The sequence below is a fragment of the Ancylobacter polymorphus genome, from assembly GCF_022836935.1.
Taxonomy (GTDB): domain Bacteria; phylum Pseudomonadota; class Alphaproteobacteria; order Rhizobiales; family Xanthobacteraceae; genus Ancylobacter; species Ancylobacter polymorphus_A.
Genome location: NZ_CP083239.1, coordinates 1,286,490 through 1,342,444, shown reverse-complemented (window position 1 = coordinate 1,342,444; position 55,955 = coordinate 1,286,490). Strand labels below are relative to the sequence as shown.

Sequence of the window (55,955 nt, the reverse complement as noted above, 5' to 3'; positions counted from 1 at the left end):
AGGGGTGACGCGGTAGTCGCCATCGGGGCCGAGGCCCTCGACATGGGCGAGTTCGGTGAGCCGGCGCGCCGCACCGCGGCCCGCGAGCACGGCCACGAGATTGATGGTCTCGGCGATCAGCGCGCGCGGGACGGTGACGACGGCTTCCTGGATGAGTTGCTCCATCCGGCGCAGCGCGCCGAGTGCACTGCCGGCATGGATGGTGCCGATGCCGCCGGGATGGCCAGTGCCCCACGCCTTGAGCAGGTCGAGCGCCTCTGCGCCGCGCACCTCGCCGATGGGGATGCGGTCGGGACGCAGCCGCAGCGCGGAGCGAACAAGGTCGGAGAGCGAAGCGGCTCCATCCTTGGTGCGCAGGGCAACGAGGTTCGGCGCAGCGCATTGCAACTCGCGCGTATCCTCGATGAGAACAACGCGATCGGAGGTTTTCGCGACCTCGGCGAGGAGCGCATTGGTCAAAGTGGTCTTGCCCGTCGAGGTGCCGCCCGCGACGAGAATGTTGGCGCGAGAGACAACACCATGGCGCAGCGCGTCGGCCTGTCCGGCGGACATGATCCGGGCGCGGACATAATCCTCGAGCGTGAACACCGCGACGGCGGGCTTGCGGATGGCGAAAGTCGGCGCCGCCACGACCGGCGGCAACAATCCCTCGAAACGTTCTCCCGTCTCGGGCAGCTCAGCTGAAACGCGCGGGGCTCCCGCATGAACCTCGGCGCCGACATGATGCGCGACGAGCCGCACGATGCGCTCGCCGTCTGCAGGCAAAAGCCGCTCACCGGTGTCGGACAGTCCCTCCGAGAGACGGTCGATCCACAATCGCCCGTCTGGGTTCAACATCACCTCGACGACAGCCGAGTCTTCCAGATGCCGGGCGATGGCCGGACCCAGCGCCGTGCGCAGCATCCGCGCGCCGCGGGCGAAACCCTGATGATGATGTGCTGCCGCCATGCCAACCCCGACGTGCCGGGGTCCTGACGATCTCATCCCGGGTGGGGATGATTAAAAGAGCCCGATATTAGGCCGGTTCAACAGGATTCGATCCGCGTCGCAGCGTGGCGTGCAACGACAGGTGAACGGCGGGAACGGCTGTCCGGTTATCGGAAGCTTCATAGGAAGCCTCCGCTTCACGGCTTGAAACAATGCTCCCTGTGCCAGCGCAGGAAATGGGGATGGGGTCGCTCGATCAACCTGCGTGGCGCGATGGCGCGGCTCCGCCATGAGCGATAGGATGGCTATCTATCGATCACGTATCCGCTATTATGTGAGCTATAGCGGGAGACTCTGCCGCTCATGGTGTGGAACTGGACGCAGCACGGCTGGCCGCATTTTGCCTATGATCCGGTTGCCCTCGAACCGCTGGAGCGGCGGTTCCTGCTGCTCACCGGCGAGGTGATCGGTGCGGTCCGGCATGTGAGCGATGACGAGCGGGACCTGCTGCGGATCGAACTCCTCAGCGACGAGGCGGTCAAGACCAGCGCGATCGAAGGGGAGGCGCTGGATCGCCTCAGCGTGCAATCCTCCCTGCGCCGTCAGCTCGGCCTCGACACCGACAATCGCAACGTGAGGCCGAAGGAACGGGGCATCGCGGAGATGATGGTCGATCTCTATCGGAGCTGGGCCGATCCCCTCGACGCCGACACGCTATTCCGCTGGCACCGCATGCTGATGGCGGATAGCCGGCATCTGGAGGCCATCGGCGGCTACCGTCGCCATGAAGACGCGATGCAGATCGTGTATGGCCGCCAGGATCGGCCGACCGTGCATTTCGAGGCGCCGCCATCCTCTCGGGTTCCGGACGAGATGGCCGCCTATCTCGCCTGGTTCAAAGGCTCGGCCCCGGACGGTGGAACGCCCTTGCCAGCACTCACCCGGGCCGGGATCGGACATCTCTATTTCGAGAGCATCCACCCCTTCGAGGACGGCAACGGTCGCATCGGCCGGACATTGGCGGAAAAATCCCTCGCCCAGAACATCGGGCAGCCGACCCTGATCGCGCTCGCCCATACCATCGAGCAGCATCGCAAGGCCTATTACGACCAGCTCGAGAACCATCAGCGGACGCTCGATGTCACGGGCTGGCTGGTCTATTTCGCCGAAACAATCATCGCGGCCCAGCAGACAACGCTCGATCGCGTCGCCTTCTACATCGCCAAGGCACATTTTTACGATCGCTTCCGCGACAAGATGAACGAACGGCAGGAGAAGGTGATCGCCCGCCTGTTCCGCGAGGGCCCCGGCGGCTTCACGGGCGGCCTGAGCGCGGAGAACTACCTCGCGATCACCGGCACCTCACGCCCCACCGCCACGCGCGATCTGCACGATATGGTGGAACAAGGAGCTCTGACGCGAACCGGGGAACGCCGATACACCCGCTACCACCTGAATCTGCCGGGAAAGGCTGAAAGGTCGTGAGCTGGCGGCACGTGCCGCAACTGTTTGGGGTCTTTGGGGCGCCCTCGGCGAGGCATCCCCCTTGAACCTGCAGGACGCGCCAGAAGCCGAAGTTCGCTGCGGCTGCGACGAACAGCCGGTTTGGGGCCGGGAGCGCACTGGCAGCTTTTGGGGACTTCAAACGAGAAGCGGACATATAGCCGATGAATGTCCGAGGCCGGAATTGGCCCATAGCTGACGCCGGTAGCGTCCGCTTTCTGGCAGTCGCCAGCGTTTCCGTTCACACAGGCTGAGCCAAACCGCTTGAAGCATTTGCAGCGAGCCGTCCCCGCGATACATCCGATCCCGAGGAGCGAAGTGCGCAAGCGTTCGTTAGAAATCATGGAGAGGGCGGCGGAATGGCAGGCGTGATACGGGCAAACCTGCCCATTACCCCTCCGGCTGGGCTTCTTTAGTACGCCGATCGTCAATGCGGTCGTTCGAACTCGCGATCCTCCGGTTCGGCCAGGCGTCGAACTCGAACACGAGATGCACGACATCAGTCGAGAAGCGACCTTGGATCCCATGGACCGCGATATCGACGTCGCGCAAGTGCGTGGTCGTAATTATCTCGTCCCCCAGCAAAAGCGTCGTTTTCACGCGATCGGAAGGCAATGCAGCGCGGATCCCCTCCGAGATCAACAGCGTCCACTCGGCCGCGTCGCGGTCGGTCACGTATGCGAGCATCCCTCCAAATCGCTCCAGGGTATAAGGAGCGCAGGCATCGTCGAAACGTCCCAAGCCGTCCGCGCCGAGATAGTCGGCGGCGATGTCACCCAGTCTCGTGAGCTTCTTCGCCTCAAGGCGCAGGTCGAGACGGTCGCGATGGATCGCCAGCTGTATGTCGGTGGGCTGGGCGCGCGGTCCGATCGCCGGATCGTATCGTCGCGCGACCTCGACATGGAAGTCCATGCCCGTCAGATTGGGGATCGACGATCCTCGGCTCGGCGCAACTATGAACTGCTCGTCGCGGATCTCCTCCATCGCCTCGATAAGCGCCTGGCTTATCGATGTCTCGTCCGGAAGCTTGGCGCCCTTGAAGGCCTTGTTGCTCTTGCCGAACCACCCGGGCCGTCGCTCGGTCGACGCCGGCTCGCGAACCCGTCGCGCCGCTTCGCGCAGGCCGCCGATCGCCTCGCCGAGGAATCGATGCCAGGCGTCGTCCGCCAGATCATCCGCAGGCCATCTTCTCATGGACATCCCGAAACGACCTGCCTGATAACTTCGCCAGCGTCGTCCACGGCCTGATCGGCCATCCAGGCGAACAACGCCGAAGATTTACTTAGGTGCGCCACCCGGCTCTTTGCGTCGAACGAGACGACGCTCGAAGCCACGAACTTGCCATCACGGTTCGGCGGGGCGGCTCCCTCTTGCTCCGCGTCCTGCCCGAACGCGACGCGGAGCCTGACGACGCCGTCGCCGCGCCCTTCGATCGTCACCGATGGCGTGAACCGCTCCGTAAACGCAGCTGCGAGGTCGCGGGTGAAGCGATCCAGATACACGCGGATTTGAGTTTCATCCGCTTCCACGAACGCGTCGGAAGGAAGTTGCGCGTCGGCATACCCTTCCGAGAAAGAGAGGAACTCTTTTACCGCGCATCGCAGATCCGAGCCAGCACCTAGCGCATCTAGGATCGAGCCATCCTTGTCTGAGGAACCATGCAGGTCTAGGAAGGCCGGCTCGGAAGCGTCTTCGAATGGGCAAGGAAGCGAGAGCAGATCACCCTTCTCAAAACGTGCGCCGTCGAGCAATACCGTCGCGCCGTAGAGGGCCGCAAAATATTGCACGACGCCAGATTCGAGGAACGCCTTCAGGGACCAAAGCGCGTCGATCTGTCGAGACCGCTGAATATATTCGAAGTGCGACGCATCGCGCCCATTATCCGCGAAAAATATCCCGTAGAAAGTGGAATTGAAGGCATGCGGCGCTTCGAGCACGCGTAGCCCCTTGAAGGCCCGCGGCACCAAAAGGATGTTGCCAGAGAAAAGCGCCCGATAGCCGACAACGATCTCCTGTTCGAGAACCTTAGGCAGGGCGACGAGATTGACGGGTAATTCGCGCCCCTGCCTGTCGGTCCGCACCGGGAAGCGGAAACCCGTATCCTCCTCGTTGCCACCGCGCTGGATGCGCAAGCCCGAGCGCATCAGGAATTCCGCGAATGTCAATTTGCGCCGCCTCGTGAAGTTCCGAAGTGCGTCGCGGGTCCGCCGGTCCACCGTTCCGAGAATGAGCGGGCCGAACCAGCCATTGGAGTCGCCCTGTAGGTCCCTAACCTGGACGGTCTGCAGGTCGGTCTGCGACACAAAAAGCGCCCAGACGTCTCCGACCTCGCCTAGCGGTAACGAGGACAGCCGAGGTCTGTATACGGAAACAAAGTCGGACGGTTGGGGCGCTTGATGGCGCGCCACCACGACCGTCGCCGCCGCGCGGGCGCCGCTGAAGAGCCGGTATCGCAGATAGGAGAGATTGGCCACGGAACGGACGGAGACTTTGGAGGCTAGTGCCGTGGCGAAGCGTTCCGATTGGCGACCCACTAAGGAGGTTGTCGGCAGGATAAGCCCGATGACGGCGTCTTCCTCGCACAGGCGCTCTACGGCGAGCCAGACGAACGCGTCCGAGAGGCGCCCGTGCATAACGGGCGTCTCAGCCTTCAGCTCGGCGAGAAATGCGGTCAACGCGTCATCGTTCACCGGAACGCTCTGGTTCGGCGCCTGGGTGTTGCGTCTCGCACCCTGACGCTTCAGCCGAAGCCAAGGGGGATTGCCGAGGACATGGGTGAACGTTGTGCCCTCGAAGGGATGCGAGAAGGCACTGGTGACGACGATGTTGTCGGTGAGGGGAGGCAAGAGCTTCTCGCCCTCATCAATTCCGGAGAAATCCTTGATCGCCACTCCGGCAATATAGTCCAGCATCGTCATATAGAGGCTGAAGCGGCAGACATTGGCGGCCTGGGCGTTCTTCTCGATGCCGAAAATGCAATCCCTTAACAGGTGGCGAGCGGCGTTCGCGTGGGTGGGCCCCCAACCGCCGGGCGGAGCGCATCGCTCCATGATGCGGCGGTAGGCGGAGACGAGGAACACGCCGGACCCAGCCGCGGCGTCAACCACCCGCGAGGTCGCCTCCATCGGGCGTTGGGCATCGGCGCGCGCAACGACGAAATCGGCCAAGTAAGGCGGCGTGTAGAAGGCGCCTTCGGCGCGCTGCGCGTCGCCGTCCTCTAAGCGAAGGAACCGCTCGTAGATTGCCGAGATCGTTTCGGTGCGAAGCACCTGGAACGAGACGTCGAGGAAGCTTAGCTGCCTTCCCGCGACCTCCTCGCCCCACCGCACGACCCGATGGATGAACTGGATCAGCTCAGACGGAATTCGGGGACGCTCGGTCTCGGCGATCGGGAACACGCAGCCATTGATCGCTCCGTCGATGGCGTCCAGCGCTGCCCAGACCTCGTCGGGCGAGAACTCCGGATAATTGGACCGCACACCACGATGGGAAGCCGCGTCGGCGAATCGCACGCCCTTGCATCCAGAGGCCAGGATGACATCGCGCAGCCACTGCTCGTCGATCAATCCCCTGTCGATCAGCACAAATAGGTAGATCAGCTTGCCGACTAATGCGTTCACGAGCGCGCGGCCGTGGCGCGTATCGAGTTGGGGATACGTCGTGCAGGCGTATCGGTTCAGTTGGTCGATCGCGGCTACGAGCCGGCTGTCGATTGTGTCAGAGCGCGAGACTTTGCGGTCCTTCCAAAAAATGGAAGTTGTCAGGGAGCGCGCCGAAACGTCCTCCAACGATGCGTGTAAGGCGTCGTCGACGTCCTCGTGGCGCGTCAGGACAGACCCGTCGGATGGTGGGCCGAACCCGTTCCTCACTTCCACTCCACCAGGGGTGACGACGATGAGCAGCGGCACGACGCCCTGGGTCCACACGCGACGGTGTAGTTCGTCCGCGGCCACGTCGTCGCGCGCCTGGCCCACATATACGACCGGCTTGAAAGATCCGGGAATCGCGCCATCGGAAATGCCGAACACGGAATGGACGCCGATCGCCCCAAACGCTGTCATGACGACGTGTACATTCTCGAGCCGATCAAAGGACTCTGCGCTGGCAAAATACGTCGCGCTGCCTACGTAGCCTAGCGCGCGGCACAGCGACTCGACCTTGCGCGTGAGGGACGCGTCGTCCATCGCTCGCCTCCCCTATCCGCCACGTCCAAGGGTGACGAGACACCCTAAACCATGAAAAGGCATTAAGCCACTGAAAACAAACCGATTACTCGGGCGAGATTGTGCAGGCGCTGCTGGCACTTAGCCGCGCCGGTCGACTTTCCCTATTCGAGAAGAATGGGCGAACGCAATCGAAATCGTGGCCGACCGAAACGCGCTAGAGCGGATGCGGACACCGTATCATCTCATGCGTCGCAACTGGGCAGATCGACGGCATTTGCCGCGGGAGGCAGCGCCTCCTCTACGATGCATGGCCGGCGTGGCCGGCGGAAAAGAATGCGGGCCCGCTGCCGTTGAGCTCGATGCGATGGCGGATCCGCGCGCTTCAACTTTCGAGGTGAGCGCGTCTTATCGTGATGCAAGCTTGGTGTCACTGGTGAAGGTGGGAATATCTGCTCCTCAGTGGAATGCCAGTCGGCAAATGTCGCAAAAGGTGCCGACGTGCCCCAACTCGCTGATGTCCGCTTTTGGGATGCGGCCGTTGTCAGATCAATGACCGAGATGGGCGCGCTTTGCTGACAGAGGGCTTCGAGGTCGGGAGCGGACTGGCCGGTTTTGGGCACTTCCAAACGAGAAGCGGACATATCGCCGATTAATGTCCGAGGCCGAAACTCACCCTTAGCCGGCTCTCGCAACGTCCGGTTCGTGCGGTTTGTGACCTCACTAGGCACATCCCCGACCATTGTCAGGCCTCAGGGGCGAATCCCAGTCCAGTTTTCGCAGCATCACGACGGCAGCATCTGTAGCCCAACGCCCGCTGCCGCACACACTGCCAGTGTCGGAATCATGCCGACCTTGAAGCGGAGCATAGCAACGATGGCGGCGGCGGCCAGCAGCGCCGCGCGCCAGTCGATCGACGAGAGCACGGGCAGATCCGGTCCAATCCCGAAGAGCTCGAACGCCCGCACCTCCCCAAAAACCACATGAAGAGCGAACCAGAGGGCAAGGTTCATGACGACGCCGACGACAGCGGCGGTGATGGCGGACAACGCCGCCGACACCGCCCGGTTGCCGCGTAGAGCTTCGGCATAGGGCGCGCCGGCGAAGATGAACAGAAAGGACGGCGCGAACACCACCCATGTGGTCAGCAGGGCGCCGAGCCCTCCCGCCACCAGCGGATCGAGCGTGCCCGGTGCCCGGTAGGCGGCGAGAAAACCGACGAACTGCAGAACCAGAATCAGTGGACCCGGCGTGGTCTCGGCGAGCCCGAGGCCATCGACCATCTCGCCCGGCGCCAGCCAGCCGAAGCTGTCGACGGCGGCCTGCGCCACATAGGTCAACACCGCATAGGCCCCACCGAAGGTCACGACGCCCATGGTCGCGAAGAAGGTGCCGAGCTGCGTCCACAGGCTGGAACCGCCCGTTGACAGCCACAGGAGCAGCACCGGGGCGAGCCAGATGGCAAGCCACAGGATCACGACGCGGATGGTGCGTCGCGTCGAGGGGACGGCATGGGTCAGCTGGCCGCGCTCGAACATGCGGTCGATCACGCCATGGGTGTCGGCGGGTTGGCTTTTCCCGCCATGTCCGCCGCCGGCAAAGACCGCTGGGGCGTGCCGGCTCCCGAGCCAGCCGACGAGCCCGGCGGCGAGAATGATGATCGGAAACGGTATGCGCAGCAGGTAGATGCCGAGGAAGGCGGCCACCGCGATGCCGATCATCACGCGGTTTTTCAGAGCCCGCCTGCCGATGCGCAGAACCGCCTCCACGACAACGGCCAGGACCGCCGCCTTGACGCCGAAGAACACAGCGTCGATCAGCGGCACATGTCGGTAGACGACATACAGGACGCTCAAGCCAAACATGACCAGCGCGCCGGGCAGGATGAAGAGCACGCCGGCAACGAGGCCGCCCAGGGTCCGGTGCATCAGCCAACCAATATAGGTGGCGAGCTGCTGGGCTTCCGGGCCTGGCAGCACCATGCAGTAATTGAGGGCGTGCAGAAAGCGCTGCTCGCCGATCCAGCGGCGGTCCTCGACCAGCTCCTTGTGCATCAGGGCGATTTGACCCGCCGGGCCGCCGAAGCTGAGCAGGCCGATGCGCGCCCACACTTTGGTGGCTTCGCGGAAGGACGGAACGGCGGGGTCGCTCGCGGAAGCCGCCACATCAGTGGTGGATGTCGACATGGTCGCCTCCCTCACGCCGGGTTCGAGCGCGATGGCCAGTTATGCGTTTCCTCGGTCGCGTCGCGGCACCAGCGGTAGAAGGCGTCATAGAGCGTCATGCCGGCGTCGAGTTGTTCGAGGTCGTCGCGAAACATGCGCGACAGTCCCAGGGAGGCGGCAAGGAAGCCGGCCGCCTGCGGAACGAGGTCGAGCCTGTCCGTGTCGGCGGCGCGCACAATGTCGGCCAGCCGCTCCAGCGGCGCGCAGGAGAGGCCAAACTCTTCGATCATGGTGTCGAAGCTGCAGCGATCGCCATGGTGGCTCCAGAACACACCGTCGATGTCGAAGGGGGTCGCATCGAATTGATCGGCGACGGCGGCAACCTCGGAGGCGCCGACGAAGAGGAATACGGCCGACGGATCGACGAACCGCCGGATCAACCACGGGCAGGCGATACGGTCGACCTTGGGGCGCGCGCGTGTGACCCAGAGGGTTCGTCCAGCCGCGTCGGGCACGGGCAGCCTGTCAGGTTTGACGAGCAGTCCTCCAGCGGCACGCCACGCCTCGAAGCCGCCTTCGAGCGTTTCGGCACTGACGCCCGATTGGCGGAGCCATGCCGCCGTGCCCTGCGCCAGCTTGCCGCCCTTCTGGCAAACCACAACCACCTCACGGCCGGCAAACTGCGAGGCCCAGGCCGGCACAGCCTGCGCCTCGTACCGGCCTGACGCCGGTAGCCGACGCGGGTCCGCGTCGATGTCGTTTTTCATACGCACGTCGATAATCGCAGGCGCGCCCGGAAGACCGATGAGACGGGAGAGTTGGGAAACGGTGATTTCAGTGTTTGACGGCATGAGCGTCCATCCCATTTGTCAGGGAACATGGACGCGATCTTTGGGCTGTCGCCTCACGGGGCAATCGCGAATAACCCCTTGTCCCGCTTCTAGCTGAACTCGTCCGTCACCCGCAAGCCGCCTGATCAGCGCAGCCATAACTCTCTCAAGGCCACGGCCAGCAACACGAGCCCGGCGGCGGCCTCGATGAACCGCGCCGAGCGGTCCAGAAGGCTCGCCCGATGCGCCAGCAGCCGCATCAGCTGATCGCGGAAGAGGATCGTCGCGACGGCGACCGTGGACAGGGTCAGCGCGACGCCAAGCATCATGGTGAAGGCGAAGGCGATGCCCGCCTCCGGCACCCCACGGGAGATGGCAAAGGTCATCACGAAAAGCGTCAATGGACAGGGGATGAGGCCGGCCATGACGCCGACCATCAGGCCCTCGCCGTGCGCGTGGACATGCCTTCGCGGGCGCAAGGCCCGCCACACCATCCACAGGCCGATAATGCCGAGAAGCGCGCGGCTGACATCTTCAAGAACAGGCGCGCGGCCGACACTGCCCAGGGACGCGGAGATCAGCGGGAGCGCCAGAAGGGCGATCAGCACCGACATCAGCACATGGGTAAACGAGAGCGCCAGAGAGACCCCCAACCCGCGCAGGATGCTAAGCCGGGAGCCCGCCAGATAGGTCGCGAGGATCATCTTGCTATGCCCCGGGGTCAGCGCGTGCGCGGCACCGAACAGAATCCCCATCGGCAAATAGACGATGAACGCGCCCCAGCCGCCCGTCCCCGCGACATCCCGGATCTGCGCGGCGAAGGCCTGATAGATTTCCTGCTGGAACCCGACAATGTGCTGCCAGAAGGCCATGATCAGCCCAGCCCCAGCGTGACGGCGGCAAGAACCACGTAGCGCGCGACCTTGGCCAACGTCACGAGGATCAGAAAAATCGGCAGCGGCTCGCGCAGCACGCCGGCGATGACGGTCAGCGGATCGCCGATAACAGGCGCCCAGCTGAGAAGCAGGGACCACTTGCCGTAGCGCCGATACCAGCTCTCCGCACGTGCCAGAGCGGCGGGCTTTACCGGAAACCACTTCCGGTCGCGAAAGCGGTGAATGCCGCGCCCGAGCAGCCAGTTGATGACCGACCCCAGCACATTGCCGAGGCTCGCCACTCCCACCAGCGCCCAGGGCGGATAGTCGGTCGTCAGCAACAACCCGACCAGAACAGCTTCGGATTGCATCGGCAGGATGGTGGCCGCGACCAGTGCACTGAAGAACAGCCCGGCATAGGCCGCAAGCTCGGTCATGGTCGGCCACGGCCGGCAGGGAGCATCATGGGCGCGGCCATTCCGTGTGGTGGCGGTCGATGACAAACACATGGCTGTGCCGATGCCCGCCGGCAACGGGTACAGCGCCGGCCAGATGGGGATCATCCTCCGCCAGCGTGCCGTGGACATGCTCCAGCTCATCGGGATCTCTCGCCGGCCAAAGCCGCAGCGCGGCGAGAGCGGCGAACCCGGCCAGAAGGGCAAGCATGGCGGACGTGCCCGGCAGGCCGATGCTCGCGCCCAGCCAGCCGGCAAGGGGATAGGTGATCAGCCAGCAGGCATGCGACAGCGCGAACTGCGCCGCGAAGAGAGAGGGGCGGTCTTCCGGCCGCGAGGAGCGGCGCAGCAGACGGCCCGAGGGCGTCTGTACCAGCGAATAGCCAAGCCCCAGCAGAAACCAGAGCGGCAGCACGAATGCGTAGCTGTGGAGCGCCGACCCGACCAGAAGCCCCGCGACCAACACCCCGGCGCCGGCGAGCATGGCGGTGCGGTCCGGAACCGTCTCCAACAGCCGGGGCAATAGCAGCGCCGCCACCATCGAGCCGCCACCGAAGGCGGCGAGCGCCAGCGCGGCGGCGCTCTGGTCGAGGCCGAGCACTGCCTGAACCAGAACCACGGTGTTGACGATGACCATGGCGCTGGCCGCCGCGACGGCAAGGTTCAGCGCCAGCAGGCCGCGCAGACGGGGCGTCGCCAGATAGATGCGGATGCCGCGCGTGGTCCGGTCGTAAATGCCCCGCTTCTCTCCCGCCTGCGGGCTCGGCAGGACCACCGAAACCACGAGGGCGGCCGAAGCCAGGAAGCCGACGACGGTGCCGGCGAACAGGCTGTGAAAACTGATCAGCGTCAGCAGGGCGGCCGCCAGCATCGGGCTGACCAGGCTTTCGAGATCATAGGCGAGCCGGGACAGCGAGAGCGCACGGGTATAGTCACGCTCATCCGGCAGGACATCGGGGATCGTCGCCTGGAAGGTCGGCGTGAATCCGGCGGACGCCGACTGGAGCACGAAGATCAGCACATAAACCTGCCAGATCTCGCTCACGAAGGGCAGCAGGAGCGCGACGGCGGCACGAACCAGATCCAGCGAAACCAGCATCGTCCGCCGAGGCAGTCGCTCGGCAAAGGCGGCGGCAACCGGCGCGACCCCGACATAGGCGATCATCTTGATCGCGAGTGCCGTGCCCAGCACCGCCCCCGCATTCGCCCCCGCCAAGTCATAGGCGAGAAGGCCAAGGGCCACGGTCGCCAGCCCGGTCCCGATCAGGGCAATGACCTGGGCGAGAAACAGGTGCCGGTATGTCCGGTTCGCAAGGACCGCGAGCATGTCTCACACCGCCTGCGCACTGGCGAGCACGGCGAGCACGGCGATGCCGCTCCGGCGGCGCCCGCCGACATCGAGGCCCACCGCGATCAGCCGTGCATAGAAGAAGCCGAGCGCGCGCCGTATGTGAGACACAATGGCCGGCGGACCGAGAGGGACCACCTGGGCCGAAACTCCAGGCAGCGCTACGATGAAGGCGGCCGTCACCGTCTTGGAATGGCCCGGTTCCAGCCCGTGCAGCGCGCCGAGCAGTATGGCCCTCGCGATGAACAACCAGGAGCTTCCTGCCCTCTGTTGAAGCAACTCGGCAAAGGGCGTCATGCTGTCCTCATAGATACTTGATGATGTCCTTGAAACCGTCGATCGAACGGCGCTGGTCGCGCGGCAGCGATGCGACGACCTCATCGAGGCAATGGTCGAGATGATCCTGGATCAGGGTCTTCTTCGCCTGTGTGATCGCCTTTTCGACCGCGTGGAGCTGCTGGGCGATGTCCAGGCAATTGCGGCCGGCTTCAAGCATCTCGATCACGCTGCGCAAATGACCGTCGGCGCGCTTCAGCCGCTTGACGATTTCCGGATGTGTCTCATGGATGTGTGGATGATCGTTCATTAATTTATCCTATCCCCCCCGATGGGATACGTCGACCCCCTTGGGAAGATGAATGAGGTTGCGTCTCAGGCCGGATGACCTAGGGTTAATGAACGATTCAGATTTTCGGCGATACCTATCCGTGATGACGTCACGTGCCCGCACCGTTCTGATTTGCAGCTTCCTCGCGCTTGTCATGGCGCTGGGGGCGGTGGTGTCGACCGTGCGAACCGCGCTGTCCCATAACCCGGCGGTTCTTGCCGCGATCGAGGCCGAGCGGCACGCGGCCCTCGCCCAGGATATCGCCGACCACGGCCATTCCCATGACGAGGGCTGGCAGGACGAGCAGGCGCCCGGCCATTCCCATGGCCACGACCCCGCTGACCACTCTCACGACGTTCCCAGCGTTCTTACGGCGCTCGTCCAGACGGCGCCGCCGGCATGGCGGGTCTGGAGCGCCACGGTCCGGGATGCGCCTGCGGTAACGAAGACCTATCCCTTCGATAAGCCGCCGAAACACGTCGTCACCGCGTGATCGCGGCCGCACACGCGGCCACCCGCATCGACGACATTTCGGAGTTTCCATGCATCCCACCTCTCGCGAGGGCCGGTTCGGCGTGCGCGCGTCGCTGACGCGACTCGTCCATAGCCAAGGCCTTGCACTTCTTCTGCTGCCGCTGACCGCGGCAGCAGCCTTTGCCCATGCGGTGGCCGAAGGCGACAAGGGCTACATCCAGGAAATAACGGGCGTACACCTGCTGCCCTTCGTCTATCTCGGCGCCAAGCACATGGTGACCGGCTATGATCACATCCTGTTCCTGCTGGGCGTGATCTTCTTCCTCTACAAGCTCAAGCACATCGGCATCTATGTCAGCCTGTTCGCCCTCGGGCATTCGACGACGATGCTGCTGGGCGTGTATTTCAACATCGGCATCAACAGCTACATCATCGACGCCATCATCGGCTTCTCGGTGGTCTACAAGGCGCTCGACAATCTCGGCGCCTTCCAGCGCTGGTTCGGCGTGCAGCCGGATTCCAAGGCGGCGACGCTGATCTTCGGCTTCCTGCACGGCTTCGGCCTGTCGACCAAGATCATCGAATACGACATCTCGCCGGACGGATTGGTGCCGAACCTCCTCGCCTTCAATGTCGGTGTCGAGATCGGCCAGCTTCTCGCCCTCGCCGCCATCCTCATCATCATGAGCTACTGGCGCCGCACCGACAGCTTCTTCCGCCACGCCTACACAGCCAACGTCGTGATGATGACCGCAGGCTTCGTGCTGATCGGCTATCAGATCACCGGCTGGTTCGTCGCGTGACCCCTCCCAACTCAAGGACGTACTGACATGTACAATTCGGACATTCCTTCGCGCGCCGAACTACCGACCTCCCGCCAGCTTCTGCGCTCCACCCTCATCGCCATCGTCGCCGCATTGGCGATCCTCATCACCATCGTGCTGCCCGCCGAGTACAATATCGACCCGACCGGCGTCGGCCGGGTGCTGGGCTTGGCCCAGATGGGCGAGATCAAAGCGCAACTCGCCGAGGAAGCCGAGCGCGACCGGCAGATGGACCAGAACTCCACGGTGCCTGCCCCCGGTTCCAGCCTGCTCGGCCGGGTCTTTGCGGCTCTCGTCGTTTCCCCGGCTTCGGCCCAAACCGCCTCGCGGCAGGATGTGACAACCCTCACGCTCACGCCCGGCCAGGGCGCCGAGATCAAGCTGGTGATGAAGGCCGGTGCCAAGGCCGACTACAGCTGGACAGTGTCCGGCGGCGTGGTGAACTTCGATACCCACGGCGACGGTGGCGGCAAGTCCATCAGCTACGAGAAGGGCCGCGCCGTGCCCGGCGACGACGGCGTGCTTGAAGCGGCCTTCGACGGCAATCACGGCTGGTTCTGGCGTAACCGCGGCAGCGCCGACGTGACCCTCACCTTGAAGACGAGCGGCGCTTACGCCGAGATCAAGCGGACCGATTGATGATCTAGTCGCGCCCGCGCCACGGAGGTCGTCGCGCCTCCGTGGCGCAAATGCTGTCTTCGCCGAAGCGTCTGCTGTCGATGCGTCCGCAAATGTCGGCTTTTGTGAAGGGTTTCGGATGCCGGCCCGATCACGATGGTGGGGCTGATCGCGCGGGCCGGCGTCGGAAAGCCTCCAGGGGAGGAAACCGCGGTCCGACGTGGGCGACGGTCGAGGTCGTCGCGGTGCTATGGGGATTTTGGGTCTGGGCTGGGGGCTGTGTGGTCTTGCTGGTGACGGTTGCCAGAACACCTGACAGTCCGGGACAGTGCTGCGGGGCGGTCGGAGCCCGTTGAAGAGCGCGCGGCCGGTTTCAACGACGAGGCTGAGCGCGGGATAGTCGGCGCGAGGACGAAGCTATCCTTTGCGCCTACGACGCGGCCTGCCGGATGCAACTGGAGTTCGAGAGAGGTGGCGCCGCTCATGAGGTGTCGATCCTGATGGAGGCACTGGCGGGCCAGGTCTTCGGCGCCGAGCCCCGGGCGAAGGTCTCGATGATGGTCATGATGCCGGCGCAGCACGGGCAGCGCAGCGTGGCCTCTGGTCGTATCGTTTCGGCAGGCGTGGCTCCCTCCGGCGAGGCGCGCACCTGCTGGTCTACGAGCAGCGCGCGGACCCTCTCGATGTTGGCGGAGCGCACCGCGCTCGCAAACAGGCCGTAGTGCCGGATGCGGTGGAAGCCGTCGGGCAGGACATGGAGCAGGAAGCGGCGGATGAACTCGTCCGCCGGTAGGGTCATGGTCTTGATCCAGCCGTTGCCCGAGGTCTTGGCCCGGGCGCGATAATCCTTCCAGCGGAAGGTGAGCCCGCGGTCGTCCATGGAGAGGAGCCGGCTGTTTGAGATCGCCACGCGGTGGGTGTAGCGCGACAGATAGGCCAGCACCGCTGCGGGTCCGGCGAAGGGACGCTTAGCGTAGACCACCCATTCGGCCCGGCGCAGGGGTGCCAGCATCGCCTCGAAGGCAGGCGTATCCACCAGGGGGGCGAGATCACCGAAGAAGGCGAGCCGGCCGGCGGCATGCAGGGCGCGCAGCCCGTCGAGGAAGAGCCGCCGGAACAGGCGCGACAGCACCCGCACCGGCAGGAAGAACCGGACGCGGCCGGCGATCCAGCGGGAGCCGTCGGCAGACAGTCCCCCGCCGGGCACCACGGCATGGATATGGGGATGGTGGGTGAGCGCCGAGCCCCAGGTGTGAAGCACGGCGGTGATGCCGATGCGGGCGCCGAGATGCCGGGGGTCGGCGGCGATGGTGGTGAGCGTCTCGGCCGAAGCCCTGAACAGCAGGTCGTAGACCGCCGCCTTGTTCTGGTAGGCGATGGTGCCGATCGCGGCCGGCAGGGTGAAGACCAGATGATAATAGGGCACCGGCAAAAGCTCGGCCTGGCGGGCGGCGAGCCAGTCCCGCGCCATTGCTCCCTGGCACTTGGGGCAGTGCCGGTTGCGACAGGAGTTGTAGGCGACCTCCACATGAGCGCAGTCGGCGCAGCGCGACACGTGCCCGCCGAGCACCACCGTGCGGCAGGACCTGATCGCCGACATGACCTTCATCTGGCCGCGACTGAGACGTCCGGCGTGCGCCCTCTCATAGGCATCGCCATGGGCGTTCAGGATATCCGCGACCTCCAGCGCAGGCCGCGCCATGGACCGGCAGGGACTACAGGGGTGGTGGCGTCAGTAAAGAGAGCGGGCTCTCAACTTCGCGCAGGGTCTTCAGCGCGACGCGGGTATAGACGGCCGTGGTGTCGAGCTTCCTGTGGCCGAGCAATACCTGGATGACGCGGATATCGGTCTTGCGCTCCAGCAGGTGGGTGGCGAAGCTGTGCCTTAGGGTGTGCATGGACACGCGCTTGTCGAGCCGGGCGGCGGAAGCCGCGGTCCGGCAGGCCCGGTCGAGCTGGCGGGTGGTGATGGGCTGGCCGGGATCACGGCCGGGGAACAGCCAACCCTGTGGCCGGCGCTCCTTCCACCAGCGGCGCAGCAGATCGAGCAGATCAGGCGCGAGCATCACATAGCGGTCCTTGCGCCCCTTGCCTTGCTCCACGCGGATCAGCATCCGCGCACTGTCGATATCGGCGACCTTGAGGTGGGCCACCTCCGACACCCGCAGGCCGCAGCCATAGGCGATGCTCAGCGCGGCGCGGTACTTGAGGTTCGGCGCATGGGCGAGCAGCAGCGCCACCTCCTCGGTGCTCAGCACCACCGGCAGGCGTTCGGGCGTCGGGATGCGGGCCATGCGATCACCGAAGCCGGCCCGCCCCAGCGTGATGTGGAAGAAGAAGCGCAAGGCCGTGCAGGCAAGGTTCATGCGGGCATAGCTGGCACTGAAGCTCGCCAGATGAAGCTGGTAGCGCCGCAGATCCTCGGGCTCCGCCTGGTCCGGCGCCCGGCCGAGGAAGGCGGTGAACTCGGCGACCTGGCGGACATAATCGCGCTGGGTGTGCTCGCCGAACCGGCGGATGGTCATATCCTCGATCATCCGCTGCCGAAGCGGGCTGATGGCTGGCCGTGTGGTGGTGGGATGCTCGGAAGTGTCCATGGGGCTCTCCTCTGGTGAGAAACCCCGTGATGCTCCGCCCGCCTATGCCAGGCGCCCCATCGAAAACATACGCACACCCGTTATGCAGGGCAGTTACCGCGGCAGCGGTTTAGTCCGTTGGCGTAAAAGTTCCGACGTGTCCCACTTCGCTAATGTCCGCTTTGGGACCGCGACCGTTCCCGAATCAGTGACCGCAATGGCGGCGCAAAGCGGACGTCTCTGAAAGGGCCGTTGAGGGGTTGCTTTGGGTCAATCTGCGACATTGTCCTGCCGGCTATAAGCAGCCGCCCGCACTCCATCTCCAGCAGCCTCTGTAACGTCTTCGCCTCATCCCGTTGCGCCCCGCATCTGCGCGTCCTGCTCCTCGTCCGTGACCCCGCACACTCGCTAGTTCGGAGTTTGGCTTGGTGGCAAGGCCGCCGTAGAGGCGCGCCCCGCGCCCCGCGTTCCTTAGTCTTGCGCACGCCTTTCCACGGAGGCCGGCAAAAAGAGGAGCGGCCGGTTCTCGCCTGCGGCGAGCCAGGCGTTTGGTGCTCTTGCCATCCGCATCACGCGTGGCTTCGCGAAGGCCATCGACGGCACCAGGCAGCGGTGCACCGGCCCGAGCCAGGGCGGAATTGACCGTCGTGACCAGAGCACGGCCCGAGGCTGTTTGACTGTCCGCCCCACAAAGTCTTTGGCCGCGCCGTAGGCATGATCAGGCCTATCCGTGCACGGTCAGACTGCCAGTGTACTCCGCCTCAGCGCCGGAGATATTTCATGAGCGCCGCCATGCCGAGCACGACCAGCACCAGGATGAGGAGGCCGAAGAGCCACATCCCCCACATGCCGCCGCCCATCATTTGATCGTAGTACATGACGGTCTCTCCTCTGCGGGATCAAGCTATCTTCACCACCGCCATCATGCCCGTGGCCATGTGGTAGAGGTGGTGGCAGTGCAGGAACCATTCGCCCTTCGGCCCGGCGTCAAAGGCGATGGTGACGGGCATGTGCGGCGGCACCATCACCGTGTCGCGCACCGCGCCGGAGAAGCGGCGCCCGCCGATGCCCACCACCTGGAAATGGTGGCCGTGCAGATGCATGGGATGGCTCATGGTGGTGGGGTTCATGAAGGTCATCTCGACCCGCTCGCCTGGACTGACGGCGAAGGGCCTTCCCTCACCGTAGGTGCGGCCGTTGATGGTCCAGCGATAGCCCGCCTCCTCGCCGAGCATGATGGGGAAGACCTTGTCTGCCCTGCGCGGCGCGAGCGGCTTTCCGGCGGAAAGGCGCTCTTCGAACGCGAGGTCGAGCAGGCCCTGTGGACGGTCGGCGCTATCGGCGATGCGCGCGACGGTCGCTCCGGCGGTGGCCAGGATGACGCCGGTACGCCGGGGTGAGGCCTCCACCTGCGCCAGCACCGGGAAGGCCCCGCCGCTCGCCGGAATATCCACGAGAAGATCGATGCGCTGTCCCTGGGCCAACGGAAAAGCATCCACCTCCAGCGGAACGCAGGGTGAGCCGTCCACCGCGACACAGCGCGGATTCAGGCCCGGCACGGTGATGAAGAAGGCGGTGGCGGTGCCGCCGTTGATAATGCGTAGCCGCACCTGTCCGCCCTTCTCCACCTTCACCACCTCAGGATCGACAAGGGTGCGGCGGTTAGCGAGGAAGGCGTCGTAGTCGACGTCATTGGCGTGGGCCATCATCCCGCCGCCCATTCCCGCACCCATCCCATGCCCCGCGTGGCCGGCGTCGGCGCCAGCAGGAGCAGGCCCCATCATCCCGCCGCCCATACCGCCCATCGCGCCCATGCCGTGGCCGGCATGGCCCATTCCCGGCATCGCCATCCCCGCCGCGGCCGGGGTGGGCCGGCTCGCTCCGTGCGCGCCATGGCCGCCATGGGCGCCGCTCCCACCGAGGCCGGCGAGGATCTCCTCCGGGCTGCTGAAGGAGAAATCGTGCAGCATCACCACCACGTCCTGCGCATCGCCCGAATCCGCCTCTCGGGTGACAAGGGGAGCGGCGAGCAATTGCTGCTCGCTCAGCGTATGGGAATGCATCCAATGGGTGCCGGGCGTGAGCAGGAAGTCCACCTGGTCCGTCCCGCCGGGCGCGAGTTCGCCGCCGTCGGGGCGGGCGCGGTCCTGGTCCGCCGGTGCGAAGATCTGGCCGTGCCAGTGCATCACCGCCGGCGCCTGCGAGGCATTGAGCACCGCGCCGGCGAGGCGATCGCCCTCCTTCGCGAAGATGCCTTCGCCGGTTGGGCCCTTGACGGCGAAGACCTTGGCCGCCTTGCCGTTCACGTCGATTGTGAGACTCTCCACGGTGATGAGCGGGGCAGCGAGGACGCGGCTCCATCCGCCGGAGAGGGCGAGCGCGCCGGCAGCGGCGCCACCCGCGAGGACGGTGCGGCGGGACACGGAAGACAGGTGCTTAGGTTGGGTCATGGTCGGCCTCCTGGGTGCGTCGCCGGGCAGACGAGGCGAGGCAGGGATTGAGTTCAGTATTTCGCCTGGGTCGTTGAGCCGTCCGGCGCGGTGAGCTGGACGGCGCCCTTAACGCCCTTGGGCACGGCGACCGGGGCGGTCCCGGCGAGCCGGCTTCCGCCGACGGGCGTCAGGGAGAAGCGTTGAGCCTTGCCGTCCACCACCAGGATGGCATTGGCCTTGAAGCCGTCGGCCGGAACCGGCTTGTCGGAACCGTCGCTGAGATAGAGCGAGACGGCAGGCGTCCCGTCGGCCACCAGTTCGGCGTGATAATGCCCGGCATCCACGCGCACGCCGCCGTTGGGGCCGGTGCTGGGCTCGTGCGCGAGGAGCGGCGTCGCGAGAAGGGGAAGAGCGATGAGGGCCGACGCAAGGGGGCGGAAGATCATGGCGCACTCCGATCAAAAGGCATCCGCACGGGCGGCGGCTGGTGTGGGGCCGGTCTCGCCCGCCGCCGCCACCAGCCGCTCCAGCGGGCGGCGGCCGTAGGCGAGGACGAGGACGGGGGTGAGCACGGCATCGAGCAGCGTGGCGCTGACGAGGCCGCCGAAGATGGTGACGGCCACCGGGTGCAGGATCTCCTTGCCCGGCACCTCGGCCCCGCTCATGAGCGGCAGCAGGGCGATGCCGGCGGAGGCGGCCGTCATCAGTACCGGGGTCAGCCGCTCAAGGCTCCCGCGCGCCACGAGGGCCGGACCGAACGGCAGGCCTTCGGTGATGGCGAGATTGATGATGTGGCTGATCTTCAGGATGCCGTTGCGCGCGGCGATGCCGGTCAGCGTCACGAAGCCGATCATGCTCGCCACCGAGAGCGGCTGCCCGGCCAGCCACAAGGCCACCACCGCGCCGATGAGGGCCAGCGGCACGCTGCCCATGATGACCAGCGCGAACAGCGCCGAGCGGTAGCGGCTGTAGAGGATGGCGAAGACCAGGAGCAGCGATACGGCCGCGAGGCCGCCGATGGTGCGCATGGATTCCTCCTGCGCCGCGAAGGTGCCTTCGAGGCTCGTGGACATGCCGGACGGCAAGTCCGTCGCGGCGAGCACGCGGCGCATGTCGGCGATGATGGCCGCCGTGTCGCGCCCGCCAGAGGTGTTGGCGAGCACGACGATTCGCCGCCGCCCGCCCTCGCGCAGGATCTGGTTCGGCCCGTCCGTCTCCTTCACGTCCGCCACCTGGGAGAGGGGCACCCAGCCGGATGGGGTCTCGATGAGGAGGCGGGCCAGCCCCTCGGCGCTGCGCCTTGCCTCGGGCAGGCGCACCACCAGGTCGAAGCGCCGGTTGCCGTCCACGAGGGTCGAGACCACGCGCCCGTTGGAGAGCCGCGCCAGCGCGTCCGTCACCTGTGCGGGCTGGAGGCCATGGAGGGCGGCGCGGCCGTAATCCACGCTCACCGTCACCTCCGGCACCCGCACCTGCCGCTCCACCTGCAGGTCGACGAGGCCGGGAATGGCGCCGAGGCGCTGGCGCAGGCTTTCCGCCGTGGCGCGCAAGGTGTCGAGGTCGTCGCCGAACAGTTTCAGGGCGATCTCGGCCCGCACGCCGGAGAGCATGTGGTCCAGCCGGTGGGAGATGGGCTGGCCCAGATTGAAGGACGCCGGCAGGACGGCGAGGCGGTCGCGGATATCCGCCGTGATCTCGGCCCGGCTGCGGTCGGAGGGCCGCAGGTCCACCTCGATCTCGGAGGCGTGCACGCCCTCCGCATGTTCGTCCAGCTCCGCCCGGCCGGTGCGCCGACCCACCGCCTTCACCTCCGGCACGTCCAGGATCAGCGTCTCGGCGACAAGCCCCATGCGGTCGCTCTCTGCCAGCGAGAGGCCGGGGCGGAACGACATGGAAATGGTGAGCGAGCCCTCGTTGAACGGCGGCAGGAAGGCGCGCGGCAGACTTGCGGCACCGGCCAGCGCACCGACGAAGAGCAGCGCGGTCGTGCCCATCACCAGGCGCGGGTGGCGGAAGGCGGTGGAGAGCAACGCCGCGTAGCCACCCTTCAGCATCCGCACCAGCGCGCCGTCCCTTTCCGCATGGCGGCTGAGGGCCGGCAGCAGATAGAAGGCGAGCACCGGCGTGAGTGTGATGGAGGTCAGAAGGCTCGCGAGGATCGAGACGATATAGGCCTGCCCCAGCGGGGCGAACAGCCGCCCCTCGATGCCCGGCAGGGCGAACAGTGGCACGAACACCAACACGATGATGAGGGTCGCGTAGACGATGCCGGAGCGCACCTCCCGGCTCGCCGCCACCACCACGTCGAACACGGGACGGGGCACGGCTGCGGCGGCATTCTCGCGCAGCCGGCGGAAGATGTTCTCCACATCCACCACAGCATCGTCCACGAGCTCGCCGATGGCGATGGCGAGGCCACCCAGCGTCATGGTGTTGATGGAGAGGCCGAAGGCGTGGAACACGATGGCGGTGGCCAGGATCGACACCGGGATGGCGGTGAGCGAAATGAGGGTTGTGCGCCAGTTGAGAAGGAACAGGAACAGCACCACGGCCACCACCGCCATGGCTTCCAGCAGCACCTTCTCCACATTGCCGATGGAGGCGGCGATGAAGTCCGCCTGCCGGAACACGGGCGGGGAGATGCGGATGCCATCGGGCAGCGTGCGGTTGAGGTCGGCCACCGCCTCTTCCACCGCATTGGTGAGGGCAAGGGTGTCGGCCTCCGGCTGCTTTTCCACGGAGAGGATCACGGCAGGCCGGCCCATATAACCGGCATCGCCGCGCTTCAGGCGAGCGGCGTAGTCCACCTGCGCGATCTGGTGGAGGAAGACGCTGCCGCCGGCGGGGCGCGGCAGGACGAGGGTCTTCAAATCGTCGAGGCTCAGGGTGCGGGCGATGTTGCGGATGAGGAACTCCCGCCCGCCCTGATCGGCAAAGCCGCCGCCGGAATTGGTGCCGAATTGGGAGAGCGCCTTTTCCAGCGCATCGAGCGTGATGCCGTAGGCGCGCATGGCGGAAACGTCCGGCGAGACGCGGAACTGCCGCACCTCCCCGCCCATGGGGATGACCTGCGCAATGCCGGGGATGGCGAGGAGGCGCGGGCGGATGACGAAGTCCGCCGTCTCCCGCACCGCCATGGGCGATACGGTGTCGCTGGTGACGGCGAACATCAGGATCTGGCCCATGATGGAGCTGATGGGACCCATCTGCGGCGCGACGTTTGCGGGCAGCCGGTCGCGCACCAAAGCGAGGCGCTCCGCGATCTGCTGGCGGTTGCGGAAGATGTCGGTGCCGAAGTCGAATTCCACATAGACCACGGAGAGGCCGACACCGGAAACCGAGCGTAGGCGCACGAGGCCCGGCAGGCCGTTCATGGCCGTTTCCAGCGGGAAGGTGACGAGTTGCTCCACCTCCGCCGGGGCGAGGCCTTCCGCCTCGGTCATGATGGTGACGGTGGGCCGGTTGAGGTCCGGCAGCACGTCCACCGGCAGCCGCGTGACCGCATAGGCGCCGTAGACCACCAGCACGAGAGCCAGCGCCAGCACCAGCAGGCGGTTGCGCAGCGATTGGGTGACGAGGACCGTGAACATCGCCGGCCTCAGCGGATCTGGTCGATGAGTTCGGCGCCATCGGTCACGATGCGGCGCCCGGGCGCGAGGCCCGCCAGCACCAGCACGCGGGACGCGTCGAGGGGCTCCGTCTTCACCTCGCGCGGCATGAAGCGCTCGGCGCTGACGTGCTCATAGACGATGGGCTGGCCGTTCGCCCCACGCACTACCGCCGAGCGGGGGATGGCGATGCCCATGCGCGGGGCGCCGGCCTCCGCGAAGACCGTCAGGAACTGGCCGGGGCGCAGCTCCCCGGTGTCCGCGGCGACGGAAAACAGGACGGGAAACGCCTGGGCCCGGTCGGATATCCCCGCGCCCACGAAGGCGAGGGCCACGGTGCGCCCGTCGGGCAGGCGTCCTGTGGCACCGGACCGGCCGGCATCCGGCGAGAAGCCGAGCGCCTCCACCCACAGTCGGCCGGGATCGACGATGCGGAACACCACCGTATTCGGGTCCGCCATCTGCCCCGCGACCGCATCGGCGGCGGCGATGACGCCGGACACCGGCGCGCGCAGGGCCTCCGGCTCGCGCTGCACCCGCTCCAGCCGGGCGCGGCGGGTCTGGAGCCCCTTCAGCTCGATTTCCGCTTCCTCCACCTCGCGCCGGGTGACGGCGTTGGGAATGGCCGAGAGCCGCTCGTAGCGGCGCTTCACGATGGCGATCTGCTGGTCCAGCTCGTAGCCCTGCTGCTCCAGGTCCTTGAGGTCGGAGGCGCCGATGGGCGGATGCACATAAGCGAGGATCTCGCCAGCCGCGACCTTCGTGCCAAGCGGCTTGAAGCCCCCCTCCGGCGGGGCGAGGCGCCCACCCACCGCGGTCTGGACAAGGCCGCTGGCATTGACATCCGGCACCAAGCGGCCGGGTAGTTCCACAGTGCCGGCAAAGGTGCCGGCAGCTGTCACGAGGGTGCGCACGCCAAGGATGCGCTGGGTCGGCTTGGGCACGATCACCGAGCCGTCAGGAAGGCGCTGGGCGGCATCGCGGGCGGGGAGCTGCCGAGCGGGCGGCTGCGTGTCCGCCGCCCATGCCCCCTGCGGGGCACCGGCCAGAGCGACGCCGAGCGATCCGAGGACGAGGAGCGCGCCCACCCGACGCCGGGGGCATGACCAGCGCTCCGGCCAGGAAGCCGATGAGGAGGCTCGCCAGAATGCCCGCGAGGAGGTCGGTTCGCAGCCCGCCGAGCTGCGCCAGCATCGCCGGCGCTTGCTGCTCGGACGATGTTGGAGCGGCAGGTATGGTCAAGGTGGCGGCAAGAACGTCCACCGTGTCGCCGGCCGTAACGGTGAAGGCAAGGTCGTGCGCGCCCGGCTTCGCGGCGAAGGGAACCGGCAGCAGATAGGTGCCAGGCCCCGAGGGCTTCGCGGCCTGCGAGCCCTCGGGCGTGTCCACCTCGATGGCAGCGCCCTCCACGGGGGCGTTGTCGGCGAAGCGGTCGAGGTGGATGGTGAGGGTGTCGTCGCGCAGCACCGCCACCAGCTCGAAATCGGCCGAGGTCGCCTCGGCGCGGGGGGCGAGCGTCGTCACAGGGGGCGGTGGGGGCGCACCGTGGTCGTGGCCTTCGTGGGCCACAGCGGGGCCGAACAGCGCCGGGCCGGCGAGAAGCCCGCACAGGCCGAAGACGGCTTTCCGCAGAAAATGGCGCCCCATGCCTCAACCCGTCCGCTGGTGATTCCGGTACGGGAGAGCGATAGCGCGCGGCGCGTCACGCCGCGTATCGCTTCTGTATCAGTTTGTTTCAGCCTGGACGCTCAGCCCGGATCCTTGGGCAGGCGCACCGTGGCGACGAGGCCACCGCCGGTGGCGTTGGCGAGGCTCAGCGTGCCACCGTGCGCCTCGGCCACCGCGCTGGCGATGGTGAGGCCGAGCCCGACGCCTCCAGTGGCGCGGCTGCGCGACGCCTCAAGCCGCACGAAGGGCTCAAGCACGGCGGCGAGTTGGTCCTCTGGAATCCCCGGTCCCTCATCCCGCACCGTCAGGACGGCATCCGCCTCCTCGTCCATGATGGACACATGCGCGGAGCCGCCGTAGGCGAGCGCGTTTTCCACCAGATTGCCCACCATCCGCTTCAGGCTGACGAGTCGTCCCGCGACGACGAGGCGCGGCGGCGCCGAAAGATCGGCCCGCAGGCCCCGGTCCCGCGCGTCGTCCACGATGGTTTCCACCAGGGCCACGAGATCGAGCGGCCGCACCGGCTCCTCGCTCGCCTCGCCGCGCAGGTAGGAGAGCGTCGCCTCGACCATCTGCTCCATCTCCGCGACGTCCCCGGCGATGGCCTCGCGCAGCGCCGGGTCGCTCACATCCTCGAGGCGGAAGCGCAGGCGCGTCATGGGCGTGCGCAGGTCGTGGGAGACCGCGGCGAGGGCCTGGGTGCGCCGCTCGACCAACCCGGCGATCCGCGCCTGCATGCCGTTGAAGGCATGGGCCAGTTCGCGGACCTCCTTCGGCCCCGTCTCGGGCAAGTGAATGCGCGCCGCATCCGGCGGCAGGGCCGCGACGGTGCGCGCCATGGCCCGCAAAGGTCGCGTGAGCCACGCGGCGATGGCGAGGGACAGGAGCAGAACCCCCACCGCCATCAGCGTGGTGGAGAGCAGGGACCCATGCCCCCCGGCGGTCTGTGGCACGGAGGCAAACAGGCGCACATTCAGCCAGCTCCCGTCGGGCAGGCGCACGGCCACGAGGCTAAGGTGTGGATCGGGCCCGGCGCCAACCAGAATGTCCGCTGCCGCAAGGTCCGGTGCGAGCGCGCGCACCTCGGCGGCGAGGCGTTTGGCGGACTCGTCGGCGTGGGGCCCCGTCGCGGCCATGGCATCGCGGCCCCAATGGGCATCGATGGCGCCCCCCGACAGGGCATGGGCCACCTCCTCCCGACGCTCCGCAGGTGCGGCGGCGAGTGACCGGCGAAGCGCCACGACCTGGTCGGCGAGGCGGACGGCATGTGCCGCATGGCGCTCCCGCTCCATGGCATGTTCGTAGGTCCACAGGCTCAGCACATGGACCACGACGATTCCGAGCACGGCCACGACTGCGGTCCGCAGAGCGAGGCTGTCGATGGCGCGGATCATGAGCGCGCCACCTCCGGGACAAAGAAATAGCCGGTCCCACGCACTGTCTTCACCATCTCCGGCCCGCCGCTCGAATCGAGCTTCCTGCGCAGCCGGCTCACCTGGATATCGATCGCCCGGTCGAAGCCGGTGGCGATGCGATTCTTCGCGGCATCCATCAGCTGGTCGCGCGTGAGCACGCGCTGGGGATGCTCCAGGAAGGTCAGCAGCAGATCATATTCGCCGGTGGAAAGATCGACGATGGCGCCTTCCGGGTTGGTCAGTTCCCGTCGCCGCGTATCGAGCATCCAGCCAGAAAATGCCAGGCAAGTGCCGCCATTAACAGCGGCGGGGTCGGACAGCCGGGTCCGCCGCAGCACCGCATGGATGCGGGCGAGCAGTTCGCGCGGGTTGAAGGGCTTGGCCAGATAGTCGTCCGCGCCGAGTTCCAGGCCGACGATCCGGTCCACATCGCTGCCGCGGGCGGTCAGCATGATGATGGGCACATTGGAGGTGCGGCGGATGTCCCGGCACAGATCGAGCCCGCTCGTCCCCGGCAGCATGATGTCGAGAATGACGAGGTCCACCGTGCCGGCGGCCATTGTCTCCCGCATCTCGCGGGCGTCTTGCGCGGCCGTGACCTTGTGCCCGTGCTCACGCAGGAACTTGCCGGCGAGACGCCGGATCTCGGCATCGTCGTCAACGATGAGGATGTGGCCTTCGGGGGACACCGTGTCACGCACTCCTCTGCACCACTCCACACCGCGGCGCTCGGCACGGTTCTTTCTAGCCTAAAGCCGGATGCCATCACATTGAATCCCAGAGCGATCCGATGTGCGCGATGAACCCCTCCATGTTCAAATAGCTTCGGGGCGCTCTAACTCTGAGATTTTGGACCCATTCGGCGACTTAGCTCGGTCGGTTCGTCACAAGCGGACGTACTCAAAGCCCGAGAATGCGTCACGACCGGCGGCCTCCGTCACTCTCCAGTTGAGAAACATCCTCCACGATCTCCTGCCGCAGCTGTGGCCCCTTGGCGAGGCGCCGGCCGAGTGCGCGGGTGTAGGCTGCGTAGCGCTCGGAGAGCTTGGCCCGCGTGGCCTGGGCGGCGGGTTCGGGCAGCGCGGGGGTGGTGGCGAGCCAGAAGCGGATGAAGGTGGCGAAGGCCTCGGTCGAGATGCCGAGGTCGCGCTCCAGTCGCGCGAGGCGGCGATCGATCTGGCCGAGGCGCCTGGCAAGAGCGGCCTCTTGGCGCTCGGCACTGTCGGGGGACAGGAAGGAGGCGATCGCAGCCTGGGCGATCAGGGACATGGACTGGTCGCGCTGGGCGGCGTAGTGGGCCAGCATGTCCATGATGTCGGGCTCGAGATAGACCGAGATCTGCGCTTTCTTCGTGCGACCTGCCATGGCGATCACAGCTCCATGCCGTCATTGGGATTGAGGCTGACCTGCCGCGCCACACCTTGCATCAGTCCGGTCATGCGGCGGTTCCGGGTGGCGACGTCCTCCATCTCGTCGTCGCGATCCGTGTCGAACTCGAACTCATTCTCGATGGGCTGGCTTTTCTCGACCGGCTTGACGCGGCTGAGCTCGGGCTGATGCCGGTGTTCGGAGCCGGTCGGGTCATCGTCTCGACCTTCGTCCGCTGTGCTCCCGGCCGTACCCTCCTGGGGCCTGGGCAATGGCAGCGCGGTCCAGTCATCGTGTTGGACGGTCGGGCCACGAGAGGGCGTTGGCGGCGGCAGGAGCCGGTCCCGGAAGCGCGCATCCTCGTAGTAGCGGGCCTTCTTCGCCCGGATCGGCGGGGTGCCGGCGACCATGACGATCTCGTCCGTGGGCGGCAACTGCATGACCTCGCCGGGCGTGAGCAACGGGCGGGCGGTTTCCGAGCGCGATACCATGAGATGACCGAGCCAGGGCGATAGCCGATGGCCGGCGTAGTTCTTCATCGCCTTCATCTCGGTGGCGGTGCCGAGCGCATCGGACACGCGCTTGGCGGTGCGCTCGTCGTTGGTGGCGAAGCTCACCCGGACATGGCAGTTGTCGAGGATCGAATTGTTCGGCCCGTAAGCCTTCTCAATCTGGTTCAGCGACTGGGCGATGAGGAAGGCTTTCAGGCCATAGCCGGCCATGAAGGCAAGCGCGCTCTCGAAAAAGTCGAGCCGGCCGAGCGCGGGGAACTCGTCGAGCATGAGCAGCAGACGATGGCGTCCGCCCTTGGCCTGCAGGTCCTCGGTGAGCCGCCGACCGATCTGGTTGAGGAGGAGGCGGATCAGCGGCTTGGTGCGGTTGATGTCGGACGGGGGCACCACGAGATAGAGGGTCGAGGGAGCCTTGCCGCCGACGATATCGGCGATGCGCCAGTCGCAGCGCCGCGTCACCTCGGCAATCACCGGATCGCGGTAGAGACCGAGAAAGGACATGGCGGTGGAGAGCACGCCCGAGCGTTCATTGTCGGATTTGTTCAGAAGTTCGCGGGCGGCGCTGGCAATGACGGGATGCGGGCCAGCCTCGCCCAGATGGGCGGTCTTCATCATGGCGTCGAGCGTGGTCTCGATCGGCCGCTTCGGATCGGAGAGGAAGGCGGCTACGCCGGCGAGCGTCTTGTCCGTCTCGGCATAGAGCACGTGGAGGATGGCGCCGACGAGCAGCGCGTGGCTGGTCTTTTCCCAATGGTTTCGCTTTTCCAGCGAGCCTTCGGGGTCCACCAGGATGTCGGCGATGTTCTGGACGTCACGCACTTCCCACTCGCCGCGACGCACCTCCAGCAGCGGATTGTAGGCGGCGGACTTAGTGTTGGTCGGGTCGAACAGCAGCACGCGTCCATGCCGGGCGCGGAAGCCGGCGGTGAGCTGCCAGTTCTCGCCCTTGATGTCATGGACGATTGCCGATCCCGGCCAGGTCAGCAGCGAGGGCACGACCAGGCCGACGCCCTTGCCGGACCGGGTCGGCGCGAAGCACAGCACATGCTCGGGCCCGTCATGACGCAGATAGGCACGGTCGAAGCGGCCGAGCACGACGCCATCGGTGCCGAGGAGCCCGGCGGCGCGGACCTCCTCCTTCTCGGCCCAGCGCGCCGAACCATAGGTCTCGACCCTGGAGGCCTCGCGGGCCCGCCACACCGACAGGGCGATGGCGACCACGATGGAGAGGAAACCGCCGGAGGCTGCGATCAGCGCGCCCCGGAAGAATACGTTCGGCGCATAGGCATCGAAAAAGTACCACCACCAGAAGAAGGCCGGCGGGTAGTAGACCGGCAACCCGAGCCACTCGAACCACGGCGCGCCCAACTGTGCCTGAAAGCGGAGGCTCCAGGCCACATATTGTGTCGCGCCCCAGATGGTCGCGAGCACGATCAGCAGCACGGTGAGAATCTGCCCCCAGAGGATTTTCGTCGCCGACATGGTGATAATCCCTCTCTCAGGTCAGAGGCCGAGGCCGCGCTTGCGACCGAAGCTCCAGTCGACGCCACCATCATCACGGGCGACGCCGGAGACATGCTTGCCGAGCTGGCGTTCCAGCGAGGGCGACCAGGGCACGAGCTGGAAACCGAGCCCGTCATCGAGCATGGCGAAGCGACCGGACGTGAGGTTGAGGCGCTGGCGATACGTGCCGGCGACATACTCGCCGGTGCCAGCCTTGTTGAACGCCAGGCCGGTCTCGGCGGCGAGTTTCTCCCCCACAGCCTCCATTTCCCGGCGGCGGAGCGTGTCGATGAGATTGCGGGCGAAGACGACACGCCGTCCCTGCCGCTCGGCCAGGCCCTCGCGGATGAGATGGTCGGCACGCCGTTCAAGCGCCTGGCTCACCTCGGCGCCGAAGCCGCCGTCCGACAGAGCAACGGGGTCACGCGCGATGGCCTGCCGGTCGAGCCAGGTGGCGCCGGTGGCCGTGACCTGGTGGGCGAGATCCAGATCGGAGCGCACCGCGAGTGCCACACGTCGCTTGCCGTGCGCATCGTCGAAGGTGCGCAGTTCGACGATGGCGCCTGGAGCGCCATCGCCGGCTGCATCGAGATCGGGCAGCCGCATGTGATGGGAGCGCCCGTCCACGCCATCGACGATGGCATAGGCCGAGCCGTGGAGTTCATCATCGAGGCCGCGCGCGACCAGCCGGCCGATGACTGGCACATCGAGGCTCTCGGCGGCGAGGACATAGCTGGCCGTGCCGCGCTCGATACCGCGTTCGCCGAGGGCGCGGTGCATGCGCTTGATGATATCGCCACGCTCACCGAGCGCGCGCAGGGTGCCTTCCGCCTCCGGCTCTATCACCCATTGGGCGTTGCCGATCTCGGTGGCGAGGCCGAGCGTCTCGAGTTTGCGAAGGCGCCCTATCTTCAGTGCATGGTGTTCGTCCGGCTGCCGGCCTGGAGCCGGGGCCATGTCGATGATGACGCTCTCGCGGGTCTCGCGCACGAGCTGCCGATCGAGCTCGGTCCAGCGCTCGGCCTCGATCTGGCGTTCCAAACCCCGGCGGATATCGAGCTCGGTGCGCGGGCCGAGCTCCTGGGTGATCAGGTCACGGGCGCGATCACGCATGCCCTCCTTGATGTAGTCGCGGGAGATCACGAGATCCTGGCCATCGTCGCGGCGGCCGCGCACGATCAGATGCATATGGGGATGCTCGGTGTTCCAGTGATCGACCGCGACCCAGTCGAGCTCCGTGCCGAGGTCCTTCTCCATCTGCCGGGCGAGGTCACGGGTGAAGGCCCGCAGGTTCTCCATCTCCAACGCGTCGTCAGGCGAGACGATGAAGCGGAAATGGTGACGGTCCTCGCGGCAGCGCTCGGTGAAGGCGTCGACATCGACGCTCTCGATCTCGGGACCAAACATCCGCGCCTTCTCCCCGTCGCGGGTCACCCCCTCGCGGCGAAGATAGGTCAGGTGCTGGCCAAGCGAGCCCGCACGGGCCGTGTGTCGGACGACGCGGGCTTTCACCACGGCGCCACGCGAGTGCGGCGTGATCCGGCGGCTGGCCTGAAGGCTGGCAACCTGCCCACTGCCGAAACGTGAGCGGTTGCCAGAGGCGATCTTGCCGGAGCGGGAGACCCCGCCGCCGGCCTTCCGGGCCGCGGCGAGCGCCTGGGCGACGAAGGGGCGGGCCTGCTGAGCGCGGGTCGAGCGGATGCGGCCGGGACGGACGCGGAACTCGCGTTCATCGCTCATGGCGGAGCCTCGCAATGTGTAGAAAACTTTTGATTTGCAGTTATTTGCGGGACGCGTGAAACGTGTGGCTTGGCTCCGCAAGGTGCCGAAGTCCCAGACAAACGCAGGCAGAACCAACATCCCGACCGCCGCGCAATGTGCGCGCTTTTATCCTGCCCTCGTGCGGTCGTGGTTCCTGTGCTGCGCCTCCTTCCTCGCCACGGAACGCCAGGGCCCGACAGGATGCGAAAGCGGGTCCGCCTCGTCATGGCGTCCTCCGCGATGGCAACGGTGCAGCGAAAAGCCCGCCCGATCGTGGCGCGAGGACCCCGGCATCTGTGGGATTGCTGCGGTCGGGTGGCGCGGCGAACAGAGGCGCCTCGCGCCAGCTTTGCGCCATTGGCCGCACCAATTCGGTGGCGCCGGCTGCAGCCTCTTTGTCGATGATCGGCGCCAAGGCCGCGATGTAAGTGCGCGTCTCCGGCGGCAGCGGCTTGCCGGCAAGCGACGCCTCATAGCGCGCAGGCCCGGCATTATAGGCCGAGAGCATGGCGCGGATGCTACCATAGCGGTCATGGAGCTGGCGCAGATAGGCGGCGCCGGCGAGGATGTTGTCACGCGGGTCGAATGGATCTGCCCCGAGGCCGTAGTGGACGCGAAGCTCATCCCAGGTCGCGGGCATGATCTGCATCAGCCCCATGGCACCGGCGGGTGAGACGGCGCGGGGATCGGCGCCGCTCTCGACCCACAGGACCGCGCGGATCCAACTGGCCGGAAGCTCGAAGCGCTGCGCGGCTTCGTCGATAAAGACGGCGTAGGAGGTGACAGCATTCGCCACGGTCGGTGACATGGTCTGATCGGCGGCAGAGCCAAGCGACGCGCCGCCGATCAGCAATCCGGACGCGAGGAAGAGCGCAGCGCGATGCATGTCAGCGCACCGCCGCGCGCCAGATGAAGTCGCCGTCGCCGGCCTCATCCGTGAGGAGGGGCATTGCTCGGCCGATGACGGTTGTAGACGGGATCGGCCCGAAATACCGTCCGTCGAGACTGTCGCTGACGTCCGGGTTCATCAGGAACAGATGACCAGGAGCGATACGCCGGCAGCCCAGCCAGACTGGCAAATCGCGCCCCATGCGGTCGCGCGGCAGCGCGTCGCCCAGCGGCACGCCATCGACGGTGATGGCGTCGCTGAGGCGGCAGACAACCTGCCCCGGAAGCCCCATCACGCGCTTCAGCAGTGGTGTGCTTTCGCCGATATAGCCACGTGCGATGAGGAACGCGGCGAGCGGCGGTGGCGGCATTACCGCGACCAGATCGGTGATCTCGAGGGCATCGGCCGGCTCGAGAGAATAGAGCCCGATAGGGACGCTCGCCGAGACATTCCAGATCAGCTTGAGCGGCGTCGGCACCATAGCGGCGACGGCCACACCGACGCTGGCGACGGTCGTTATCAGCACATAGGCGGCGCGGCTCATTGTCCGCACTCCCGCCGCTTCAGCCACGCCTGATGGCGCTCTATCGTGTAGGCGCGCGGCTCGAATCCGACACTGATGCGGTGCGCAACATGGCCCCAGTGATCGGGCGCGACGGTGGCCGCATCGATGCCGGTCGCCTCGATGGCGTCGATGTGCTGCAGAATTTTCTCGACCTTCGGCCAGCCATCCACCCGCAGCAGGATCTCGCCGCCGGGACGCACGAAGGGCAGCGTCTGGTAGCCTTCGCCCGGCGCCACGCAGCGCACGATATCGAGGCGGGAGGCCACGGTGCCGAAGTCGTTCGACGCCCATCGGACAAAGGCGAAGATGCTGCCGGGAGGGAAAGAGAGGATGCGCCGGCGGCGATCCAGAAGCTGCTCATGTGCGTGATGGCCGAAGCGAATCCAATTCTCGATGCGCTTCTCGATATGGGTCAGTTCGACATGGGTCAGGGTATCGGATGGGGGACTGGACGCGGATGCCGTGCTGGCCGCACGGGGAGCAAACGCCGCGCTCATGGCAGATCTCCTGATGTGGGAGGGAATTCACGGGCGAGGAGGGCGCGCAGCATCTCGGCGACGGTGACGCCGCGCCGGAAGGCGGCGACCTTGATCCGCCCGCGCAGGTCGGGCGTGACATCGATGGTGAGGCGCGCGGTGAACGCGGCGCTGGGCCGGCGTTCGGTTGAGACATCGGCCGCCTTGATCCAGTGCTCGGGATCAGCAGGCCGAGAGGCGAAGTCGCGGCGGATCGGGCGTTCGCTCATCGCGCTTGCCTCCCGAGGTCGAGACCATTGATCTCGGCGGAAAGCGCGGCGATCTCGCGCGTGGCTGGCCCGGCATCGTCGCGTTCGAAGACAAGACGCCCGGACTGCGCCGCCGCCGCAAAGGCGATGCGCTGGCCGATGGCGCTGGCGAGCACCGGAGGATCATGGTCAGCCAGCGTCCGCGCGGTCTCGCGCGCGAGAACGGTACGCGCGCCGCAGCGGTTCAGGACGAACCGGACCACCATCTCCGGGCGGTAGATCCGCGCCTCGCGGATCAGCGCCAGCATCTCGGCCGACGCCCAGCCGTCAAAGGGCGAGGGCTGAACCGGGATCAGCACCAGATCGGCGGCGAGCAACGCCGAGCGTATCAGCCCGGCAACGCGGGGCGGTCCATCGATGACGATGTGATCGGCGCCGCGCGCGAGCTCCGGCGCCTCCCGGTGCAGGGTGTCGCGGGCGAGGCCGACGACACCGAACAGCCGCGGCAGGCCCTCGCGGCTGCGCTGCTCCGACCAGTCGAGGCTGGAGCCCTGCGGATCGGCATCGATCAGCGTGATCTGCTGTCCTTGCCGGGCCCATTGCCCGGCGAGATGCAGCGCAAGTGTCGTCTTGCCGACCCCGCCCTTCTGGTTGAGGAGCGCGACGATCATGGCGCGCTCCGCACGTTCACCGGGGACGCGCTCGTCGTAGTAGAATGGCGTTGTTCCGTTAGAAGGATTCCGAAGGAATCCGGGTTAGAGAAGTTACGGACGCCGGAAGCCTCTGATTCAGAAGACTGAATCGTCGATTTTGGTCCCCGATAGCACGAGGATCCGGTCCCTGATGGCACGAGGGTGCTGGTCCCCGATAGCACGAGATGATTCACAGCTTGTCCCCAGATCGGATGGCCGCGAGACGGCGGCGGGTTGGCAGGGCAAGGCGTGTAGCGTCGATCTCGGCGAAGGACAGGAGGTCGGCACCGTCCGTCTGGCGGCGCATGCCGAGCCGGTAGCCGGGCAGCGCCTGGCGGCCGACGATCGCGCGCAGGTCATAGGCGAAGTGCTTGAGGGGCGAGAGGCTACCGGATTTGGCGTGGAGGTGAGCGACGTCGAAGCTCCAGCCGTGGTCCTGGTGCCCGCCATGCTTGCGCACCAGACGGTAGAGCCAGCGCTCCAGTCCGCCCGTCAGCCCGAAATAGGCGCGGTCGATGGTGAGCACGAGCGCATCGTCGAGTACGGCACGGTAGAACCAGTCTGGCAGGATGAGGTCGACGCCGTCGGGCTGGCCGTTGCGGTCGGTCCGTTCCTGCCATTCATTGATCCAGGAGAAGCGGTGCCGGCGTCCTTCGGCTGGTTGACGGATCGTGGTCGACACGGTCGTCGACTGGAGGCGGTCGAGCGCGGCCTTAAGGCGCTGATAATCCCGCAGGGAGGTGCCGCGCCCGACAAAGGTGAGGATCTCATAAGGCGTCGCCGCCATGAGGCGCGAGGTGCGCAGCCCCGCGTCGCGCGCCTCGACGATCTGGCTTGCCGCCCAGATGAGAATATCGGCGTCCCAGATCGTCGCCATGCCGTGGTCAGGCACGGCCTCGACCCGGATGGCGATGCTGCCGGTCCGGAAATCGATCGGTGCAACGCGCGGCGTCTTGGAGAGGGAGAAGAAGGGATAGGCCATGAGATCCTGCGCATCTCGTGGCGCGAAGTCGCCTGGCAGGGCGCGGAACAGATCCAGCTGTCCGCGCTCCGAGAGGCTGTGATGCCGCGCCGCCATGGGTGGGGCGTTCAGCGTGCGGCGCGGCCGGCGAACGAACCGGCGGCAAGCGCATGGCGCTTGGCCGGCAGGACGGTGCCGCGCGGATCGGATGTCGAGGTGACCGCGCCGCGCTCGGTCCAGGCCTGCAGGTCGTCGATGGAATAGACGACACGCCCGCCGAGCTTGCGATAGGCGGGACCGGTGCCATAGGTGCGGTGCTTTTCCAGCGTGCGGGCCGACAGACTGAGAAACTCGGCGGCTTCCTTGGTGCGCAGATAGCGCGGCGGGAGGGTGGCGAGATCGGGTCGCATGGAGCGGGCCTCCGTGGGCGTGGCGGGAGCCGCCGGAGTGCGGCGGCGGACGGTGACCACGGTGGCGGAGGAGGAATGTCGGGAGGGATGGGGAAGATTGGGGGGCTAAAATCCCCACCCCGTCACGCCCGGCGGCGATGACGGAACAGCCGCAGATAGCCGCCGGCGATCAGGCCGGTGCCGCCTTCCACGAGGCCAATGACGCGGTCGCGCAGGGGAGACGTCTTCCAGGGATCGGCCGCGACACGCTCGATGCCGAACAGGGCCTCAGCGATTGCGCGGTAGCTCGCGCCCCGGTTTCGTCCGTCGCAGGCTTGAAGCATCAGCCGCAGGCGTCCGCGCTGCTGGCGGGTCATGCGGGTGTCGGGTGGCACGGGCTTCCCACGGTGCGCATGCCAGAGGCGGTTCAGCGCCTCGATGCGGCCGGGCAGGTCGTCGTCAAAGGGGATCAGGGCGGCGATCGATGCGCCCGGTTCTATGCCGGAAAGCAGAAGGTGCGGCGGCGCCGCATGGTCAGGTGTTTCGGCAGGCACAGCGCGAGGCGCCGTGCCGGTGCTCCGCAGATGGTGGGGAAACTCGGTGAGGACGGTGACGGCCGGGTTGATCCGTGGGGACCAGTGGACCGGCTGACAGGTCGCGGGGAGCGAGGGTTTCGCGGGGACATCGTAACCCCCAGAGATGCTCGGCCTCGGCTGGGAGAGACGCCGCCGTGTTGCCGGTCTCCATGAGGCCGCGATAGGCCTGCTGGTAGGATGGATCCCGCCTCAGGCACTCCCAGGCCAATCCCTCTACCGAGAGATCATCGAAATAGTCGTAGGTCCGACGGTCTCGCCAGCGCGACGTATCGGGCTTCATGAGCGACTCCCAGACGGTGCATGCCGTGGGGTCATCAATTGAAGATTGTATTGCCGGGCAGAACTCACCTCACAGGCAACAGGTGATGCGTCGCACGCATCACCTGGATAGCGGCGCTTCAGTTCACGCGATGTGGGAGCAGATCGCGATAGCCTGTCTGGGCGAGCCAGCGGGCGCGCTCCAGATGGCTGTCATGCACCGCGCGGGCGCGGGCAGGCTCCTGCGCCGGATCAATCCCGAACAGAACGACCACCACTTCCTGCCAGTCGGCTCCCTCAGTGGTCGCGTCGAGGAGGCGCATATAGAGCTTGATATGGGTGCGGTCATAGGCGGTCAGTTCCTGACCGGACGGCGCCTTATCATCAAACGCCTTGGCCACGTCCATCCCCCGCAGGCTGCCGTTTCTTCTGTCGCAAACCAAGCCGTCGGCGACGGCGTGGGGCTGCAATTTGGGATCATTCTATCATGCGTGCTCATAAAGCCGAACGCTGCGTCGCCGGTGCGCACACCTGATCCACGGTCTCTTTGGCACTGACGATGCGAGGCACTCGGCGACCGCTGTCAGACCGTGGCGAGTGCGATGTAGAGAATACTCCGTGGTGAAATACTCATCAAGCGACTGCTCTCTCGGCCATGGAGATCCGAGAGGTGTTCGCGCGCAATCTGAAGGCCTTGCGGCTGGCCAAGGGGCTGTCGCAGGAGGAGCTTGCGCACCTCGCGGACATTGATCGCACCTATATCAGCTCGCTCGAGCGGTGCGTTTACAACGCCAGCATCGATGTGGTGCAGCGGCTCGCCTCGGTTCTCGGCGTCGAGGCCTCCGACCTGCTCCTGCGCGAGCCGACAGACAGGATCGAGACCGATCTCGAGGACGGCAAGTAGGGCTCGATTTTAGCCATCGCGAAATTCGCTGCTTGCCGATGGAGTGCGTCCCCGGCCTTGGTGGCCGGAGACGCGGCCCGCACGTCAGTCGCCGCGGCGCCCGTTGGGGCGGGACCAGATGAGGGAGAAATTCTCGCCGTCCTCGTCGTCGAAGAGGTTGGCGTAGATGGCGGCGGTGAAGCTCGGATCGTCGAGCTTGAGGCCCAGATAGTCGCGGCCCTCGGTGGAGCGCTTGGACCAGGCGGCGCCGATCTCGGCGCGGCCGACCAGGACGCGGTGGCTGGGGGCGTTTTCGCCGGTGGCGCGGGTGTCGGGGACGATGCGCACGCCCCGGGCCTGCACGCCGAGGGTCACGATGTCGCCGGTGAACTCGTTGGTGCCGGTCTTCTTGAAGGTGCCGATGGTGGCCATGTTCCGTCTCCGTCCTGTCTTCTGAGCCCGCACCATTGCGGCCTCGATGGCGATCGAGAGGCCGGAGGCGAGCGACGCCACATCGCCTCGGGGTCCCCATCGCGCTCGCGCGATGGGGTGAGGATTGCGACCGCAGCGCAGCGGAGGACGGCGCAGGCGCGACTTTGTTGCTGCGCGAGGAATGACAGCGATCCGGGGTCCCCGCGCAGCGCGCGGGGTGGGCGTCGGCAGGGGAAGAAAGTCGGGACCAGCCGTTGTGGCATAGGCGCTCGAGGCGCAGCCGTCCTTCGGCCAGATCAGGCCATTGAAGAGGCCGTCTGGAGCGGGCACGGGCGGATGGATGAGGGAGATGGTTTGGCCTTCGCGCCGGATATCGAGACCCGACCGGCGAGCATCGGCGGACGATAGCCTGAGCTTGGCCAAGCTGCGCATTCCTCGTCCCGCCAACGTCGCGAATGCTCTGCCCCAAGGGGGCTTTCGGCTGCGACGCGGCCGCCGTCCTCCACGCTCACCAATCTTGCCGCATTAGAGGGCGAAGCCGGCGCGCCGGATCTCCGCTCCCTCCCGGCCCAGCCGGTTGACGCGGACGATATGCCGTTCGCTGTCTGGTGCGCCGAACGGCTATCGCGGCGTCAGGGAGGGGAGCTGTGCCCGTCAGAAGGGCGGAACGCCTTCCTTCCGGTGATCCGCACGAAGGCGACAATGCCAACCACGCCGGCTCCGATGATCGAAAACACCATCTGCCACGTCTGCGAGGGCATGGTGTGCTTCACGATGCCATGGGTGGCGTGGAAGCCTGCCGCCGCAGCCGGGACGACGAACACGGCAACGATGAGCAGACGCGCCCAGATCGGGCGGACGATCGCGAATAGGAACTGGCCGAGGGCGTAAGTCAGGCCAGCGGCCACAAGGCCGACAACAACGCCGAGCCATCCGGCGCCGGTGCCATAGGCCCATGTGCCCGCCGTGATGCCCGCAAACAGCGGCAACGCGAATACCGCCAGCGTGAAGAGCAGCCAGCAGAAGAATGCGATTGTCGCCATGCTGAGGAGAATGCCGATGAAGATCATGGGGGCGGCTCCATAAAATCAGATCGAAGCGCCTCCACCACCACGATGCACCGGCGAGATTGGCGTCGGCGTCAGAGCAAGAGCGCACGCCGTCTCCGCCGTTCATGGCCGCCTGTTCGCCTCTCAAGAGGCGAAGGGGTCGATTTCGCGGACGATGGCGGCTTCGTCGCCATCATATTCTGCAGCCGGGGCGACGGAGAGCGTGCCGTCGCCGGCGCGGAAGATGACGACGGTGGCCATCAGGGTGGTGGCGAGGCTGAAGGCGAAGGCGTGAGCGATCTGGGCGGACATCGACCTGGCTCCTGCGCGAGCGGAGGTCCATCCCCCGCTGACAGGCGCCCGAAAGGGCCGGCCGGTGGCCGCAATCACCGTGTCCGGCGCAGCCGGAGCGGCGGCACGCGCAGCGTAGTCCGACCCTTCATGGGTTGATGGCGTCAGGCCATCGGCTGGACCCAAGGATCAGCGTCGTGAAGCGGGGATGGTCGTCCGGTCAGGAGACCGTGATGGCGGGTTACTGCGCAGGTCGCTTCCGAAGCGTTGTCAGGTTCAACACGTGCTGACTGTGGCAGGTCGTCACCGTTCCACGTTCCACGGATTGATGACCGCCACACCGGCGGCGTCGAATGCGCTGGTATCGCGCGTGGCCACAGTGAAGCCCCGGGAGGCTGCGATTGCGGCGATATAGCCGTCGGGCGTCGGAAAGCCCTTCCCGGCCGCACGCGCCTTCACGGCGAGGTCGGCATAGCGTCGTGCGGCAGCGATATCGAACGGCAGGACACGGTCAGCGAACAGCTCCATCAGCCCATCCAGGGCTTCGGTGAGCCGGTCTTGGCGCTTGCCCGCAGGCAGCGCACCGATGCCATACAACAGCTCGGCAATGGTGACGCTGGAGAGATAGAGCGTCTCGGCCGCCTGCTCGTCGAGCCACGCCCGCACGGTGTCGTCGGGCGTGGGCTTCATCGCCTCCGAGATGACATTGGTGTCGAGAAGGATCACTCGAAGCTCATCGGCTCGTCGGGCGTCCTGTCGCGCGCCGGGCTGAGGGCGTCGATGTCCTCATTGGTTAGGCCGAGACGGCGGCTGCGCTCCGCGAGCGCCGTGCCGAGCCGAAGACGCGTGTCAGGGCGAACGGCGGTCTCTAGGATGTCGCGCATCTCGGCTTCGGTGCTGCGGCCGTGCTGTGCCGCGCGCACCTTGAGGGCACGGTGCGTCGCCTCGGAGAGGTTGCGGATCGTCACTGCGGGCATGATGGCGCCTCCAGTAAGGCCGATAGCGTTGATAGCAAAATAGAGAAAACGCCATCACGTTCAAGATGGCGGGCTTGGCGGCGCTTATGCGCCACCAGTTCCGAAGCGATAGACCGGGATGCCCATCTTACGGGCCTTGTCGGCCAGATTGTCCTGAATGCCGGTGCCGGGAAAGATCACGACCCCGATCGGCACCACGTTCAGCATCTGGTCGTTGCGCTTGAAGGGCGCCGCCTTGGCGTGCTTCGTCCAGTCGGGCTTGAAGGCCACCTGCGGCACCTTGCGGCTGTCGGCCCAGAGGGATGCGATCTTTTCGGCGCCTTTAGGCGAGCCGCCATGCAGCAGCACCATGTCCGGGTGCTTGGCGTGGATCTGATCGAGCTTGGCCCAGATCTGCCTGTGATCGGCAGTGTCGCCGCCCGAGAAGGCGATCTTCGGCCCGACGGGCACGAGCACCTCGCTATCCGCGCGCCTCCTGGCGGCGAGAAAATCCCGGCTGTCGATCAGCGATGCGGTGAGGTGCCGATGGTTGACCCGTGATCCGGCCCGTGGCGTCCAGGGCGAGCCGGTGGCGATACGGTAGCGGTCGGCGGCGGCCTCGCGGAAGGTTTCCATGCCGTCGCGCCGGCCGATCAGGTTCATGCCGATGTCGATCAGGCGCTCGAGCTCCAGTGACTTCACCTCCGAGCCGTCCTGTTCGCGCTGAAGCTGCTTCTGGGCCTGCTCATTGTCGTCGAGCTTCTGTTCGATCCGGTCCACGGCGCGGTGGAACATGTTGACGGTCGACCAGAGGAGATCGGGAAGCTCGGCATCGAGGCTGGTGTCGGTGATCGTTGCGACCAGGGCATCGAAGATGTCGGCAACGGCGCCTTCGATGTGGCGGTCCTCCGGTGGCGGGCGCTGGTCGCGCTCGTCCTCGGAGGGACGATGGCCGTGGAGCTGCAATTCCTGGATCAGGTGGTCGGTCGGCGATGAGACGTGGTGCGGCTCGTGGTCGTCATGCGCGCTCATGGGATGCTCCGTCGGTTTGGACCGCCTGCCGTGGCGGCCTTCATGGCGACGAAGCCGTCGGTCGGGACGGACCTGCACCCGGAGCACGGGCATGGTCCCCGAAAGTGGGAACCGGTTTCGGGACAAGACCATGCCGGAAAAGCGCACAGGGCCGCAGCGCCAGCGGAGGATGGCGACAAGCCGGCGATTTTGCTTCGCGATGGAAAGCGGCCCGAAGGCCGCGCCGGAAAATCGTCGGCGGCAGCCATTGCTTATCCGGCCCGGCTGACGGCCGATCGCCCTCTCGAAGGCGCAAGGCGCGGTCCTCTTGCCGTTACTGACGCATCCTTGCAGGCATGGCGGCCACGCATCGCGGTTCAGCCCGTTTCGGCTATGGGGCCAGGCTCATGAAGCGCACGACATCTTCCGGGACGAGTTGCACCCGAACACCCATCCGGAGCGCATCGATACCGAGCCGCTGGAGATCCTCGTTGAAGTCTCCGAGCGCTGGCGACAATGGAATGGCCTCGATCCCCTCAGCGTTCGCCCGTTCGATCAGCGTGTCCCGCGCGGCGTCACCGGCAGGATCGTTGTCGCTGACGATGTAGAGCCGCCTCAGGGCAGGCGGGAACAGGATGGCGGCCAGATGTGCTGCCGAGAGCGCCGGCGCCATCGCCATGCTCGGCAGAACCTGCCGGAGCGACAGCAAGGTCTCGATGCCTTCGCCCGCTGCCATCACGGTGTCGGGCACACCGATGCGAACGGTAGACCCGAGCAGATCGCCCATCGCCTTGCGCGGCGTGTCGACTGGGGCCTTGTCCGAACCGTCGGGGGCGAGCCAGGTGCGGTGTACGCCAGTGATCCTGCCCGTGAGATCGGTGACGGCGGCGATCATGGCGGGCAAGGTCTCGGTCGGGCCGTCGTCAGGCCTGTAGTAGCAGCGCGGGTGGAAGCGCAGGTTTCCGGTTCCGTGCAGAAGCGTAATGCCGCGTCGGCGCAGATACGTCTGTGCGAGGGTCCCGGCGATGGGCCGCGACATAGCGAACAGCCGCTGTGCCGCTTCGATCGAACCTGATGGAGCCGGCGTGACGCAGCGACGTGGTGCTGCGGGCTCCGGTTCGGGATGCGGCAGGTTGAGAAAGGTCCGCGCTTCCTCGGCAACGTCAGCGAAGTCGAGGAGCCCCAGCGATCCCCGGATGACATCGAGAAGATCGCCATGTTCGCCGGTGGCGGCATCGGTCCATTTGCCCGCCGGGCCCTTCGCGGATGCGTGGAGCCGGACGAAGAGCGAGCGGCCGGGCGTGTTGCGGACATCGCCGACGAGCCAGTAGCGGCCCTCCCGGCGCCCATTGGAGAGATAGTGACGGCAAACGGCTTCGGCCCGATCGGCGAGCCGGCGCGACAGATGTTGAGCAATCCCGGACATGGCGAGCTTTTCAAAAACAAAGGCCCGCCGACAGAGCCGGCGGGCCGAGGTTCAGGATCGTGGTGAGGGTTACTCCGCCGCCACGGCAGGGGGGATGTCCGTGGTGTCTTCAGTATCCTCAAGACTCTCGTCTTCGCCCATGGCCGTTGTGCCGTCCTGCGCCGCCGTATCCTCGCCAACGGCGGGTTCGGCTCCGCGCAGCGGTTCCGGCAGCCAGCCGGTATTAGCCAGCAACGTTTCGGCCTCGCGGGCCATGTCGCCCTTCTTCAGGTGCGCGATGCGGTCCGCAACGCGCGACCCCTTGGCCTCGCACACCGCCAGCAGAATGCGGGCCTTGGTGACCCGGCCGAGGAAATTGTCCACGGTCGGCCTCCACCCGGCGGCCGCCATGTCGAGGTCGACGGCGCGGGCGAGTTGATCCGCATGGTGGAGGGCGCGGGGGCGCCGGTTCCAGGCCTCATGAACAGCATTCACCGACAGGCTCACCACATGGGCGAACAGGCTGGAGCGGCTGTCGCTGTCCCAGTCCCGCAGAGCCTCCCAGAGATCGGCCGAGTCCTTCGGCAGGACCTTGGCCCAGCCATCATGCCGGGCGTGGATCGCCGCGGCCGAGGCGCTGTCGTTCAGCCCCGGCGCCTGCGCGCTGAAGGCGATGCTCTTCAGGTCGAGTTCGAGGCAGCTATCCGAGCCGTAACGGTAGAAGCTCTTCAGCGTCAGGGCATGCAGGGCGGCGAGGAAGGCCACGTCCGGCCGTTCGCCCAGCGCCTGACGCAGGCCGAGCGTGCGGTGCGAGGTCAGTTCGGCCATGAGCCGGTCCGAGAGCGCAGACAGCCCTTCGTCCTCCTCGAGTTCGGGCGCCAGCGTATCGGCTGTAACAGCATCGCCCGCCCTCGTGGCCGCAGCGGCGGCAAGGCGCGGCCCCGCGTCCTCCACGGCGAGTTCGGGCTCAGCCGGCAGTTCGTCCTCAGGCCGCACATAGCCGCGCTCAATGCGCACCGACCCATCATGGGCGATGCTGACGAAGGCGCCGGCGCGCGCCGCCTCCGCCGGATCGAAGGCGATCGGACGCGCCTCGAAGGCTTCGATCGCCGTCTCGATCTCGCCGAGCCGCGCGTCGACCTCCTCCGGCAGTTCATCCGCCTCGGCGTATTCCGTGGACAGGCGATCATATTCCGCCTGGAGGGCATCGCGGCTCGCTTCCTCCTCAGTGGTGAGCGGGATGGTCTCGCCGCGCAGCTGTCGCAGGCCGTAGGTGTGGCCATAGGCGAAGTCAGGGGCCACCTCGACCCACTTCCATCCTTCGGTAGCGACAGCGTCGGCCTCGGCCTTGAGCTTCTCAGCCACAAGCCGGTCGACGAGCGCGACATCCTGCAGCCATCCGCCATCATCGCCCTGGAACAGGTCGCGCAGGATGGTGCCGCCGGCCTCGATATAGGCCTCGAGACCGATGAATTGGGCGCGCTTGTCACAGGCGCGGACAGCACCCTCGGTCAGCATGCGGCGGATGGCATAGGGCTGCTTGTCATAGGAGGTCTTCAGCCGCTCGAAGACCTGTTCCTGGCGCGCATGGTCGCCGGAAACGGTGAAGGCCATGAGCTGGTCGAGCGTCATGTCGTCCTCGGCATAGACCTCCAACAGCACCGGAGAGATCGAGGCGAGCCTGAGACGCTGCTTCACCACGCCGACGGAGACGAAGAAGGCGGCGGCGATCTCTTCCTCGGACTGCCCCTTCTCGCGCAGCGCCAGAAATGCGCGGAACTGGTCGAGCGGATGCAGCGGCGCGCGCTGGACATTCTCGGCGAGCGAATCCTCTTCGGCGATGCCGCCCTCCCGGATGACACAGGGCACCGGCGCGGTCTTGGCGAGGCGCTTCTGCTTCACCAGCACTTCCAGCGCCCGATAGCGCCGTCCGCCGGCCGGGATCTCGAACATGCCGGTCTCGACGCCGGTGTCGTCAACCACAGGCCGCACGCTCAGGCCCTGCAGCAGGCCACGGCGGGCGATGTCCTCAGCCAGTTCCTCGATCGAGACCCCAGCCTTGATGCGCCGGACGTTCGACTGGCTGAGCAGCAGCTTGTTGAAGGGGATGTCACGCGAGGGCGAGAGCGTGATCTTCTGAACATTGGTCGCCATGGAAGGCATCTCCGCGACGGGCGGCCAAGAGCCTCTCTCTCGGCCTCCAACCCGTCACGAAGCGCAGCGCCGCCCTCTCACTCTGGAGGGCAGCGCCGCAGAACCGCACAAGCAGAAAGCCGGAGACACGGATCTCCACATCTCCGGCTTTCCGGAAGTCAGGCTGCCCGATCGAGCAGCTTCTTTGCCCGGCCCTCAAGATCGAGCCTTGCATCCTGGTGGGGCTTGGCGCGTGCGACCGCGGTGATGCCCTGCACGAAGTCGAAGATGCTCTCGGGCTTGCGCCCCTCCTCGGCCAGCACCGTGTCGATGATCCTGGCGGTCTCGGCCTTGGAGAAGCCCCGGTTGCGGAGGAAGTCGCTGCGGTCCTCGTCGGTGCGCGCCACGATCTTCTCCCGTGCCGCCTTGATGCCGTTGACGAAGGGCATGGGCGAGGAATTGGCGAAGCGGGTGAGTGCCGGCGCTGCCTCGTGCGCAAAGCGCGAGGCGGCGTATTTGGAGTGGCGGATGGTGATCTCCTGGAAATCCTCGACACCCCAGAGATTGCGGTTCTGGCAGACGGCACGCAGATAGAAACTCGCGATGCCGAGCGTCTTGGCCCCCACCTCCGAGTTCCAGCAGTAGAAGCCCCGGAAATAGAGGTCCGGCGAGCCGTCGGGCAAACGCCCGGCCTCGATCGGGTTGAGGTCGTCAACCAGGAACAGGAAGACGTCGCGGTCGGAGGCATAGAGCGTCGTCGTATCCCTGGTGATGTCCACACGCGGATTGTAGATGCCCGTCGACCAGTCGAGCACGCCCGGCACCTTCCAGCGCGTGTCGCCGGTGCCGTTGCCGGCAATGCGCTGCACCGCTTCGACCAGCTCGTGATCGTAGATCCGGCCATAGTCCGGGCCGGTCACCGCGCGCAGCTCGACGCGGCCATTGGCGGTCTCATAGGTCTTGATCTGCTCGGCGCGGTGCGAGGTCAGACCATATTGCAGATTAATGCCGGCCAGCGCGGCTGGAAGCTGGCGCAGATAGGCGGCCGGGGCCCCGATCTGGGCCGCGAGCTGGCCGAAGGACCAATGGTTCGGCTCGACGGGGGCATCCGCCCCGGGAATGACCAGCGCCAACCGCTCGGCATTGGAGCGGCTCGCCTCCACATGGATACGCGACGTCTCCACCAGGCGCGACCGACTGTGATCAGCACGCCCCCGCACCATCGCGGCCATTTCGCCGAGCGACAGGAACCGCTCATCATCCGGCCGGGAGAACCACTCCGAAGACACGCGGCCGACCCGCTCGCCGCGGGTGACCTCCACCTTGTAGCCGCTGCTGGCATCACGACCGGCATCCAGAACCTGCATGTTCATGGGGATCAACCTCCATGACGGGCGCCGGAAGCCTCTCTCCCGGCCCTCAACCCGTCACGGAAATCCAGACCTGCCTCTCACACTTTGCCGCCCTGAGGGCTTTGGGGTGGGTCTGCCCGACAGTCCGGGAGGTGTGATCTGAAATTATCCCGAAAGAACTCTCCTGCAGCAGCCAGAGATGGTTGAACCAGTCGACCCAGGTCAGCGTGGCAACCTCGACGGCCTCGAAGGATCGCCAAGGACCTCGGCGATGGATGACCTCAGCCTTGACTCCATGACGGGCGCCGGAAGCCCTCCTCCGGCCCTCAACCCGTCGCGGGATTCCGGTCCTACCTCTCACTCTCAGTGGGCGAAAGGACATCCCGTACGCGGGAGAGGTGGTCTGCCGAATAGCCGCACCGCTTGTCCGCGCTTTCGCTGACCGGTCGGACAGGGCGGGCGCCTCCGCTGGAGCGCGCCACGGCTTTCCCTGCCGCGCTTACCGCCTGCTTACCGAAATGGCAGAGCTGTTGCCGGTAAGCAGAAAACGCCCCGAAGGGCGTTTGCTAACTATCTGATTTTCTTGGGAAAATTTGGAGCGGGCGATGGGATTCGAACCCACGACCCCAACCTTGGCAAGGTTGTGCTCTACCCCTGAGCTACACCCGCCCGCTCCGTCGTCCGTGTCGGCTTTCGTTGCCGCCCCGAACGGGACGCCTCTATGCCCCAGCCTCGCGGAGATTGCAACGGGGTCCCGCAGGATTTCTCACAGCCTGTTGACGGCGCCACGTTCGGCCGGCCGGACCCCGTGGCGGACTATCAGAAGACACGCTGTGTGAAGGCGTCGGCGAGATGCAGGCCATCGCTCGCACGCTCCAGCCGATAGTGATGGATGCGTTCATTCGCGCCGTGCTCGTCCTTCAGGCGGCGGACCGCGACGCGCTCGCCCGGATCGATGTTTCCGTGAAAATAGACCTCGCGCCGGCGCGTGGTCGCCCGGGGTGCCGGCCGGCCGTCGAAATGCCACTCGGCGCGATCAACCAGAGCTATGAAACTTGAGAAATAGAGAAAGCCGGCGCCGTTGAAATCCTGCGCGGGGCAGGGATCGAAGGTTATCAGCGCGTCCTCGACGATACCGGCGGCAGCGAACCGGGCCTCCGGCACCGCTCCGGTGCTGCGGAAGGTCGCGGCGCGGGCGGCGAGCGATTCGCTGGCGCGGCCGGGCGACATGATGGGCGGAATGCAGGTGGGAAACGCCTCCAGCGCCACGCGCGCCACGGTATGATTGCCGCCTCCAGGCGCCCGGCGCACAAAGGTGGAGACAAGATTCACCGTGCCGACCGGCCGGCCCTGACAGGTCAGTTCGTGCCGGCTGGCACATTGCGTGTGGGTCAGGCGGCATAGGGTGGTGCGGATGGTCAATCGGTCGTTCTCGCCCAGCGCGCCGAAGTCCGCCTGTTCCACCGAGAGCGCTCGGAACGCGGCATAGACCGGCGCGCCATCGGCCGCGCGGAAATCGGGAACGGCCCGGCCCGCCAGCTGCGCCAGACCCATCCAGTGCCGGTGGCCGAGCTCTTTCAACAGCCAGACCTCGGAGAGGCCGGCCAGGCAGAGCTGCGGCATGCCGAGCAGCAGCGTCTCCTCCGCGACGAAAGCTTCTGTCGGGGCAAGCCCCTCCGGGGAGAGCGCGATATTCATGCGGCGGTGTCCCGGTCGGCGAGGGCAGCTTCAGCGTTGGCGCGGCGCTCGGCGATGTGGGCGACGATGTGGGCGGCGTCGCGCCCAACGCTGCCGAAGCGGCCGGAGCCCCATGTGTGGAGCCAGGGCAGGCCGATGAAATAGATGCCCTCCTGCGCGGTTACCCCCCGCCGGTGCTGGGGATGGCCGGCGCCATTGAACACCGGCGCGTCGAGCCAGCGGAAATCGGGCCGGAAACCGATGCACCAGATGATGGCGGCGATGCCGGAGGCGGCGAGATCGAGCGCGGGCCGTTCCCGCTCCGGCTGCCACACCGGCGTGTAAACCGAGGGCGGCGGCGCGGTGAGGCCTTTTTCCGCGATGTGCTTGTCGATGGCGGCGTTGATGCCGTTATAGGTGCGATCGGCATCGTCCAGCGCCTCGGCAAGATTCGTGTCGAACAGGAGGTTCGTGCCATCGAATTCCCGCAGCACGCCGAATAGTTCCATCCCTTCCGTCGCGAAGCGGCGCAGGTCGATGTCGCGCCCGCCGTCGCGGCCGGTGACGTAATGATTGGTGTTGTCGCGCACCCCTTCGCGCAGGGGGTGCTGCTCCACCGGCATGTCGTAATAGCCCATGTCGGCCAACCAGCTGACGACATCGCGACCGCGATAGAAGCGGGCGCAGCGCGGGGCATTGCCCACCGCCAGGAAGACCTTGCGGCCGGCAAGGTGCAAGTCCTCGGCGATCTGGGCGCCGGACTGGCCGGAGCCGACGACCAGCACCGCGCCATCCGGCAGCTGGCCGGCATTGCGGTATTCGGCGGAATGGAGTTGCACGAGCGATGGCGGCAGGCGCTCGGCCATGCGCGGCACGATCGGCTCGTGATAGCCGCCGGAGGCCACGACGACCGCGTCAGCGCTGACATCGCCGGCGGAGGTGGCGACGAGAAAACCCCCTTCCGCCCGCCGGCTGACCCGGCGCACCGTCACCCCCTCGCGGATCGGCGGATCGACCTTGGCGCGGAACCCCTTGAGATAGGCGAGTATTTCGTCCTTCTTCATGAAGCCGTCCGGGTCTGGTCCGGCATAGGGATGGCCCGGCAGGTCACATTGCCAGTTCGGGGTGACGAGACAGAAATTATCCCAGCGCTGGCTTTCCCAGGCGTGCATGGCCGTGCGCTTCTCCAGCACCAGATGCTCAATACCGGCCGCGGTGAGGTGGTAGCTGGTCGACAGACCTGCCTGCCCGCCCCCGACAATGACCACGGGATAATGCGCGATACGATTCTCGTTCATGGGATGGCTCCGGCTCATTCCGCGAACGTCTCGACGGCGACGCGGGCATCGGGATGGGTGGCATAGGCTTGGCCCGCCCGCTCCAGCCGGGCGAGCTGGCCAATGGCGCGCGAACAGGGAAAGCCGTAGCGGGCCTCGACACGGGCGCTGGCGATCGTGAGAGCTTCGCGGCTGCGCGCGAGAAAATCCGCCAAAGTGTAGCTTTGTCCGGGAGTTAGATAGTCCTTCACGACCAGCGAGGGCGAGTAGCAGCTCTCCATCGAACCGTCCGGCCAGCGGATGGTGAAGCGCATTTCAGGCATGGACCGGCTCCGCGAGGCGCTCATAGGTGGAAAGATGCGCCCGCGCCGTGGCGGCCCAGTCGTGGCGGGCGGCAGCCATCGGCCCCTTTTTCGCAAGACGCTCAAGGGTTTGCGGCTGCAAGGCGAGCATAAGCGCGTCGGCGATGGAAGCGGGATGCAGCGGGTCGCACCAGACCGTTTCCGACTCCAGGATATGCTCGGTGAAAGGCGCAATGGCCGACACCACGGTTGGCACGCCGCAAGCCATGGCCTCCAGCGCCACCAGGCCGAACCCCTCCTTCACCGAAGCGAAGGCGAGCACGTCGGCGAGGCGATAGAGCGCCGGCATGTCCTCCTGCGGCAGCGGCCCGGTGCGGATGACCGCCTCCGTCGGCAGGCCGGATTTGGCAAGCAAGCCCCTGAATTCATTGAGATAATCATGATGGTCGAGCACGCTGGCGCCGCCGGCGATGACGAGTTGCGCGCGCGGATGCAGGGCGCGGAGCTGCCGGAAGGCTTCCAGAATCCGGCAGCTGTTCTTGCGGGCTTCGACACCGCCGACGCTGAGCACGACGGGCCCGGGCCCGAGGCCAAGACGGGCCGCCAGCGCCGCCTCGCGCCCGTCGGGCTTGGGCGTGAAGCGCTTGATATCAATGCCGTTTCCGACCAGAACGGCATCGATCCCGAAGCTCTCGCGCAACAGGTCCTGCCAGAGATGGCTGACGACGAAATGCCGGTCGGCGGCGCGAATCGATCGATTTTGCAAGGCCTTAAGGTCGGGATCGCGGAAGGCGTCGACATGATGCACGGTGCGGGCGAAGCTGGAGATGAGGCCCCGCTCCTTCAGCGTCGCCAGCGCGTTAGCGGATATGCCGTCCTGGGCGTGGAACACATCGAAGCGGCGATGCTCCAAAGCATTGAAATAATGGACATATTCGTCCGCGCGCTGACGCACCATCGCCGCCACGTCGCTTGGCGCCGGCGCGGCGGGGACGCTCACGGTCTCGCACAGGCTGGGGCGGAAAAAGCCCGCGCCGCGCGGGTCCGGCGCGTGCACGACGGCCTCGAAACCCAGTCGTACCAACGCTTCGCCGAGCTCCAGCGCGTGGACGACGCCGCCGCGCGGGTTGGTGGAATGGGCGAGAATGGCGATGCGCAGGGGTCGCTTCATGCCGCGTCCTCCGCCGGCCCGCAGCCGATGAGCGGCGCGCGGGCGAAATCCCACACGGTGTCGCACTCAAGCCCTTGGCGAATTGTGACTTTCCGTTCCGCCGTGACGGTGCCGACCGCTGCGGCCGCAATGCCGCGTTCGGCGAGGCTGGTGAGTACGATGGGAAGGACAGTGTGTCCGATTGTGATGATGTAGCCGAAGCTCGGAAAGGTCATCAGCCAGCGCACGGGATCGACCCCTTCGGGCGCCGGCACCGCGTCGAGATCGATCTCGATGCCGACCCCGGACCCCTCCGCCAGCATGGCGGCGGTGCCGACTAGCCCCGCCTGGCTGATGTCCTTGGCGGCGCGGGCCAGCCCCGCCTCGGCGAGGCGAGGGAGCAGGTCGAGATCGCCGCGCAGCCGTTCCGCCGGGGCGTCGGTGGCGGCGTCCCAATTGGAAAAGGGTTCGCGGTAGCGGCCGCGCAGGTCGATGGCCGCCACCAGAACCTCGCCGGGGCGGGCGTCGAAGGAGGTGAGGAGCTTGTTCGCCCGGCCGAGCACGGCGACGGAGAGCTGGCCCTGCTCGCTCGCCAGATTGGTATGGCCGCCGACGATGGGCACGCCGAAGCGGGCTGAGGCGGCACGCAGCCCCTCCAGCACCGGGGCGGCGCCGTCCTCGCCCTTGGCCCACACCGCGTCCACCACCGCCAGCGGGCGCCCGCCCATGGCGGCGATGTCGGAGAGATTGACCATCACCCCGCACCACCCGGCGAACCAGGGATCGGCGGCGACGAACCCGTTCATGAAGCCTTCGATGGCGAAGAGCAGATAGCCCTCGCCATCGGGGATCGCCGCGCAATCGTCGCCGACGCGGATGGCCTCGCGCCCGTCAAAGCCGAGGCGCGCGGCGGCGCGGGCGATATCGGCCTTGGAGGCAAGGCCCGCCGAGGCGTGTAGCCGGCTCACCACCTCGGAGAAGGCCACTCCGGAGAAGTCGAGCCGGCGCGCGGCGGGGCGGGCGAGAGTGAGTGACATGCGCCCCCTCCCCTCCTCACGCCGCCCGGCGCGGCTGGGCATGGAAGCCGGTTTCCGCGTCATGGATCGGCGGGTAATGCGCGAGATCGGCGCGCATCAGCACATGCGGCCGGCCGTGCAGCTGCTTCTCCTCCACGATGTCCCAGCGCAGCCGACGGAACAGCAGCGCGTTCTGGCTCTGCACATGGGCGAAGAAGCTGGTGCAGCCGCGCGCATGGGCGGAACAGACGGCGAGACGGATCAGCGCCGCGCCCAGCGCGCCGACCTTGCGGTAGTCCTCCGCCACGGCGAGGCGCGAGCCCCACCATTCCCCCGGCGCGGCTTCATGAATGCGCACCGTGCCAACCACATCGTCGGCTAACAAACCCAGCATAGAGACAGCGACCAGCGGAATGGCCAGCTCGTCGATCGGGTCGCGGTCATCGCCGGCGAACAGACCCTGCTCCTGGCAGAACACCTCGTGGCGCAGGCGGGCGGCGCCCCGCCTCTCCCAGGTCTGGGTGGCGAACTTCACCTGGAAATCGGCGGCGCGGAAGGGGCGGAAGGTGCCGTACATCATGCGCAGCCCCCCGTCACCGCGCCCTGCCGCTCATAGGTGGCGAGCGCCGAGCAGGCACCGCATTTGGCGCAGCCGGCCTTCACCTCGATGGATTTCAGCCCGGTCGCCAGCAGCATCCCCGAGAGCGGACCGAGGATGGAATTCATGAAGGCGGGCGAGGGCGTGGGGTGGCTTTCCAGCGGCGTGCCGGAAATCGGCACGAAGGGCACCACGAAGGGATAGACGCCCATGCGGGTGAGCCGGTCGCAGACGGAAAGGATGTCCTCTCGGCTGTCGCCGAGCCCGGCGAGGATATAGGTCGACACCTGCCCGCGCCCGAACACCGGCACGGCGGCGGCAAAGGCTTCGAAATAGCGCTCCACCGACACCTGCGCCTTCCCCGGCATGATGCGGTGACGCACCTCCTCCGTGCAGGCTTCCAGATGCATGCCGAGCGCGTCGGCGCCGGCCTCAGACATGCGGGCGAACCAGGCATCGTCATCGGGCGGCTCGCACTGCACCTGAATGGGCAGCTTCACCGCCGCCTTCACCGCCGCCGCGCTCTCGGCAAGGAGCGCCGCGCCGCGGTCCTTGCCCGGCGGGGTGCCTGTCGTCATCACCATGTGCTTGACGCCATCAAGCTCGACGGCAGCCTTGGCGACTTCGGCGAGCTGCGCCGGCGTCTTGCGCTCGATGGTGCGGCCGGCGGCGAGCGACTGGCCGATGGCGCAGAACTGGCAGGTCTTGGTGCGGCTCTGGTAGCGGATGCAGCTTTGCAGCACCGTGGTCGCCAGCACATCGCGCCCATGCAGCACGGCGATCTTGGAATAGGGAATGCCGTCGGCGGTGGTGAGGCCGTAGAATTTCGGCTGGAGGGGAAACGAGACTTCGCCCAGCACCAGCCCGTCGCGGCTGATGCGGCTCTTGCCATAGGCGTCCGGCTTCTCGACGAGATAGGGGCTCTCGAAGGCCGGCGCGGTGTGCACGGGGACCATCACCGTCATGCCGTCGAGCGTCATCGCCTTGTGGTCGGAAGGCCCGGCCCCGCCCCGGCGACTATCGGCGCCGGCGCGCGGATCAACCAGCCGCACCCCGTAGGACTGCAATTCGTTGATCAGCTGCTGCGTCGGCAGCGGCGCGCGTTCGCTGGCGAGATCCATCGGCTTCATCGGAAACGCTCCCTGTCTGGACGGGGAAAGGGGCCCCGGCAGCGGTGTGGACGGGCACGGCCGGGCGAGTGTCGTGGTGGAGGCTGAGCAGTTCCGGCCGGGCGTAATGGCCGACCGAATCCATCATCCGCTTGCGCTTGGTGATGAGGCCCATGTCGAGATCGGCGACGAGGATGCCCTCGCCCGAGGTGAGCGGGGGCACGACATGGCTGCCCTCGGGTGAGACGATCGCGGTCATGCAGCCGCCGGTGAGGGCGCGGCGCAGCTTCTCCTCGGGCGAGATGCGGGCGATCTGTTCCTCGGTGAGCCAGCCGGTGGCGTTGACGACGAAGCAGCCGGATTCCAGCGCGTGGTGGCGGATTGTCACCTCGATCTGCTCGGCGAAGATCGGCCCCACCAGCGAGCCGGGGAACTGCGCGACGTGGATTTCCTCGTGCTGGGTCATCAGCGCGTAGCGGGCGAGCGGGTTGTAATGCTCCCAGCAGGCCAGCGCGCCGATGCGGCCGACCGCCGTGTCAACCACCTTCAGCCCGGCGCCGTCGCCCTGGCCCCAGATCATCCGCTCATGGAAGGTGGGGGTGATCTTGCGGCGCTTGAGCTTCAGGCTGCCATCGGCGTCGAAGATCAGCTGGGTATTATAAAGCGAGCCATGGTCGCGCTCATTCACCCCCAGCACGACGACCACGCCGAGCCGGCGGGCGCTGGCGCTCACCGCCTCCGTCACCGGGCCGGGGATGAGCACGGCCTGTTCGTACAGCCGCAAATGCTCCGCCCCCGTCAGCACCGGGGGCAGGACGAAGGAGAAATAGGGGTACCAGGGCAGGAAGGTTTCGGGAAAGACGACGAGCTGCGCGCCCTTGCCCGCCGCCTCGTCCAGCGCCGCGAGCACACGGGCGAGCGTGCCTTCCAGCGTGTCGAGATCCGGCGCGATCTGCACCGCGGCGACGCGGACGATTTTCTTCTCCGTCACTTTGTTCTCGGCCATCTCGGCCTCCCGGTTGGTCGTCATCCCGGATGGCGGCACGCCGCCGATCCGGGATCGCTCGGTCAGGGGACAGCCGTCACAGCGTCCAGGTGTCGAGGATGAAGGCGTTCTCGCGGCGGTGGAGCAGCACGATGTCGAGCACGTCCAGCGGGCTGACCGGGATGATGCCGGGGATCAGCGCGCCCTCGCCATGGCCATAGAGCGCCTGCAGGGCGAAGCGGCAGGCATAGACCTTGCCGCCATCGTTCAGGATTTTCTCGATGCGGTTGTTGAAGTTGAGATGGCCGGGAAAGGCCTCGTCGCCGAGCTTGGGGAAGCCGCGCTGCACGCCGAGCGTGACGCCGGGGCCATAGAGCAGCACCGAGGTCTCGAAGCCCTTCTGGATCAGGCGCGAGGCCTGGAGCAGATTGACGAGGCCGATCGAGCCCTCGAAGGCGACGGTGTGAAAGGTGATGAGCGCCTTTTCGCCGGGGGCGGCTTTGACGTCCTCGAACTTCTTCTCTTCATAATCGACAAGCACGTCGCCCTTGGCATGGGCCGGCACGGTGATGGTGGCCATGTCGCTCTCCTTGGCTGCTGCAATGGGCCGGCGGGGAAACCTGCATTGGGGGGCCGGGCGGAACAGGCAATGCAATCAAGGTGCCAATTGATTGAATGCTGAAAGAATCAGCAGAACAGTCAAATTACATTCAATAATACATACAATTGACGTGAAGGCGGCGGTGACGCTGTGGCGAGAGAACGGGCGGACGCTGAGAGAACAGGCGGGACTCTGCACGCTTGCTGCGCAGCCGCAGAGGACGGGCCGCTTGCCGGTCCTACGCAGCAAGTTGTGGACCAGGGGTGACAGGCCACCTTTGCAACATTATACAGTCAATTCTGGCGAGGCCGGGGGGATGCCCTCTTTCCGGCCGCGCGCCGCGAGAGCCGGGCTCGCCCTCCGCTCGGACAGACGATCCCGGATTGGCCGTGTGGCCGTCCGGGATGACGACAGGTGAACGCATGGCCGACTGGATTCCCGACCTCGCCCGCTCCGACAAGCCGCGCTACCTCGCCATCGCCGACCTGATCGGCGAGGATATCCGCGCCGGGCGACTGGCGATCGGCGACCGGCTGCCGCCGCAGCGCAAGCTCGCGGCCCGGCTCGACATCGACTTCACCACCGTGGCGCGCGGCTATGTCGAGGCGCAGAAGCGCGGCCTCGTCGAATCGCGCGTCGGCCAGGGCACCTTCGTGACAGGCGCGCCGCGCGCGAAGACCCGCGCGCCCGCCGCGCCCAAGCCCGGCACGGTCGATCTCTCGATGAACCTGCCGCCCGAGCCGGACGACCCGGCGCTGATCGAGCGCATGCAGGACGGACTGGCCGAGGTCGCGCGCGATCTGGTGAGCCTGCTGCGCTATCAGGGCTTCGGCGGCACGGTGGCGGACAAGGACGCGGCCTCCGCCTGGCTCGGCCGGCGCGCGCTGGTGCCGGCGCAGGAGCGCATCTTCGTCACGCCCGGCGCCCACCCCGCCTTGCTCGGCATTTTCGGCCTGCTGGCGCGGCCGGGCGAGACGATCCTGTGCGAGGCGATCACCTATCCCGGCGTGCGCGCCATCGCC

The 55,955-nt window shown here is 66.8% G+C and carries 56 protein-coding genes, 1 tRNA gene and 1 pseudogene (2 of these 58 cut by a window edge); 6 read left to right on the top strand and 52 right to left on the bottom strand.

Annotated features, from left to right (window positions below):
* Both trbB and K9D25_RS06365 read right to left on the bottom strand, forming a co-directional pair.
* Window positions 1-948, bottom strand: partial view of a P-type conjugative transfer ATPase TrbB gene (gene trbB / locus K9D25_RS06370; RefSeq protein WP_244450027.1) — the 5' portion only. It extends 24 nt beyond the left edge of the window; 948 of the gene's 972 nt are visible here — the first part of the coding sequence; it begins with the start codon at window positions 946-948; its stop codon lies off the left edge, out of view.
* Window positions 949-1,124: 176 nt separating this feature from the next.
* Window positions 1,125-1,208: pseudogene (locus K9D25_RS06365) on the bottom strand (HNH endonuclease); the annotation flags it as partial.
* 82 nt (window positions 1,209-1,290) lie between these two features.
* On the opposite strand from K9D25_RS06365, the gene K9D25_RS06360 reads away from it, so the two are divergent.
* Complete coding sequence (locus tag K9D25_RS06360) at window positions 1,291-2,412, top strand: Fic family protein (RefSeq protein ID WP_244450026.1); 1,122 nt, start codon at window positions 1,291-1,293, stop codon at window positions 2,410-2,412.
* A 408-nt stretch (window positions 2,413-2,820) separates the two neighbouring features.
* Here K9D25_RS06360 and K9D25_RS06355 read toward each other — a convergent pair whose 3' ends face one another.
* The 9 genes from K9D25_RS06355 to K9D25_RS06315 all read right to left on the bottom strand — a co-directional run bounded on the left by K9D25_RS06355 (window position 2,821) and on the right by K9D25_RS06315 (window position 12,852).
* Entirely contained in the window at window positions 2,821-3,624 is an 804-nt protein-coding gene (locus tag K9D25_RS06355; RefSeq protein WP_244450025.1) for a hypothetical protein, read from the bottom strand.
* Entirely contained in the window at window positions 3,621-6,614 is a 2,994-nt protein-coding gene (locus K9D25_RS06350) for an N-6 DNA methylase (RefSeq protein WP_244450024.1), read from the bottom strand. Before K9D25_RS06350 ends, K9D25_RS06355 begins: the two co-directional genes overlap by 4 nt.
* A gap of 764 nt (window positions 6,615-7,378) precedes the next feature.
* A complete protein-coding gene (chrA, locus tag K9D25_RS06345; RefSeq protein WP_244450023.1) occupies window positions 7,379-8,779 on the bottom strand; it encodes a chromate efflux transporter in 1,401 nt (466 codons plus the stop codon).
* A gap of 11 nt (window positions 8,780-8,790) precedes the next feature.
* Window positions 8,791-9,609, bottom strand: coding sequence for a chromate resistance protein ChrB domain-containing protein (locus tag K9D25_RS06340; RefSeq protein WP_244450022.1), 819 nt, complete (start codon window positions 9,607-9,609; stop codon window positions 8,791-8,793).
* Window positions 9,610-9,734: 125 nt separating this feature from the next.
* Entirely contained in the window at window positions 9,735-10,460 is a 726-nt protein-coding gene (locus tag K9D25_RS06335) for a nickel/cobalt transporter (protein WP_244450021.1), read from the bottom strand.
* A 2-nt stretch (window positions 10,461-10,462) separates the two neighbouring features.
* A complete protein-coding gene (locus K9D25_RS06330; protein WP_244450020.1) occupies window positions 10,463-10,900 on the bottom strand; it encodes a YqaA family protein in 438 nt (145 codons plus the stop codon).
* Between the two features lie 25 nt (window positions 10,901-10,925).
* Window positions 10,926-12,245 (bottom strand): MFS transporter, encoded by a 1,320-nt coding sequence (locus tag K9D25_RS06325; RefSeq protein ID WP_244450019.1) that lies wholly within the window; start codon window positions 12,243-12,245, stop codon window positions 10,926-10,928.
* Between the two features lie 3 nt (window positions 12,246-12,248).
* On the bottom strand, window positions 12,249-12,515 hold the full coding sequence (locus K9D25_RS25055; RefSeq protein ID WP_432207916.1) for a hypothetical protein: 267 nt from the start codon (window positions 12,513-12,515) through the stop codon (window positions 12,249-12,251).
* Window positions 12,516-12,570: 55 nt separating this feature from the next.
* Window positions 12,571-12,852, bottom strand: coding sequence for a metal-sensing transcriptional repressor (locus tag K9D25_RS06315; RefSeq protein WP_244450018.1), 282 nt, complete (start codon window positions 12,850-12,852; stop codon window positions 12,571-12,573).
* A 124-nt stretch (window positions 12,853-12,976) separates the two neighbouring features.
* On the opposite strand from K9D25_RS06315, the gene K9D25_RS06310 reads away from it, so the two are divergent.
* Genes K9D25_RS06310 through K9D25_RS06300 form a run of 3 tightly spaced genes read left to right on the top strand, consistent with a single transcriptional unit; the run spans window position 12,977 to window position 14,810 of the window.
* Window positions 12,977-13,366 carry a hypothetical protein gene (locus K9D25_RS06310; protein WP_244450017.1) on the top strand — a complete coding sequence of 130 codons (390 nt, stop codon included), beginning with the start codon at window positions 12,977-12,979 and terminating at the stop codon, window positions 13,364-13,366.
* A gap of 49 nt (window positions 13,367-13,415) precedes the next feature.
* On the top strand, window positions 13,416-14,150 hold the full coding sequence (locus K9D25_RS06305; RefSeq protein ID WP_244450016.1) for a HupE/UreJ family protein: 735 nt from the start codon (window positions 13,416-13,418) through the stop codon (window positions 14,148-14,150).
* A gap of 27 nt (window positions 14,151-14,177) precedes the next feature.
* Complete coding sequence (locus K9D25_RS06300; protein WP_244450015.1) at window positions 14,178-14,810, top strand: transmembrane anchor protein; 633 nt, start codon at window positions 14,178-14,180, stop codon at window positions 14,808-14,810.
* 460 nt (window positions 14,811-15,270) lie between these two features.
* On the opposite strand, the gene K9D25_RS06295 is transcribed toward K9D25_RS06300, so the two are convergent.
* The 22 genes from K9D25_RS06295 to K9D25_RS06190 form a co-directional block, all read right to left on the bottom strand.
* The gene (locus K9D25_RS06295; RefSeq protein ID WP_244450014.1) at window positions 15,271-16,491 is read right to left on the bottom strand and encodes an IS91 family transposase; all 1,221 of its coding nucleotides are present in this window, start codon (window positions 16,489-16,491) and stop codon (window positions 15,271-15,273) included.
* Between the two features lie 13 nt (window positions 16,492-16,504).
* Complete coding sequence (locus K9D25_RS06290; protein WP_244450013.1) at window positions 16,505-17,386, bottom strand: tyrosine-type recombinase/integrase; 882 nt, start codon at window positions 17,384-17,386, stop codon at window positions 16,505-16,507.
* An 878-nt stretch (window positions 17,387-18,264) separates the two neighbouring features.
* A complete protein-coding gene (locus tag K9D25_RS06285) occupies window positions 18,265-19,815 on the bottom strand; it encodes a multicopper oxidase family protein (RefSeq protein ID WP_244450012.1) in 1,551 nt (516 codons plus the stop codon).
* Window positions 19,816-19,868: 53 nt separating this feature from the next.
* Window positions 19,869-20,243 carry a hypothetical protein gene (locus tag K9D25_RS06280; RefSeq protein ID WP_244450011.1) on the bottom strand — a complete coding sequence of 125 codons (375 nt, stop codon included), beginning with the start codon at window positions 20,241-20,243 and terminating at the stop codon, window positions 19,869-19,871.
* A gap of 12 nt (window positions 20,244-20,255) precedes the next feature.
* Complete coding sequence (locus K9D25_RS06275) at window positions 20,256-23,387, bottom strand: efflux RND transporter permease subunit (RefSeq protein WP_244450010.1); 3,132 nt, start codon at window positions 23,385-23,387, stop codon at window positions 20,256-20,258.
* 8 nt (window positions 23,388-23,395) lie between these two features.
* A complete protein-coding gene (locus K9D25_RS06270) occupies window positions 23,396-24,355 on the bottom strand; it encodes an efflux RND transporter periplasmic adaptor subunit (protein WP_244450009.1) in 960 nt (319 codons plus the stop codon).
* 7 nt (window positions 24,356-24,362) lie between these two features.
* The gene (locus tag K9D25_RS06265) at window positions 24,363-25,052 is read right to left on the bottom strand and encodes a hypothetical protein (RefSeq protein ID WP_244450008.1); all 690 of its coding nucleotides are present in this window, start codon (window positions 25,050-25,052) and stop codon (window positions 24,363-24,365) included.
* Between the two features lie 101 nt (window positions 25,053-25,153).
* Window positions 25,154-26,467: an ATP-binding protein gene (locus tag K9D25_RS06260; protein WP_244450007.1), complete on the bottom strand. Its 1,314-nt coding sequence runs from the start codon at window positions 26,465-26,467 to the stop codon at window positions 25,154-25,156.
* The gene (locus K9D25_RS06255) at window positions 26,464-27,177 is read right to left on the bottom strand and encodes a response regulator (RefSeq protein WP_244450006.1); all 714 of its coding nucleotides are present in this window, start codon (window positions 27,175-27,177) and stop codon (window positions 26,464-26,466) included. Before K9D25_RS06255 ends, K9D25_RS06260 begins: the two co-directional genes overlap by 4 nt.
* 229 nt (window positions 27,178-27,406) lie before the next feature.
* Window positions 27,407-27,853: a CopG family transcriptional regulator gene (locus K9D25_RS06250; protein WP_244450005.1), complete on the bottom strand. Its 447-nt coding sequence runs from the start codon at window positions 27,851-27,853 to the stop codon at window positions 27,407-27,409.
* Between the two features lie 5 nt (window positions 27,854-27,858).
* On the bottom strand, window positions 27,859-29,850 hold the full coding sequence (locus K9D25_RS06245; protein WP_244450004.1) for a conjugal transfer protein TraG: 1,992 nt from the start codon (window positions 29,848-29,850) through the stop codon (window positions 27,859-27,861).
* A 21-nt stretch (window positions 29,851-29,871) separates the two neighbouring features.
* On the bottom strand, window positions 29,872-31,611 hold the full coding sequence (locus K9D25_RS06240; RefSeq protein ID WP_244450003.1) for a relaxase/mobilization nuclease domain-containing protein: 1,740 nt from the start codon (window positions 31,609-31,611) through the stop codon (window positions 29,872-29,874).
* A gap of 244 nt (window positions 31,612-31,855) precedes the next feature.
* A complete protein-coding gene (locus tag K9D25_RS06235; RefSeq protein ID WP_432207915.1) occupies window positions 31,856-32,485 on the bottom strand; it encodes a lytic transglycosylase domain-containing protein in 630 nt (209 codons plus the stop codon).
* 34 nt (window positions 32,486-32,519) lie between these two features.
* Entirely contained in the window at window positions 32,520-33,065 is a 546-nt protein-coding gene (locus tag K9D25_RS06230; RefSeq protein WP_244450001.1) for a S26 family signal peptidase, read from the bottom strand.
* Window positions 33,062-33,583 carry a DUF2840 domain-containing protein gene (locus K9D25_RS06225; protein WP_244450000.1) on the bottom strand — a complete coding sequence of 174 codons (522 nt, stop codon included), beginning with the start codon at window positions 33,581-33,583 and terminating at the stop codon, window positions 33,062-33,064. Before K9D25_RS06225 ends, K9D25_RS06230 begins: the two co-directional genes overlap by 4 nt.
* The gene (locus K9D25_RS06220) at window positions 33,580-33,831 is read right to left on the bottom strand and encodes a ribbon-helix-helix protein (RefSeq protein ID WP_244449999.1); all 252 of its coding nucleotides are present in this window, start codon (window positions 33,829-33,831) and stop codon (window positions 33,580-33,582) included. Before K9D25_RS06220 ends, K9D25_RS06225 begins: the two co-directional genes overlap by 4 nt.
* A complete protein-coding gene (parA, locus tag K9D25_RS06215; RefSeq protein WP_244449998.1) occupies window positions 33,828-34,481 on the bottom strand; it encodes a ParA family partition ATPase in 654 nt (217 codons plus the stop codon). Before parA ends, K9D25_RS06220 begins: the two co-directional genes overlap by 4 nt.
* 211 nt (window positions 34,482-34,692) lie before the next feature.
* Window positions 34,693-35,580 carry a replication initiator protein A gene (locus K9D25_RS06210; RefSeq protein WP_244449997.1) on the bottom strand — a complete coding sequence of 296 codons (888 nt, stop codon included), beginning with the start codon at window positions 35,578-35,580 and terminating at the stop codon, window positions 34,693-34,695.
* An 11-nt stretch (window positions 35,581-35,591) separates the two neighbouring features.
* Window positions 35,592-35,873, bottom strand: coding sequence for a helix-turn-helix transcriptional regulator (locus K9D25_RS06205; protein ID WP_132036201.1), 282 nt, complete (start codon window positions 35,871-35,873; stop codon window positions 35,592-35,594).
* Between the two features lie 122 nt (window positions 35,874-35,995).
* A complete protein-coding gene (locus K9D25_RS06200; protein ID WP_347881467.1) occupies window positions 35,996-36,406 on the bottom strand; it encodes a DUF2285 domain-containing protein in 411 nt (136 codons plus the stop codon).
* Window positions 36,387-36,728, bottom strand: a complete 342-nt coding sequence (locus K9D25_RS06195; RefSeq protein WP_244449996.1) for a transcriptional regulator domain-containing protein — start codon at window positions 36,726-36,728, stop codon at window positions 36,387-36,389. Before K9D25_RS06195 ends, K9D25_RS06200 begins: the two co-directional genes overlap by 20 nt.
* A 118-nt stretch (window positions 36,729-36,846) precedes the next feature.
* Complete coding sequence (locus K9D25_RS06190; protein WP_149577236.1) at window positions 36,847-37,113, bottom strand: DNA -binding domain-containing protein; 267 nt, start codon at window positions 37,111-37,113, stop codon at window positions 36,847-36,849.
* A 248-nt stretch (window positions 37,114-37,361) separates the two neighbouring features.
* Here K9D25_RS06190 and K9D25_RS06185 point away from each other — a divergent pair, with 248 nt between their 5' ends.
* A complete protein-coding gene (locus K9D25_RS06185) occupies window positions 37,362-37,610 on the top strand; it encodes a helix-turn-helix domain-containing protein (protein WP_244449995.1) in 249 nt (82 codons plus the stop codon).
* A gap of 84 nt (window positions 37,611-37,694) precedes the next feature.
* Here K9D25_RS06185 and K9D25_RS06180 read toward each other — a convergent pair whose 3' ends face one another.
* The 19 genes from K9D25_RS06180 to K9D25_RS06085 all read right to left on the bottom strand — a co-directional run bounded on the left by K9D25_RS06180 (window position 37,695) and on the right by K9D25_RS06085 (window position 54,912).
* The gene (locus K9D25_RS06180) at window positions 37,695-38,021 is read right to left on the bottom strand and encodes a DUF736 domain-containing protein (protein ID WP_244449994.1); all 327 of its coding nucleotides are present in this window, start codon (window positions 38,019-38,021) and stop codon (window positions 37,695-37,697) included.
* A 632-nt stretch (window positions 38,022-38,653) separates the two neighbouring features.
* Window positions 38,654-39,091 (bottom strand): hypothetical protein, encoded by a 438-nt coding sequence (locus tag K9D25_RS06175; RefSeq protein WP_244449993.1) that lies wholly within the window; start codon window positions 39,089-39,091, stop codon window positions 38,654-38,656.
* 123 nt (window positions 39,092-39,214) lie between these two features.
* Window positions 39,215-39,382 (bottom strand): hypothetical protein, encoded by a 168-nt coding sequence (locus K9D25_RS06170; protein ID WP_188079217.1) that lies wholly within the window; start codon window positions 39,380-39,382, stop codon window positions 39,215-39,217.
* Window positions 39,383-39,664: 282 nt separating this feature from the next.
* Window positions 39,665-40,087, bottom strand: coding sequence for a type II toxin-antitoxin system VapC family toxin (locus K9D25_RS06165; protein ID WP_244449992.1), 423 nt, complete (start codon window positions 40,085-40,087; stop codon window positions 39,665-39,667).
* On the bottom strand, window positions 40,084-40,338 hold the full coding sequence (locus K9D25_RS06160; RefSeq protein WP_244449991.1) for a FitA-like ribbon-helix-helix domain-containing protein: 255 nt from the start codon (window positions 40,336-40,338) through the stop codon (window positions 40,084-40,086). The genes K9D25_RS06165 and K9D25_RS06160 overlap by 4 nt, the downstream gene beginning before the upstream one ends.
* An 84-nt stretch (window positions 40,339-40,422) precedes the next feature.
* Window positions 40,423-41,349, bottom strand: coding sequence for a DUF2493 domain-containing protein (locus K9D25_RS06155; protein WP_244449990.1), 927 nt, complete (start codon window positions 41,347-41,349; stop codon window positions 40,423-40,425).
* A gap of 370 nt (window positions 41,350-41,719) precedes the next feature.
* Window positions 41,720-42,754, bottom strand: a complete 1,035-nt coding sequence (locus tag K9D25_RS06150) for a DUF7146 domain-containing protein (protein WP_244449989.1) — start codon at window positions 42,752-42,754, stop codon at window positions 41,720-41,722.
* A gap of 69 nt (window positions 42,755-42,823) precedes the next feature.
* Entirely contained in the window at window positions 42,824-44,887 is a 2,064-nt protein-coding gene (locus K9D25_RS06145; protein WP_244449988.1) for a ParB/RepB/Spo0J family partition protein, read from the bottom strand.
* A gap of 158 nt (window positions 44,888-45,045) precedes the next feature.
* Window positions 45,046-46,239, bottom strand: coding sequence for a DUF932 domain-containing protein (locus tag K9D25_RS06140; protein ID WP_244449987.1), 1,194 nt, complete (start codon window positions 46,237-46,239; stop codon window positions 45,046-45,048).
* Between the two features lie 573 nt (window positions 46,240-46,812).
* Window positions 46,813-46,887, bottom strand: a tRNA-Gly gene (locus K9D25_RS06130).
* A 150-nt stretch (window positions 46,888-47,037) separates the two neighbouring features.
* Complete coding sequence (locus K9D25_RS06125) at window positions 47,038-47,916, bottom strand: Pnap_2097 family protein (RefSeq protein ID WP_244449986.1); 879 nt, start codon at window positions 47,914-47,916, stop codon at window positions 47,038-47,040.
* A complete protein-coding gene (locus tag K9D25_RS06120) occupies window positions 47,913-49,193 on the bottom strand; it encodes an MSMEG_0569 family flavin-dependent oxidoreductase (protein WP_244449985.1) in 1,281 nt (426 codons plus the stop codon). Before K9D25_RS06120 ends, K9D25_RS06125 begins: the two co-directional genes overlap by 4 nt.
* Window positions 49,194-49,207: 14 nt before the next feature.
* Complete coding sequence (locus tag K9D25_RS06115; protein WP_244449984.1) at window positions 49,208-49,495, bottom strand: MSMEG_0570 family nitrogen starvation response protein; 288 nt, start codon at window positions 49,493-49,495, stop codon at window positions 49,208-49,210.
* Window positions 49,488-50,645 (bottom strand): MSMEG_0565 family glycosyltransferase, encoded by a 1,158-nt coding sequence (locus K9D25_RS06110; RefSeq protein ID WP_244449983.1) that lies wholly within the window; start codon window positions 50,643-50,645, stop codon window positions 49,488-49,490. The genes K9D25_RS06115 and K9D25_RS06110 overlap by 8 nt, the downstream gene beginning before the upstream one ends.
* Window positions 50,642-51,661, bottom strand: coding sequence for a sll0787 family AIR synthase-like protein (locus tag K9D25_RS06105; protein WP_244449982.1), 1,020 nt, complete (start codon window positions 51,659-51,661; stop codon window positions 50,642-50,644). Before K9D25_RS06105 ends, K9D25_RS06110 begins: the two co-directional genes overlap by 4 nt.
* A gap of 16 nt (window positions 51,662-51,677) precedes the next feature.
* Window positions 51,678-52,220 carry an MSMEG_0567/Sll0786 family nitrogen starvation N-acetyltransferase gene (locus K9D25_RS06100; protein WP_244449981.1) on the bottom strand — a complete coding sequence of 181 codons (543 nt, stop codon included), beginning with the start codon at window positions 52,218-52,220 and terminating at the stop codon, window positions 51,678-51,680.
* Window positions 52,217-53,359, bottom strand: a complete 1,143-nt coding sequence (locus tag K9D25_RS06095) for an MSMEG_0568 family radical SAM protein (protein ID WP_244450811.1) — start codon at window positions 53,357-53,359, stop codon at window positions 52,217-52,219. Before K9D25_RS06095 ends, K9D25_RS06100 begins: the two co-directional genes overlap by 4 nt.
* On the bottom strand, window positions 53,277-54,338 hold the full coding sequence (locus K9D25_RS06090) for a Nit6803 family nitrilase (RefSeq protein ID WP_244450810.1): 1,062 nt from the start codon (window positions 54,336-54,338) through the stop codon (window positions 53,277-53,279). The genes K9D25_RS06095 and K9D25_RS06090 overlap by 83 nt, the downstream gene beginning before the upstream one ends.
* A 91-nt stretch (window positions 54,339-54,429) precedes the next feature.
* Window positions 54,430-54,912, bottom strand: coding sequence for an MSMEG_0572/Sll0783 family nitrogen starvation response protein (locus K9D25_RS06085; RefSeq protein ID WP_244449980.1), 483 nt, complete (start codon window positions 54,910-54,912; stop codon window positions 54,430-54,432).
* Between the two features lie 443 nt (window positions 54,913-55,355).
* Here K9D25_RS06085 and K9D25_RS06080 point away from each other — a divergent pair, with 443 nt between their 5' ends.
* Window positions 55,356-55,955 carry the start of a PLP-dependent aminotransferase family protein gene (locus tag K9D25_RS06080; protein WP_244449979.1) on the top strand. Its footprint extends 786 nt past the window's final position, so the window shows 600 of its 1,386 coding nt (coding positions 1-600); the start codon lies at window positions 55,356-55,358; its stop codon lies off the right edge, out of view.

Coding starts and splice junctions, on each gene's coding strand:
- K9D25_RS06275 (WP_244450010.1), bottom strand. CDS start 23,387: ATGTTCACGGTCCTCGTCACCCAATCGCTGCGCAACCGCCTGCTGGTG.
- K9D25_RS06250 (WP_244450005.1), bottom strand. CDS start 27,853: ATGGCAGGTCGCACGAAGAAAGCGCAGATCTCGGTCTATCTCGAGCCC.
- K9D25_RS06095 (WP_244450811.1), bottom strand. CDS start 53,359: ATGGATCTCGCCAGCGAACGCGCGCCGCTGCCGACGCAGCAGCTGATC.
- K9D25_RS06265 (WP_244450008.1), bottom strand. CDS start 25,052: ATGGGGCGCCATTTTCTGCGGAAAGCCGTCTTCGGCCTGTGCGGGCTT.
- K9D25_RS06180 (WP_244449994.1), bottom strand. CDS start 38,021: ATGGCCACCATCGGCACCTTCAAGAAGACCGGCACCAACGAGTTCACC.
- K9D25_RS06220 (WP_244449999.1), bottom strand. CDS start 33,831: ATGAGCGAACGCCCGATCCGCCGCGACTTCGCCTCTCGGCCTGCTGAT.
- K9D25_RS06195 (WP_244449996.1), bottom strand. CDS start 36,728: ATGAAGCCCGATACGTCGCGCTGGCGAGACCGTCGGACCTACGACTAT.
- K9D25_RS06105 (WP_244449982.1), bottom strand. CDS start 51,661: ATGTCACTCACTCTCGCCCGCCCCGCCGCGCGCCGGCTCGACTTCTCC.
- K9D25_RS06300 (WP_244450015.1), top strand. CDS start 14,178: ATGTACAATTCGGACATTCCTTCGCGCGCCGAACTACCGACCTCCCGC.
- K9D25_RS06205 (WP_132036201.1), bottom strand. CDS start 35,873: ATGCGACCCGATCTCGCCACCCTCCCGCCGCGCTATCTGCGCACCAAG.
- K9D25_RS06230 (WP_244450001.1), bottom strand. CDS start 33,065: ATGAGCCGCGCCGCCTATGTGCTGATAACGACCGTCGCCAGCGTCGGT.
- K9D25_RS06155 (WP_244449990.1), bottom strand. CDS start 41,349: ATGAGCGCGCATGACGACCACGAGCCGCACCACGTCTCATCGCCGACC.
- K9D25_RS06110 (WP_244449983.1), bottom strand. CDS start 50,645: ATGAAGCGACCCCTGCGCATCGCCATTCTCGCCCATTCCACCAACCCG.
- K9D25_RS06355 (WP_244450025.1), bottom strand. CDS start 3,624: ATGAGAAGATGGCCTGCGGATGATCTGGCGGACGACGCCTGGCATCGA.
- K9D25_RS06280 (WP_244450011.1), bottom strand. CDS start 20,243: ATGATCTTCCGCCCCCTTGCGTCGGCCCTCATCGCTCTTCCCCTTCTC.
- K9D25_RS06085 (WP_244449980.1), bottom strand. CDS start 54,912: ATGGCCACCATCACCGTGCCGGCCCATGCCAAGGGCGACGTGCTTGTC.
- K9D25_RS06175 (WP_244449993.1), bottom strand. CDS start 39,091: ATGATCTTCATCGGCATTCTCCTCAGCATGGCGACAATCGCATTCTTC.
- K9D25_RS06210 (WP_244449997.1), bottom strand. CDS start 35,580: ATGGCGGCGCGGCATCACAGCCTCTCGGAGCGCGGACAGCTGGATCTG.
- K9D25_RS06310 (WP_244450017.1), top strand. CDS start 12,977: ATGACGTCACGTGCCCGCACCGTTCTGATTTGCAGCTTCCTCGCGCTT.
- K9D25_RS06115 (WP_244449984.1), bottom strand. CDS start 49,495: ATGCCTGAAATGCGCTTCACCATCCGCTGGCCGGACGGTTCGATGGAG.
- K9D25_RS06260 (WP_244450007.1), bottom strand. CDS start 26,467: ATGATCCGCGCCATCGACAGCCTCGCTCTGCGGACCGCAGTCGTGGCC.
- K9D25_RS06125 (WP_244449986.1), bottom strand. CDS start 47,916: ATGAATATCGCGCTCTCCCCGGAGGGGCTTGCCCCGACAGAAGCTTTC.
- K9D25_RS06340 (WP_244450022.1), bottom strand. CDS start 9,609: ATGCCGTCAAACACTGAAATCACCGTTTCCCAACTCTCCCGTCTCATC.
- parA (WP_244449998.1), bottom strand. CDS start 34,481: ATGATCGTCGCGCTCCTCAACCAGAAGGGCGGGGTCGGCAAGACGACA.
- K9D25_RS06240 (WP_244450003.1), bottom strand. CDS start 31,611: ATGAGCGATGAACGCGAGTTCCGCGTCCGTCCCGGCCGCATCCGCTCG.
- K9D25_RS06190 (WP_149577236.1), bottom strand. CDS start 37,113: ATGGACGTGGCCAAGGCGTTTGATGATAAGGCGCCGTCCGGTCAGGAA.
- K9D25_RS06145 (WP_244449988.1), bottom strand. CDS start 44,887: ATGGCGACCAATGTTCAGAAGATCACGCTCTCGCCCTCGCGTGACATC.
- K9D25_RS06120 (WP_244449985.1), bottom strand. CDS start 49,193: ATGAACGAGAATCGTATCGCGCATTATCCCGTGGTCATTGTCGGGGGC.
- K9D25_RS06290 (WP_244450013.1), bottom strand. CDS start 17,386: ATGGACACTTCCGAGCATCCCACCACCACACGGCCAGCCATCAGCCCG.
- K9D25_RS06140 (WP_244449987.1), bottom strand. CDS start 46,239: ATGAACATGCAGGTTCTGGATGCCGGTCGTGATGCCAGCAGCGGCTAC.
- chrA (WP_244450023.1), bottom strand. CDS start 8,779: ATGTCGACATCCACCACTGATGTGGCGGCTTCCGCGAGCGACCCCGCC.
- K9D25_RS06335 (WP_244450021.1), bottom strand. CDS start 10,460: ATGGCCTTCTGGCAGCACATTGTCGGGTTCCAGCAGGAAATCTATCAG.
- K9D25_RS06285 (WP_244450012.1), bottom strand. CDS start 19,815: ATGACCCAACCTAAGCACCTGTCTTCCGTGTCCCGCCGCACCGTCCTC.
- K9D25_RS06295 (WP_244450014.1), bottom strand. CDS start 16,491: ATGGCGCGGCCTGCGCTGGAGGTCGCGGATATCCTGAACGCCCATGGC.
- K9D25_RS06315 (WP_244450018.1), bottom strand. CDS start 12,852: ATGAACGATCATCCACACATCCATGAGACACATCCGGAAATCGTCAAG.
- K9D25_RS06245 (WP_244450004.1), bottom strand. CDS start 29,850: ATGTCGGCGACGAAAATCCTCTGGGGGCAGATTCTCACCGTGCTGCTG.
- K9D25_RS06100 (WP_244449981.1), bottom strand. CDS start 52,220: ATGATGTACGGCACCTTCCGCCCCTTCCGCGCCGCCGATTTCCAGGTG.
- K9D25_RS06305 (WP_244450016.1), top strand. CDS start 13,416: ATGCATCCCACCTCTCGCGAGGGCCGGTTCGGCGTGCGCGCGTCGCTG.
- K9D25_RS06185 (WP_244449995.1), top strand. CDS start 37,362: ATGGAGATCCGAGAGGTGTTCGCGCGCAATCTGAAGGCCTTGCGGCTG.
- K9D25_RS06350 (WP_244450024.1), bottom strand. CDS start 6,614: ATGGACGACGCGTCCCTCACGCGCAAGGTCGAGTCGCTGTGCCGCGCG.
- K9D25_RS06170 (WP_188079217.1), bottom strand. CDS start 39,382: ATGTCCGCCCAGATCGCTCACGCCTTCGCCTTCAGCCTCGCCACCACC.
- K9D25_RS06160 (WP_244449991.1), bottom strand. CDS start 40,338: ATGCCCGCAGTGACGATCCGCAACCTCTCCGAGGCGACGCACCGTGCC.
- K9D25_RS06150 (WP_244449989.1), bottom strand. CDS start 42,754: ATGTCCGGGATTGCTCAACATCTGTCGCGCCGGCTCGCCGATCGGGCC.
- K9D25_RS06325 (WP_244450019.1), bottom strand. CDS start 12,245: ATGCTCGCGGTCCTTGCGAACCGGACATACCGGCACCTGTTTCTCGCC.
- K9D25_RS06360 (WP_244450026.1), top strand. CDS start 1,291: ATGGTGTGGAACTGGACGCAGCACGGCTGGCCGCATTTTGCCTATGAT.
- K9D25_RS06330 (WP_244450020.1), bottom strand. CDS start 10,900: ATGACCGAGCTTGCGGCCTATGCCGGGCTGTTCTTCAGTGCACTGGTC.
- K9D25_RS06225 (WP_244450000.1), bottom strand. CDS start 33,583: ATGAGCGCGGCGTTTGCTCCCCGTGCGGCCAGCACGGCATCCGCGTCC.